The sequence below is a fragment of the Thermocrispum agreste DSM 44070 genome (genome assembly GCF_000427905.1).
GTDB lineage: Bacteria > Actinomycetota > Actinomycetes > Mycobacteriales > Pseudonocardiaceae > Thermocrispum > Thermocrispum agreste.
In genome coordinates this window covers 57,672-115,097 of the sequence record NZ_ATYX01000009.1, presented here as the reverse complement: position 1 = coordinate 115,097, position 57,426 = coordinate 57,672, and the positions used below count along the sequence as shown (strand labels likewise).

The window sequence follows — 57,426 nt, the reverse complement described above, 5'->3', positions numbered from 1 at the left end:
GTTGGCGTGCACCAGTTTGGCCAGCTGGTCGTTGTCCAGCACCGGGAACGGCAGCACGATCTTGCGTGCGTGCCGCGGGTCGGCGGACAGCAGGTTCGGCTCGCTGCCCACCTGGGTGCTCAGCGACGTGACCAGCTCCTCCCGGATCGCGTCCAGCGGAGGGTTGGTGACCTGGGCGAACAGCTGGGTGAAGTAGTCGAACAGCAGGCGCGGCCGGTCCGACAGCGGGGCCAGCGGCGCGTCGTTGCCCATCGACCCCAGCGGCTCCGACCCGGTCCTCGCCATCGGCCCCACCAGGATCGACACATCCTCCTGGGTGTAGCCGAACACCTGCTGGCGCTGCACCAGCGACGCCTGGCTGGGCGTGCCTTCGCGGGTGCGCCCGGGCAGCTCGTCCAGGTGCAGCATCCCGGTGGTCGGGTGCTCCAGCCACGCCTGGTACGGGTGCTCGGCGGCCAGCTGGCCCTTGACCTCGTCGTCGTCGATGATGCGGTGCTGCTCGGTGTCGACCAGGAACATCCGGCCCGGTTCCAGCCTGCCCTTGCGGACGATGGTGGCCGGGTCGACGTCCAGTACGCCGACCTCGGACGCGGCGATGACCAGGCCGTCCTCGGTGACCCAGTAGCGCGCCGGGCGCAAGCCGTTGCGGTCCAGCACCGCACCGATCTGGGTGCCGTCGGTGAACGCGACCAGGGCGGGCCCGTCCCACGGCTCCATCATCGTGGAGTGGAACTGGTAGAACGCCCGCCGCGCCGGGTCCATCTCCTCGTGGTTCTCCCACGCCTCGGGGATCATCATGAGCACCGCGTGCGGCAGGCTGCGGCCGCCGAGGTGCAGCAGCTCCAGCACCTCGTCGAACGAGGCCGAGTCGCTGGCGCCCCTGGTGATGATCGGGAAGATCCTGGACAGGTCGCCGGAGAACAGGTCGCTGGCCAGCGTCGACTCGCGCGCGTCCATCCAGTTCCGGTTGCCGCGCAGCGTGTTGATCTCGCCGTTGTGCGCGATGTACCGGTACGGGTGCGCCAACGGCCAGGACGGGAAGGTGTTGGTGGAGAACCGGCTGTGCACCAGGCCGATCGCGCTGACCATGCGCTCGTCGCTCAAGTCGACGAAGAACTTCTCCAGCTGCGACTCGGTCAGCATGCCCTTGTAGACGATGGTGCGGCTGGACAGGCTGGGGAAGTACAGCCCGATGCCGCCCTTCGGGTCGGCGTCCGCGCACGCGTGCTCGGCACGCTTGCGCACCACGAACGCCAGCCGCTCCAGGTCCATCCCGGTCACCGCCGGGTCCTGCGGGGCGAGGAACACCTGCCGGAACGTGGGCATGGTGGAGGCGGCGATCCGTCCGACGTGCCGATCGTCGATCGGCAGGTCACGCCAGCCGAGCACACGCATGCCTTCCTCGGCCGCGATCCGCTCCACGGTCTGGACGACCGAGCGGCGGGCGGCGTCGTCGGTGGGCAGGAACGCGGTGCCGACGGCGTACCGCCCGGCGGGGGGCAGGGCGAAGTCGACGACGGCACGGAAGAACTCGTCGGGCACTTGGATGAGCAGGCCGGCGCCGTCGCCGGTGTCCGGTTCGGCACCCCGTGCTCCGCGGTGCTCGAGGTTCTTCAGCGCGGTCAGGGCCTTGCGCACGATCGAGTGGGAACGGCGGCCGGTGAGATCGGCGACGAAAGCGACACCGCAGGCGTCGTGCTCGTACGACGGGTCGTACAGACCGGCCTGCTGAGGGCCAGGGGTGTGGTGGGACACGGCTGGCTGTCCTTCCGTGTGGTGTCAGCGCCGTGCAGGTATGTTGGGCCGATCCGGTGAAGCTGTCACGGTCGGGTAACGGCGAACCTGCCCGGTGCGATGGTCGGCTCGTAGACGATCGCGCCAGTGCGAACAGATGAGCGGGACATCGGCCGGCACCGCACTGTGCGGCCTCGAACATGGAGGAAATCGGCGCACCACGATGTGCGCGAGACGGCGCACCACGATGTGCGCGCGAATCAGACCGGCGGTGGCTTCGCTGTGCGAAGTCGCGGTCGCGTCACGCCCGGGGTCACCGGGAGTTCAGTTACTTTACGGTGAACTTCTGCTCCCGCGAAAGCCCCACCGGAAACACGTGTGAAATTTGTTGTGCTTCTGGCTGTGCCGACGGCGGCGGTGAACGCTGGGGTGACGTGCCGTGCGCCGCGGCGTTTGCGCAGCTCAAACGTGAACAGTACGCGACGGTTGGGCAACACGAAACGGGCCGGCGAGTGGTGTTGCGCACTCACCGGCCCGTCGGCATGACGACCGCCCGCGCTGCTCGGCGTCCCCGGCCGGTGGCCGGCCGGACGCCACCGCCGCGGCCGGTCAGTCGTAGAGGTCGTCCAGCAGGTCCCGGTACTTCTGCTCGACCGCCTTGCGCTTGAGCTTCAGGCTCGGCGTCAGCTCGCCCTCTTCGACGGTCAGGTCGTGCGGCAGGATGACGAACTTCTTGATCGTCTCCCACCGGTTCAGCCTGCTGTTCAGCTCGTCGATGTACTTCTGCACCATCTCGCGGGCCTGGTCGGAGGTCACGATCTCGGCGTAGCTCTTGCCCGCCATGCCGTGCTGCTCCGCCCACTCCTGGATGGCCTCCGGGTCCAGCGTCACCAGCGCGGAGACGAACTTGCGGCCCTCGCCGTGCACCACCAGCTGCGCCGCGTACGGGCAGATGGCCTTGAACTGGGCCTCGATCGCCTGCGGGGCGACGTACTTGCCGCCCGAGGTCTTGATCAGGTCCTTCTTCCGGTCGGTGATCCGGACCTTGTTGCCGACCAGCTCGCCGATGTCACCGGTGTGGAACCAGCCGTCCTCGTCGAGCACCTCGGCGGTCAGGTCCGGCTGGTTGTGGTAGCCGCGCATCACGCCGGGGCCGCGCATCAGGATCTCGCCGTCGGAGGCGATCTTGATCTCGGTGCCCGGCAGCGGCGGGCCGACCGTGCCGATCTGCTGGTCGTCCGGGCGGTTGACGCAGCTGGCGCCGCTGGTCTCGGTCAGGCCGTAGCCTTCCAGAATGGTCAGCCCTGCGGCGTCGAACCACTCGGCGATGTCGTTGTTCAACGCGGCCGAGCCGGAGATCAGGTAGCGGATGCGGCCGCCGAACCGTTCCCGCAGCTTGGTGAACACCAGCTTGTCCGCGATGGCGAACTGCAGCTGCAGCGGCTTGGGCACCGGCTTGCCCGCCCTGCGCAGGCGGGACACCTTGATGCCCACCCGGAACGCCCAGTCGAAGATCTTGGCCTTCAGGCCGCCCTCGTCGTGGGTCATGGTGGTGACCCTGGCGTGCACCTTCTCGAAGATCCGGGGTGCCGCGCCCATGAAGGTCGGCTTCACCACGCCGAGGTTGTCCACGATCTTGTCGATCCGGCCGTCGACCGCGGTGGCGAACCCGATCTCCGCCTGCGCGCACAGCAGCACCTTGCCGAACACGTGCGACAGCGGCAGCCACAGGTATTGCAGGTCGTCCTCGGTCAGCAGGTTCAGGGCCCGGATGGCGGCGCCCTCGTAGCTCCAGCAGTCGTGCACCAGCCGCACGCCCTTCGGTCGGCCGGTTGTGCCCGACGTGTAGATCAGCGTGGCGAGGTGGTCAGGCGTCAGCGCGGACACCGCCTTCTCCACGGCGTCCGGGTTCTCCTTCAGGTACTCCTCGCCCTTCTTCTCCAGGTCGGCGAGCGAGATCACCCAGTCGCCGTCCGGGGTGCCGTCGAACGTGACCACCTGCTGCAGGTCCGGCAACTTCTCGCGGTGCCTGCGCACTTTGGCGATCTGCTCGTCGTCCTCGGCGAACAGCACCCGGCTGTTGGAGTCGGCCAGGATGAACTGGACGTCCTCGCTCCCGGTGGTCGGGTAGACGGTGGTGGTCGCCCCGCCGGCGCACATGATGCTCGCGTCGGCCAGCACCCACTCGTAGCGGGTGGTCGACGCGACGGCGACCCGGTCCTCGGTCTGCAGGCCCAGCGCCAGCAACCCGGCAGCGATGCGGTTGACCCGCTCTCCGACCTGGTGCCAGGTCACCGACTCCCACCGGTCACCGACCGGGTAGCGGAACGCCTCGCGATGCGGCGTGCTTGCCACCCGGTCGAGAAACACCCGTGCGGCCGACGGTGCACGGTCGGCCAGCGTGGCGGACTGCTCGCCCACGGTGTGCTGGGTCATCCGGTCTCCTCCTCGGTACGTCCGCGAACGGACTGCCAGACGCGGTCAGGCAGCAGGCGCGTCGCGTCGGCGTCGAACCTGTGCTCGTTCGTCCCCGGCCCGAGCCGGCCGCGGGCGTGGTGGCCGGGTGACTGGTTCGAACCTTAGTGCCCCAGTATCGCGCCCAGGCAGATCGACGACATCCGCTGAACGCAATGTACGCCCGCAGCCGGGACACCGTCGGCTGGGCACCGGTCCGGGGAACTGGAACGTTCATCGTGCCGAAGATCATCGCGAAACGGCCCGCAGAAAGGAAGCTGCCGCCGCACGGCACGACGTGCGGCGGCAGCCGGATCGGCAGGGTCAGCGCCCTGATCGCTCTGCCTGTTCCGTGTCCCGGTCGAGCTTGCGCTTGGCCTCCTCGATTTCCTGCTCGAGTTGCGCGCGCCTGCGCTGCTTCGCGGCAGGCTCGTCCGTGCGCAGTTCCTCGAGCTGGCTGGCCTTCTCGGCCTGGGCACGCAGGGCCAGTTCCCGCTCCAGCTTCCCGATCACGGCCTGGATCTCGGCGCGGCGTTCCGTCACGCGGGGCTCCCCGTCGTCGATCTGCTCGAGCTCGAGACGCAGCATCCCGAGGCGGTCTTCGAGGAACGTTCCGGCACTGACGGCGGGCGCATACACGTCCGGGTCACGCACCAGCCGGGCAGCTTGGGTTTCGCTCAGGGCCACGAACTCGACATCCTCGTCGCACAGCGACGGCGCGTGGGCACACGCCTTGTGCTCGTGCACGCCGAGCTGCTCCCCGTTCCGCACGACTATCACCCGGACGAGGTAATCGCTCCGGTGGACTCCTTTCCAGTAGGAGTCCTGCGTGAGCCGGTCGCCGTGATATGCGCTGCTGCCCGGATCGGACCTGCAGGAGACCGGCAAGGTGGGCGGATTGGTCAGCGAACACGGGTTGATTTCGTACAGCACGCACCGGGAGCGTCGTCGACCTCGTACGTGATGAGCCCAGTGTCGTCGATGGCCACGGTGGACGTCACCTCGGCGCCCGGCAGGTAGCGCGGCAACAGCTGCGCCAGCGACTCGCCGGCCTTCTCGACCTCGCCACGCACCACGTCTCCTGCTGCAGCCTGCAGCCGGGCAGGCCCGGGCTCCTGCTGCCCGGCAAGGGAGACGGCGCCGACACTTCCCGCGACCACGACGGCCGCAGTCGCTGCCGAGGCCATCATCGTGCGCCTGCGGCGCGCCCTGCGGCGGGCGGTCGCGATCAACTCGTCCGTGCTGAACCCGAGCGGCGGCTCGGCGGTCACCGCAGCCCGCATGCCTTCACGCAGCGCGTGCTCGGTCATGACGCCCTCCTGGCCAAGCTCGGTGTCGACTCCATCCGGTCGAGCACTTCACGCAATCGCGTCAGCGCGCGCGACTGCTGGCTTTTCACGTTGCCTTCCGAACAGCCCAAGACCTCCGCCGTCTCGCTCACGGACAGTTCTTCCCAGAACCGCAGCACCAGCACAGCCCGTTGCCGGGGGGGGCAGCTCCGTCATGCCGCGCAGCACGCGCTCCCGGTCGACCAGCCGCTCGCCGTACCCGTCGATGTCCACCGCGGGATCGGCCTGATCGGGCAGCTCGCCGTCGCCCGACTCGGTCCGGCGCCATGGCCTGCGCTTCTCGTCCAGCCAGCAGGTGAGCACCGCGCGCCGTGCGTAGTTGCCGACGCTGCCGCGGCGCTGCATCTTCGGCCACAGCCGGTACAGCTTCAGCAGCGCGTTCTGCACCAGGTCCTCGGCCAGGTGCCAGTCGGCGCACAGCAGGTAGGCGAATCTGCGCAGCGTCAGCACCTGGTTCTCGGCGAAGTGCTGGAACTGCGCCTCCAGGTCCGCCTTCATGCCCCCTCTCGACCCGCCCCCGGGGTCAGCAGGTTCGTTCGATCTCGTGCCGCCCTTTCTCACGGGCCGGGCCGCTACGAGGTTGCATCCGGCGGCGAGGCAGCGGCGACGAGCATGCCGACGGCGTGTTCGATCAGGCGTTCCCGCGGGACGTCCAGGCTGCCGTCCAGATAGCTGATGAACAGGTACGTGAGTGCGCCGATCAGCGACGTGGCGGTCAGCTCGCGGTGGACGTCGTCATAGCCGTCCGGCAGCCGGTCACGGATCATCGCGGTGAAGGTCGGGAGCAGTTCCGCGCCGCGCTTGTTCAGCGCGGGTTCGGTGATCGGCACCAGCAGCAGCACGGTGCCTTTGCGCGGGTCGTCGATGAGCAGCTCGACGAACGCCCGCACCGCCGCCCTGGCCTGCTCCTCGGGGTCGGTGTCCGCCACGCGGGTCACCGCATCGAGGATGGCCTGGCGTGCCGACTCGGCCACGTGCTCGTACACCGCCAGCATCAAGGCGTCGCGGTCGGCGAAGCTTTCGTAGAAGTACCGCTCGGTGAGCCGCGCGGTCCGGCACACGGCACGCACGGTGACCGCCGTGCTGTCCCCGCCCCCGAGCAGTTCGATCCCGGCTTCGACGAGCCGCCTGCGCCGGTCGGCGCGCCGGTCGGCCAGGGTCGTCCCGCCCCAGGTACGCGTGGCGTTGGTCATCCCGTCCCGCTGAGTCGTGTGATCAATTGACTGCCGGTGTTGTCACATCGTACAGTGACAACGATCGTTTTCAGTTGGAGGACAGGTCCGATGACCACGGACGCTGCCCGCGGTGAGCGTGCCGCGCAGGCCGGCAGGACCACCGGGCCGAAGCCGTTCGGCCCGGATTCGCTGACCTGGCAGGTCTTCGGGGACTGGCGCGGGCTGCTGCAAGCGCTGTGGGCCGGGTCGATGCAGAACATGCATCCGCAGCTGGGAGCGGCGGTGGCCCAGCACTCGACCTTCTTCGACGAGCGCATGCCGCGCCTGTTCCGCTCGCTGTACCCGATCGGGGGAGTGGTCTTCGACGGGGACCGGGCGGTCGAAACCGCTCGCCAGGTGCGCGGTTACCACGACCACATCAAGGGCGTCGACGAGCGCGGCCGCCGCTACCACGCGCTGTCCCCGGACGTCTTCTACTGGGCGCATGCGACGTTCTTCGTCGGCACCATGCTCACCAAGGAGTACTTCTGCGGCGGTATCACCGAGGCCGAGCGTCGGCAGCTGTTCGACGAGCATGTGCAGTGGTACCGGCTGTACGGGGTGAGCATGCGGCCGGTTCCGGGCAGCTGGGAGGAGTTCCAGGAGTACTACGACCACATGTGCCGGAATGTGCTCGAGCCGCATCCCACGGCGCTGGCCGTGCTGGACCTGTCCGGCCTGGACAAGCCGCCGCAGCTGGCGGGGCTGCCGGACGGGGTCTGGTCGTGGCTGCGCCGGCACATCGAGAAGCGCTACGTGTGGCTGACCGTCGGCATGTATCACCCGGCCGTCCGGGACAAGCTCGGCTTCACCTGGTCCGACCGCGACGAGCGGCGGCTGCGCGCTTTCGGCCGCTGGGTGGACCGGGTGTTCCGCTTGCTGCCGAAGCGCGTCAAGTGGCACCCGAGGGCCTATCACGGGTGGCTGCGCGCGACCGGGAAGCTGCCGCCCGGCACGCCGTTGCCGGAGACCCCGCGCCGCTGGCTGCCGCCGGAGTCCGAACGGGGCAAGCCGTGGCATTACAGCCCGGACGTCTGATTGACTGCCGCCTATGAAGCTCGGCTACCACCTCGGGTACTGGTCGTCCGGCCCGCCTGCGGACGCGGTGGATGCGATCACCACGGCGGAACGGCTCGGATTCGATTCCGTCTGGACCGCGGAGGCCTACGGCTCGGACGCGCTGACCCCGCTGGCCTGGCTGGGGTCGCGGACCTCACGCATCAAGCTCGGCACGAACCTGATCCAGATCTCCGCCCGCACGCCGACCGCCACGGCGATGGCGGCGATGACGATGGATCACCTGTCCGGAGGCCGGTTCATCCTCGGTCTCGGCGTGTCCGGGCCGCAGGTCGTGGAAGGGTGGTACGGGCAGCCGTACGCCAAGCCACTGGCCCGCACCCGGGAGTACGTCGCGATCCTGCGGCAGGTGTTCGCGCGTGCCGAGCCGGTGCGGTTCTCCGGCGAGCACTACCAGCTGCCGCTGCCGGGCGGCACCGGGCTGGGCAAGCCGCTGAAGCCGACCGTGCACCCACTGCGCGAGGACATCCCGATCTACCTCGGCGCGGAAGGCCCGAAGAACGTGGCGCTGGCCGCCGAGATCGCCGACGGCTGGCTGGCGCTGTTCTTCTCCCCGAAGAGCGACGCGTTCTACCGCGCCGCCCTCGCCGAGGGGTTCGCCCGTCCGGGAGCGCGCCGCACCGCCGAGGACTTCGAGGTGGCGGCGTCCGTGCCGGTCATCGTGCACGACGACGTGGAGGCCGCGGCGGACATGATCCGGCCGGTGCTGGCCCTCTACATCGGCGGGATGGGTGCCAGGCAGGCGAACTTCCACAAGGACGTGTTCGTGCGCATGGGCTACGAGGCCGTGGCGGAGAAGGTGCAGCAGCTGTACCTGTCCGGGGACAAGAAGGGCGCGACGGCGGCGATCCCCACCGAGCTGGTGGAGGACGTGGCACTGATCGGCCCGAAGGCCAAGATCAAGGACGAGCTGGCGCGCTGGGAGGAGACCTGCGTGACCACGCTGCTGGTGCAGGGACCGGTGGCCACCCTGCCCTCGGTCGCCGACGTGATCCTGGGCTGACCGGGCACCCGGCGGAGCCAGTCCGCGGCGGGCAGGCCGGCTAGGTCGCGGCGGGCAGGCCGGCGGGATCCCAGTCCAGCGTCGGCGGCAGCGCACCCTCCATGACGAGCAGCCAGCGCTTGACCTCACGCCCGTCGTAGGCCCGGCCGCCGCCCGAGTACCCACCCAGGCCGTCGTGTGCGACCACGCGGTGACAGGGCACGACGATCGGCATCGGGTTGGCGCCCATGATCCCGCCGATGGCCCTGGGTGGCACGCCGGTCCCGCTCAGCTCGGCCAGCTCGCCGTAGGTGACCGCGGTGCCGTACGGCACGCGATGCAGCGCCTGCAGCACTGCGAGCCTGGTGCCGGTGGCGAAGCTCCAGTCGATCGGCAGGTCGAACTCCCGGAGCTCGCCGGTGAAGTAGGCCTCCAGCTGCTCGATCACCCGCAGCGCCAGGCCGGCCGGCTTCGCCACCCGGCCGGGTGGCTGCGACCAGTCGACGCGGCACAGGCCCCGCTCGGACACCGCGATGCCGAGCGGGCCGACCGGCGTCGTCAGCCCGGTTGTGGTCACCTCCACATGGCGCATTCTGCCCCGCAGCACCGACATCGGCGGAACCGAACGTGGTCGTCAGCGGCATCCGGTGTGTGGGACGCCGCGGCGCCATAGGCCCGCGGCACGGCATGCTTACCGCATGTCTGACGCCCACTACCTCGTCGGTCTCGATCTTCGTGGACGCCGGGTCGTCGTGGTCGGCGCGGGCAGTGTGGCGCAGCGACGGCTGCCCCGGTTGCTCCGCGCCGGTGCCGACGTCGACGTGATCGCCCCGGAAGCCACACCGGCGGTGGAGGGCATGGCCGCGGCGGGGGAGATTCGCTGGCACCGGCGCCGGTACGCCGACGGCGACCTGCGCCACGCCTGGTATGCCATCGCGTGCACGGACGACACCCGGGTCAACGAGGCGGTCAGCGCGGAAGCCGAACGCGAGCGGGTGTTCTGCGTGCGGGCGGACGCCGGGCCCGACGGCAGCGCGGTGACACCCGCGACCGGCGAGTTCGACGGGCTGCTGATCGGTGTGCTGGCCGGTGGGAGGCCGCTGCGTTCGGCCGCCGTTCGCGACGGCCTGCTGGAGGCGCTGCGGGAGGGCACGGTGCCCGCCGGCCGGCAGCCCGGCGCGCGGCGGCCCGGTATGGGTGAGGTGATCCTGGTCGGGGGAGGGCCGGGCGATCCGGAACTGATCACCGTGGCCGGCCGCCGCCTGCTGGCCAACGCCGACGTCGTCGTGGCGGACCGGCTGGCGCCCAGGGAGCTGCTGGACGAGCTGCCGCCGCGCGTGGAGGTCGTGGACGCGGCGAAGATCCCCTACGGCCGCGCAGCGGCCCAGGAATTCATCAATGCCACGCTCGTCGAGCACGCCAAGGCGGGCAAGACCGTGGTGCGGCTCAAAGGCGGGGACCCGTACCTGTTCGGACGCGGCTACGAAGAGGTCCTGGTGTGCGCGTCCGCCGGTGTGCCGGTGTCCGTGGTCCCCGGCGTCACCAGCGCGTTCGCGGTGCCCGCGCTGGCCGACGTGCCGGTCACGCATCGGGGAGTGGCCCACGAAGTGGTCGTGGTCTCCGGGCACGTCGGCCCGGATCATCCCTCGTCGTTGGTCGACTGGCGGGCTCTGGCCGCCCTGCGGGGGACGATCGTGCTGCTGATGGCCGTCGAGCGAGCCGGGCAGTTCGCCGACGTGCTCATGGCCGGGGGGCGGGCGCCGGACACCCCGGTGGCCGTGGTCCAGGAAGGCAGTACCGCCCGTCAGCGGGTGTTGCGCACCACGCTCGGCTCGGTGGCCGACGAGATTGCGGCGGAGGGGATCCGTCCACCTGCAGTCATCGTGATCGGCCCGGTCGCGGGCTTGTACGCGGAGCGGGAAGGCGCCGTCGGCGAACGCAGCTGACCCGCGTGGCCGCGGCCGAGGCGTGTCCGGCGGCCGGACAGCAGCGGGGCCAACGACGGGTGGTCCGCGGTCAGACCGCAGGGGAGGCCTGGTGTGCGCCTGCGGCGAATCGCTCGCGGAGGAAGCGCAGGATCTCGCCGGTGAGCCGGTGCGGATCGAACCGCAGCTCGACCGGGCTGCGAGCCTGGACGAACCTCGCCTGCGGCATGTCCCTGGCCAGGGTGTCGGCGTCGCCGAACGGGTGGATCGGGTCCCGGGCGTGACCGATGACCAGCGCGGGAATCCCGATCCGCCGCCGCACGGTGCGTGGCGGCGCGATGCGCTGGAAGAACAGCCCGTGCAGCAGTGCCGCCATGGCCGCGGGCTCCTGCTGCAGCACGTCCGCCACCACGTCCAGCCAGACGTACCCACGCGGCACCCGCTGCGCCAGTGCCTTCACGGCGTTGACCGACACCGGCGCGAACCGGGCGGCGAACAGCAGGGGAGGGAAGGCCACCAGGCCGGAGAGCACCGCGTTGTCCAGCACCGGCATCTCCACGATCAGGCCGTGCGTGCGCTCAGGGGCGAGCACCGCCGTCTCCAGGCTGACGTTGGCGCCCAGCGACGTGCCGCCGACCACTGCCGACGTCACGTCCAAGTGATCCATCAAACCGACCACTTGCTCGGCGAATGCGGTCATCGAGTACCGCCAGGACTCGGTCGGCCGGTCCGACTCGCCGTGCCCCAGCAGGTCCAGGGTCACGACGTGAAAGCCTTCGCGGGCCAGGCGCCTGGCGAGGGGCCGGTGCATCCGGCGGGTGAGCAGGATGCCGTGGGTCAGGATCACCGTGCCCGCACTGCTCGCGCTGTCGCCGTACTCGGTGTAGGCGAGCCGGAATCCGTCGTGCCGGAAGGATCCGTGGACCTCCAGCGGGGCCAGCGCGACCGGTCGCCGGTCGTCCCCGTCCCGGCCGGTCCGCTCGTCACGGCTTGCCCACCTCGCGCCGAAACGCCCCAGGACGTGCACCGGTGACCACCTCCGCGCCTGCTCGACTCGATCATGGTAGGGGCCGCACCGGTCATTCGGCGGCCACGACAGCAGCGGAGACGGTAGCGGATCCGCGTGTGCAGATGGTTCCGCCGAGCGCCGACGGCGGCCCCGAGACACATGTCCAGCCCTCGACGGTGCCTCCGGCCGGGCGGTCCGAGCCGGCCGGCTGACGATCGCCGATCTGCTGGTGGAAGGCCCGCACCAGCCGGGTCGCCTGCGCGCACGAGGTCCGACCGTCGGCGACCATCACCTGCAGCAACAGGCCACTCGCCGCCGTGACGGTCCCGCACTCGCCCGATTCACCGGGCTCCGGCGTCGTCCCGGACGGCTCAGTCGGCCGGCGCGACCGCGATGGAGCGGGCGGCGAGGACGACGGGGCAGCCGCGGACGACCGGGCCGGAGCGGACGGCGGAGCGGGCGAGCCGGCGTCCGGTGCACGGTCGCCGACACCCGTGCATCCGGTCAGCGCCGCCGATGCCGCGGCCAGCAGCGCGGTCAGCGAGCGCCGCGTCCTTCGGCCACCCATCCGGGACTCCTTCCGCCGCGCTGGCCACCGGGCGCGGATCGCGCGGTGCCGTGCCGGCCCTATTGTGAGCGAGTGAGCACCGACCAGCCTGCGAGGCGCGCCGAGCCCGCCGAGGAGCCGTTGCTGCGGCAGCTGGCCACCCTGCCGAACATGATTTCGCTGGTGCGGCTGGCCCTGGTGCCGGTCTTCCTGTGGCTGCTGCTCGGGCCCAGGTGGGACGGACTGGCCATTCTCCTGCTGGTGTTCGCCGGGATCAGCGACTGGCTGGACGGCAAGCTGGCGCGCTGGCTCGGCCAGTTGTCCCGGCTGGGCCAGTTGCTCGACCCGGCCGCCGACCGGCTCTACATCGTCGCGACGCTGCTGGCGTTCCTGGTGCGGGACATCCTGCCCTGGTGGGTGATCGCGGTGCTGGTCGGGCGGGAGCTGACGCTCGGCGTGTGCGTGCTGGTGCTGCGCCGGCGGCGGTTCACCTACCCGGAGGTGACCTACGTCGGCAAAGGCGCCACGTTCGTGCTGATGTACGCCTTCCCGACGTTGCTGTTCATCCAGACCGACTTCGCCGACCCGCTGATCATCGACGTGCTGCGCCCGGTCGGCTACGCGTTCATGATCTGGGGCGGCGTGTTGTACGTGTGGTCTGGTGTGCTGTATGTCGTTCAGACGTGGCTGGCCGTTCGTCACCGGCCGTCGGGCGGGGACGAGCGACCTCGGAATGCCGTTGCCGGGGTGTAGCTGGCACACTCTCGACGGCGCACGGTGATGGCAGAAAGGGAAGGCTCGTGACGGTTCCAGACGAACTGCGCTACACCGAGGAGCACGAGTGGGTCTCCGCGGGCGCGAGGGAAGGCACGTTGCGTGTCGGGATCACCGAGTACGCCCAGGATCAGCTGGGCGACGTGGTGTTCGTCGATCTCCCCGAGACGGGGACCACCGTCACCGCCGGGGAACCGTTCGGCGAGATCGAGTCGACCAAGAGCGTCTCGGAGCTGTTCGCCCCGGTCGACGGCGAGGTGACCGCGGTCAACGAGGCCGTCACGGAGGCGCCGGAAGTGATCAACAGCGACCCGTACGGCGAGGGCTGGCTGATCGAGATCACCCCCGCGGATCCGGCGGCGGTCGACGGCCTGCTGGACGCCGAGGCGTACCAGAAGTTGATCGAGGGCTGACCGGTCGAGCAGGCTGCGTCCAGTTGGGGGGAGTCGTGGTCCGCGAGCAGCCCGGACGCGGTACGTTGTGCAAACACGACCCCAGTCGATTCAGCAGCGACGTGAGGAGAGTCCAGGTGACCACGAACGACGGGCCCGGCGTTCCCCCAGAAGAGGCTCCGGAACGGACCTCGGTCTTCCGGGCTGACTTCCTCGACGAAGGTCAGCCGGAGCCGGCCGCTCAGGAAGCCCAGGTGTCCGGGATCGAGGCACTGCCCCCTGGCACGGCCCTGCTGGTGGTCAAGCGCGGACCGAATGCCGGCTCCCGGTTCCTGCTGGACCGTGACACCACGAGCGCTGGCCGTCACCCGGACAGCGACATCTTCCTCGACGATGTCACGGTGTCGCGCCGCCACGCGGAGTTCCGTCGCGAGGGCGGCGAGTTCGTCGTGATCGACGTCGGCAGCTTGAACGGGACCTACGTCAACCGCGAGCCGGTCGACCAGGCGGTGCTCGCCGGTGGCGACGAGGTGCAGATCGGGAAGTTCCGGCTGGTGTTCCTGACCGGCGGTTCGTCAGGGAGCTGACGGAACCAGTGACGGCGGCAGGTCGCTCAGCGGGCGGAGCGTCGGAACGCGGTCAGCGCGGCGGGCTGAGCATCGGCGCGGTGCTCGCCCAGCTGCGCACCGAGTTCCCCGACGTGACGATCTCCAAGATCAGGTTCCTCGAGTCGGAAGGGCTGGTGCGGCCGGCCCGCACGCCCTCCGGCTACCGGCAGTTCAGCCCGGCCGACGTGGAGCGGCTGCGGTTCGTGCTTGCCGCGCAGCGAGACCACTACCTGCCGTTGAAGGTGATCAAGGACCAGCTCGACGCCGCGGACGGGGCGGGCAAGTCCCCCGCGGAGCTGCCCGCGCTAAGGGCGCCCCGGCGGCTGGTGTCGCTGGCGTCCGGCGCGCCGGGCCCGTCGGCGGAGGACTTCGCGCCGGGCCGTCAGGTGCGGCTGACCAAGGAGGACCTGCTGGAGCGGTCCGGGGTGGACGCCGCCCTGCTGGCCGAGCTCGAGCAGTTCGGGATCGTCCGGCCGGGCCCTGCCGGGTTCTACGACACCGACGCGGTGGAGATCGCCAAGACCGTGCGGGCGATGACCGAGTACGGCATCGAGCCCAGGCACCTGCGGGCGTTCCGGGCGTCCGCCGACCGCGAGATCGGCCTGCTCGAGCAGATCGTGGCCCCGGTGTCCCGGCACCGCGACGAGGCGGCCAAGGCCAGGGCCGACGAGCTGGTCCGGGAGCTGGCGGCGTTGTCGGTGACGTTGCACACGCTGCTGGTCAAGGCCGGCATCCGGAGCGTGACCTCGGGCTGAGGCCGCCACGGCCGCCGGCACAGGTGCCCGCTGGGGGATGTCTCGCCGCCTACTGAGAGTGGCGGCGAAACGCTGGGCAGATTGCCCGGATGACGGGTAGCGTCGATACAGACGATGCGGGATCCTCGGACTGAAGCGAGGTGCATTCCCGCGCCACGAGTGGGAGGCGAGGCCCGATGAACGAGATGCGCGTCGTCGGCGTGCGGGTCGAACTGCCCGCGAACACCCCGATCCTGCTGTTGCGGGAAGCCCACGGGGACCGCTACCTGCCGATTTGGATTGGATCGGTGGAGGCCACTGCTATCGCGCTCGAGCAGCAGGGCGTGCGTCCTGCGCGGCCGTTGACCCATGACCTGCTCAAGGACGTCATCGGGGCCTTGGGTCGGCAGTTGGAGCAGGTGGTGATCACCGACCTCAAGGAAGGCACGTTCTTCGCGGAACTGGTCTTCGACGGCAACGTCCGGGTCTCTGCCCGGCCGAGCGACTCGGTGGCGCTTGCGCTGCGTGCGGGTGTTCCGATCCACGCCGAGGACTCGGTGCTGGACGAAGCGGGCTTGATCATTCCGGACGAGCAGGAGGACGAGGTGGAGAAGTTCCGCGAGTTCCTCGACTCGGTCACGCCGGAGGACTTCCGCGGCGCGGACACCTGACCGACGCCCGACGGCGCGGGTCAGCGCGCACGCGACGTACCGCACCGCCGCGCCCGGCCCGGTGCGGCGAGCGGCCGGTAGGCCGGCACAGGCGGTGATCGGGTGAATTCGGTGGGTGCCGGGCGGCAAGCCTCAAGCCGAGGTCGAGGTTTGTGGCGAGTCGCGTTGACCGGGCTTGCGGTGGGGCATACCGTCGGACGCAGTGAATCGCGTGCGTGTGATTCGGCACCGGGAGGTTTGCGTGGTCGACAACGAGACCAGGCCCGTGCAGCGTGAGGGTGGCGAGCAGGGAGAACTGTTCCCGGACTCGTCGGTGCCCGACGACCTTGTCGGCTACCGTGGCCCGGCTGCCTGTCAGATCGCCGGCATCACCTACCGGCAGTTGGACTACTGGGCACGCACCAAGTTGGTCGAGCCGAGCATCCGCACCGCGCACGGCTCCGGTTCCCAACGGCTGTACTCGTTCAAGGACCTGCTGGTTCTGAAGATCGTCAAGCGCCTGCTGGACGCGGGCGTGTCGTTGCAGAACATCCGGACCGCCGTCGACCATTTGCGCGACCGCGGCGTGCGGGACCTGGCCACGGTGACGCTGTTCTCCGACGGCACCACCGTCTACGAGTGCACCTCGCCGGAGGAGATCGTCGATCTGCTGCAGGGCGGCCAGGGCGTGTTCGGCATCGCGGTCAGCGGAGCGATGCAGGAGATCACCGGCAGCATCCACGAGTTCCCGGCCGAACGGGTCGACGGCAGCAAGGTCGCCCTTCCGGTACGGGACGAGCTGGCCGAGCGCCGCTCGGCCCGTAAGACGGGCTGATACCAACACGTGCCGTGACGAACGCCGTCCCGCGGTTACACTGACGGCGTAGTCGTTGACCCGTGCGGGAGAGTCCGAGTACCGCTCGGCGCCGAAGGAGCAACCTCTCCCCGGAACCTCTCAGGCACCAGGACCGCACGGTGAGACGCCTCTGGATAGCAGGCACGGCCCGCGTGCCTCGCCGAAGGTGCAAGTCCGCGTGTGCGGACGAAGCTCTCAGGCACCCGTCGTGGGTAGGGACAGAGGGGGAGGACCGTAGCTGGCGCCCGCTCGATTGCCCGGAGGCCCACGATGTCGCGACCCAGTCTGGCAGAACTCGAACACGGCACCCCGTTCGTCGACCGGCACATCGGCCCGCGCCGCGCGGAGCTGGAGCGCATGCTCCGCACCATCGGCGTGGAGTCGCTCGAGCAGCTGGCCGACGCCGCGGTCCCGCGGTCGATCCGGGACAGCGAGCCGCTGCGCCTGCCGCCCCCGGCCACCGAGGCCCAGGTGCTGGCCGAACTGCGCGCGCTCGCCGCCCAGAACAAGCCGATGGTGCAGATGATCGGCCAGGGCTACTACGGCACGGTCACGCCGCCGGTCATCCGGCGGCAGATCCTGGAGAACCCCGCCTGGTACACCGCGTACACCCCGTACCAGCCGGAGATCTCCCAGGGCAGGCTGGAAGCGCTGCTGAACTTCCAGACCATGGTCGCCGATCTCACCGGCCTGCCGGTGGCGAACGCGTCCATGCTGGACGAGGCGACCGCGGCGGCGGAGGCGATGACCCTGGTGCGCCGCGCGGCGCGCAAGAACACCTCGACCAGGTTCCTGGTCGACGCCGACACGTTCCCGCAGACCATCGCTGTCCTGCAGACCCGCGCCGAGCCGCTGGGCATCGAGCTGGACATCCGCGACGTCGGTCAGTTCGCGGCCGCGTTCGAGGAGAACACCTTCTTCGGTGTGCTGCTGTCCTACCCGTCGGCTTCCGGAGCCGTCCGTGACGACCGCGAGCTGGTCGACCTGGCGCACGCGCACGACGCGGCCGTCGTGGTGGCGGCCGACCTGCTGGCCCTGACGCTGCTGCGGCCGCCGGGCGAGATCGGCGCCGACGTGGTCGTCGGCTCGGCCCAGCGGTTCGGCGTGCCGATGGGATTCGGTGGCCCGCACGCCGGCTACCTGGCCGTGCGGCAGGGGCTGGAACGCCAGCTGCCCGGCAGGCTGGTCGGCGTGAGCACGGACGCCGACGGCTCGATCGCCTACCGGCTGGCGCTGCAGACGCGTGAGCAGCACATCCGGCGGGAGAAGGCCACGTCGAACATCTGCACCGCTCAGGTGCTGCTCGCCGTGGTCGCTGCGGCCTACGCGGTGTACCACGGCGCGGAGGGACTGCGGGCCATCGCGCAGCGCGCGCATCGGATGGCCGCCGTGCTGGCCGCCGGATTGCGGGCCGGGGGCGTCGAGCTGGTACACGACGCGTTCTTCGACACGGTCCGTGCGGTGGTCCCCGGGCGGGCGAAGACGGTCGTCGAGCAAGCCCGCGGCCTGGGGGTGAACCTGCACCTCGTCGATGCCGATCACGTCGGGATCTCGTGCGACGAGACGACCACCCGCGAGCACCTGTCGCTGGTGTGGAAGGCGTTCGGGTTGTCCGTCGCCGACGCCGACGCGCTGGACGACAGCACGCCCGACGCGCTCCCGGAGCCGCTGCTGCGGAGCTCGGAGTACCTCACCCACCCGGTGTTCAACACCCACCGGTCGGAGACCGCCCTGCTCCGCTACCTGCGCGAGCTGTCCGACAAGGACGTGGCGTTGGACCGCAGCATGATCCCGCTCGGGTCGTGCACGATGAAGCTCAACGCCGCAGCGGAGATGGAGGCGATCACCTGGCCGGAGTTCGCCGAGCTGCACCCGTTCGCGCCCGCCGAGGACGCGGCAGGCCTGCTGCGCATCGTCGCCGACCTGCAGCGCTGGCTGGCCGAGATCACCGGCTACGACGCGGTGTCGCTGCAGCCCAACGCTGGAAGCCAGGGCGAGCTCGCCGGCCTGCTGGCGATCCGCGCCTACCACCGCAGCCGCGGCGACGACCAGCGCCAGGTGTGCTTGATCCCGTCCAGCGCACACGGCACGAACGCCGCCAGCGCGGTCATGGCAGGCATGCGCGTGGTCGTGGTCAAATGCGACGCGGACGGCAACATCGACATCGATCACCTGCGTGAGCTGGCCGCACAGCACGCCGACGACCTCGCCGCGATCATGGTCACCTACCCGTCGACCCACGGCGTGTACGAGGACACCGTCGCCGAGGTCTGCCGCATCGTGCACGATCACGGCGGCCAGGTCTACATCGACGGGGCGAATCTGAACGCGCTCATCGGGCTGGCCAGGTTCGGCAAGTTCGGTGCGGACGTGTCGCACCTGAACTTGCACAAGACCTTCTGCATCCCGCACGGCGGCGGTGGCCCCGGGGTGGGACCGATCGGCGTGCGCGGGCACCTGGCCCCCTTCCTGCCGAATCACCCGCTGCAGCCGGGGGCGGGCCCGGACACCGGCGTCGGCCCGGTCAGCGCCGCTCCGTGGGGTTCGGCGTCGATCCTGCCGATCAGCTGGGCGTACATCCGCATGATGGGCGCCGAAGGGCTCAAGCGTGCCACCTTGGCGGCGATCGCTGCGGCGAACTACGTAGCGCGGCGCCTGCACGAGCACTACCCGGTGCTGTACTCGGGCCGCAGATTGGACACGGACACGCCGGGCGCGGTCGGCCTGGTGGCGCACGAGTGCATCCTGGACCTGCGCGGTATCACCAAGGCGACCGGCATCACCGTCGACGACGTCGCCAAGCGGCTGGCCGACTACGGCCTGCACGCGCCCACGATGTCGTTCCCGGTGGCAGGCACGCTGATGGTGGAGCCGACGGAGAGCGAGGACCTGGCCGAGCTGGACCGGTTCTGCGACGCGATGATCGCCATCAAGGGCGAGATCGACCGGGTCGCGGCGGGGGAGTGGCCGAAGGACGACAACCCGCTGGTCGGCGCCCCGCACACGGCGGCATGCCTGACCGGTGAATGGGATCACGCCTACAGCCGCCAGGAGGCGGTGTTCCCGGCCGGGTCACGCGGACCGAAGATCTGGCCCCCGGTGCGGCGCATCAACCAGGCCGCGGGGGATCGCAACCTGGTCTGCTCCTGCCCTCCGCTGGAGGCTTTCGCCTAGGGCCGGGGTGCAGCTGCCGGCTGGCGTCGCGGTGGGTGCGACGAAGTGCCCGCAGCCCGGCACAGTGCGGTAGCGTCGGCGGGCATGCCACCACTGTCCCCGGTCGAGGCGCTACGTCGCATCGCGTTCCTGCTCGAACGCGCCCAGGAGCCGACGTACCGCGTGCGCGCCTTCCGTACCGCCGCTGCCGTCGTCGGAGCGCTCCCGGACGACGAACTCCGGCGGCGCGCCGCGAACGGCACGCTGACCGACCTGAAGGGCATCGGCAAGGTGACCGCCACGGCGATCACCGAAGCGCTTGCCGGGGAGATTCCGGTGTACCTGCGCCGCCTCGAGGCCACCGGAGGACGGCCGGTTGCCGAAGGCGGCGCAGAGATCCGCGCGGCCCTGCGCGGTGACCTGCACACGCACTCGGACTGGTCGGACGGCGGCAGCCCGATCGAGGAGATGGCGCTGGCCGCACGCGAGCTCGGCCACTCCTACATCGCGCTGACGGATCACTCGCCCCGGCTGACGGTGGCCAACGGGCTGTCGGCCGACCGGCTGCACCGGCAGCTGGACGTCGTCGCCGAGCTGAACGAGAAGCTGACGGGCATACGCATCCTCACCGGCATCGAGGTCGACATCAACGAGGACGGTTCGCTCGACCAGGACCCCGAGCTGCTGGAACGCCTGGACGTCGTGGTGGCCAGCGTGCACTCCAAGCTGCGCATGCCGCGGCGGGAGATGACGCGCCGCATGGTGCGGGCGGTGGAGAACCCGCACACCGACGTGCTGGGGCACTGCACGGGCAGGCTGATCGCCGGCGGGCGGGGGAGGAGGCCGGAGTCCGAGTTCGACCCCGAGGTGGTGTTCGCCGCCTGCGCGGATCACCAGGTCGCGGTGGAGATCAACTCCCGGCCGGAGCGGCTTGATCCGCCCAAGCGGCTGCTCCGCTTGGCGGTCGAGGCCGGTTGTTCGTTCGCCGTCGACACCGATGCACACGCGCCGGGACAGCTGGACTGGCAACCGTACGGTTGCGAGCGGGCGGCCGCCTGCGGTGTCCCGGTCGAGCGGATCGTCAACTCCTGGACGGCGGACAAGCTGCTCGCCTGGACCCGCTCCTGACCGCCGGGGCCCACCGGCACCCGCTCGCGATCATCGCCGGTGACGGCGCCCGGCCGCTGCGGTGCCGGGCCAGGAGCTGCTTCCGCGCACTCGCTTCGGCTACTTCGGAACCATGACCGACTGCACGTGGTCGAACCCCGCGCTGTCGGACAGGTTGCCGTTGAGGAAGTCTTCCTCCGGAACCCGCACGGTCTCGCCGCCGGTCGGTTCGTAGATCAGCACGTCTCCGCCTTCGTTGCCGACGATCAGCACGTAATGCATGCCGTCGGCCGGGTTCTGGTTGGCGACCAGCACCGGCACCGGCGTGCCCTCGTTGGCTGCCGTGAGGGCGTCGCGCATGTCGCGCGACACGTCCCGCTGGTCGGTGTCGTCCACGAGGCGCCATTCGTACTCCGTGCCCATGGCGTCGGCATGCTGATTCAGATACGCCGCCATGTCGGGCGGGGTCGTGCCCAGCGCCTGCGGCCAGTGCGGGATACCGCCCGGCAAGCGGTGGGTGTTCGTCCACTCGTGCACCCGGTCGCGCTCGCGCTTGAAGTTCTCCTCGAAGTCGCCCTCGGTCAGCGACAGCGCATACAGCGGGTCCGCCTCCGCCCGAGCGATGATCAGCGACGTTGTGCCGCACGTGGTGTCCTCGTACTGGCGGACGTCGATGCCTCCCCGTCGCTGATCACCGACACCGCCGCGGTCGATCAACGACAGGTGCTGGCTCAGTTCTTCCGGCGACATGCCACGGATCGGGGTGTGAGGAACATCGGAACGGAAACTGGCGCTAAGCCTCCAATGCCCCGATCCGCTCGTTGACGGCCTTGATCGTTTTGCTGAAGCTTCGCTGCGGTTCCGCCGCAGTGGGTGGATGTAGATCTGAAAGGCCAGTGAGTTGCCAGTTGAGTTCCTGTCCGATGAGCAGGCTGCGGCCTACGGCCGGTTGCCCGAGGTGTTGTCGCGGGCAGAGTTGGAGCGGTTCTTTTTCCTCGACGACGTTGACCGGGGCCTGGTGGAGGCCAAGCGGCGCGATTACAACAAGCTCGGGTTCGCGCTCCAGCTCGTGACGGTGCGCAACGTCGGGGCGTTCCTCGATGACCCGCTGGACGTGCCGGTCGAGCTGGTCGACTATCTCGCCGAGCAGCTCGGAATCGTGGACTCGTCGTGCGTGAAGTCCTACGGCGAGCGGGAGAAGACCCGCTTCGAGCACGTCTGGGAGCTGCGCCAGGCCGGTGGCTGGCACGAGTTTTCGGTGGTGGAGAACGAGCTCGGCGAGTGGATCGAGGCCCGCGCCTGGACCACCGGAGACGGGCCGAAGGCGCTGTTCGACGTCGCGGTCTCATGGCTGCGAGAGCGCAAGGTGCTGCTGCCAGGCGTGACCCGGCTGGTCCGGCTGGTCGCCGCCCAGCGAGAGGCGGCGAACCGGCGGTTGTGGGAGACGCTGTGTGATCTGCTTGACGACGAGCAGCGCGCCGCGCTGGATGGGTTGTTGGAGGTGCCGGAGGGGCACCGGAATTCGCGGTTGGACACGCTGCGGCGGCCGCCGGTGCGGGTGTCGGGTCCGGCGATAGTCGATGCCCTTCAGCGCGCGTCGGAGATCCTCGGGTTGGGGTTCGTCGAGGTGGACACTGAGGTGGTGCCGCCGCGCCGGTTGGCGGAGTTGTCGCGGTATGGGGTGCAGGGCAAGGCCAGTTTGCTGCGTCGTCACGGTGATTCCCGGCGGGCGGCGACGCTGTTGGCCACGGTGGTCTACCTGCAAACTCGGGCAGTCGATGACGCCCTGGATCTGCTGGATGTGCTGATCGCCTCGAAGCTGCTGGCGCGGGCGGAGCGGGAATCGGCCAAGGAGAAGCTGCGCACCCTGCCCAAGCTGGGCAAGGCGTCGGCGAAGCTTGCGGCCGCGCTGGGGGTGTTGCTGGAGGTGACCGGCGCGCACGATGGCCTGGCCGAGCAGGCCGCCGACGACGGCGACACCATCGAGCCGGTCAGTTTGGCGCAGGTGTGGGCCGAGATCGAGGCCGTGGTGCCCCGCGCCGAGCTGGCCGAGGCTCTGGTCGCGGTGGTGGAGCTCGCGGGGCCGCTGGACTCGGATGCGGATGAGGCGTGGCGGGCGGAGTTGGTGAAGCGGTTCGTCACGGTGCGGCCGTTCCTGCCGTTGTTGTGTGAGGTGATCCGCTTCGGCGCCGCGCCCGAAGGGCGTCAGGTGCTGGCGGTGTTGCGGGATCTGCCTCGGTTGTGGGGCGGCGGCCGCAACAAGGTCGCCCGCTCCGAGATCGACGAGCAGCTGCTGATCGGCTCGTGGCGCAGGTTGGTGCTGCACGCCCCGAAGCTGGAGCCAGGGACGATCGATTGGCGGGCTTACACCTTCTGTGTGCTGGAGCAGTTCCACCGCTGTTTGCGGCGTCGGGACATCTTCGCGGTCAACTCCAGTAAGTGGGGCGACCCGCGCGCCAAGCTCCTCGCCGGCAGTGCGTGGACCACCGCGAAGCCGGTGGTGCTGTCCAGTCTCGGACTGCCACCCGACCCGAACGAGCACCTCGACGAGTGCGCCGAGCTGTTGGACGCCACCTTCCGCGAAGTCACAGCGGGACTGCCGGAGAACACCGCGGTGCGCTTCGACGAGGACGGCCGCCTGCACCTCTCAGCGCTGCCAGCGGAGGCGGAGCCGCCGAGCCTGGCCAACCTGCGGGCGCTGACCAACCGGATGCTGCCCCGCGTCGACCTTCCGGAGGTGTTGCTGGAGGTCTTCTCCTGGACCGGCGCCGACCAGGCGTTCACCTCGATCACCGGCGGCGAAGCCCGCCTGGCCGACCTGCACATCACCATCGCCGCGCTACTGGTGTCCGAGTCCTGCAACATCGGCTGGACTCCAGTGATCAAGCACAGCGTGCCGGCGTTGACGCGGGATCGTCTGGCGCACGTGGACGCGACCTACCTGCGGATGGACACCCTCAAAGCCGCCAACACCTTCCTGATCGAGCACCAGGCCCGCATCGGCCTTGCTCAGGTGTGGGGCGGCGGGCACGTGGCCAGTGTCGACGGGATGCGGTTCGTCGTGCCGGTGCAGACCATCAATGCCCGCCACAACCCGCACTACTGGGGCCAGAAACGGGGCGCGACCTGGCTGAACATGGTGAACGATCAGGCCGCCGGGCTCGCCGGGAAGGTCGTGGCGGGCACCCCACGCGACTCCCTGCACGTGCTGGACGTGCTGTATGACCGCGACGGCGGGCAGAAACCGCAGATGATCGTCACTGACACCGCCTCCTACTCCGACATCGTCTTCGGGCTGCTCACTCTCGCCGGGTACACCTACGCCCCGCAGTTGGCCGACCTGCCCGATCAGAAGCTGTGGCGCATCGACACCCGCGCCGACTACGGGCCCTTCACCACAGCGGCTCGCGGCCGCATTGATCTCGACCGGATCCGGCGGCACTGGGAGGACATCCTGCGCGTGGTCGCCTCGATCCACACCGGTGCCGTCCGCGCTCACGACGTGATCCGGATGCTGTCCCGCGACGGCCACCCCACCCCGTTGGGTGAGGCGATCGCGCACTACGGCCGGATCCACAAGACGCTGCACGTGCTGCGGATGGTCGACGACACCGGCTACCGCCGCGACATCAAAGCCCAGGCCAACCTCCAGGAAGGCCGCCACGCCTTGGCCCGGCGGATCTTCCACGGCCAGCGCGGCGAACTACGCCAGCGCTACTACGAAGGCATGGAAGACCAACTCGGCGCCCTGGGCCTCGTCCTCAACGCGATCGTGCTGTTCACCACCCGCTACCTGGATGCCGCCATCACCGAACTCCGTGCCGGCGGCTACGAAGTCCACGACGAAGACGCGGCCCGGCTCTCGCCGTTCGTACGCCACCACATCAACATGCTCGGCCGGTATTCGTTCCTGCTCCCCGCCGATCTGGCCCAGGGCCTGCGGCCGCTGCGTGATCCGTCCGAGCCCGACGAGGACAACGAACGGTGACACCCCGCTCGGGGTGGCTTAGGGCCGGTAGGTGGCCACCCCGAGCACGTACCGGCCGCGGCGGCGGGTCAGGTACTGCTGGTCGACGACGAGATGGTGGCGTGCCAGCTCGGAGAGGAATTCCTCGGCGGTGAAGCGGTTCTCGGCCGGGTGGTCGAACAGCAGCCGGTAGGTAGGGGTGGCCAGGGCCAGGGCGGTGACTTCGTCGAAGTAGAACCGCCCGCCCGGGGTGAGGACGCGGGCGATCTCGGCCAGGGCGTCGGGCCAATGGGGGATGTGGTGGATGATCGCGAAGTCGAACACCGCGTCGTAGCGGGAGAGGGGCTCGCCCAGCGTGGTGTGCAGGTCGGTGGCGCTGCCCTGGGCGAGGCGGACCCGCTGGCCGTAGCGGCGGGTCAGGCGCCGCCGGGCCCGGGTGATCATCGCGGGGTCCAGGTCGATCGCGTCGACGTGGCCGGCGCCGAAACGGTCCAGGATCAGCTGGGTGCCGTAGCCCGGCCCGCAGCCCAGCTCCAGCACCCGCGCCCTGGGTGGCAGCGGCCCGCCGAGCCGGCGCATCCACGGCACCTCGTAGTAGCGCTGCAACCACCGCCGGGGCGGGGAGTTGACCAGCGCGGTCTCGACCCGGTTCATCAACATCACAACACCTCGATTGCATCGTCACATATTGCTATTATCGGGTTATGACGATGAATAGCATGGAGGGGTGCCTGGCGTCGAGCCCGCCGGGCGCGAACCTGGATCCGGCTGTGGCGTTGTTTCACAGCCTGTCGGACGCCACGCGGTTGGCGATCGTGCAGCGCCTGGCCGGCGGGGAGGCCCGGGTCGCCGATCTGATCGCCGAGCTGGGGCTGGCGCAGTCGACGGTGTCGGCGCACGTGGCGTGCCTGCGGGACTGCGGGCTGGTCGTGGGGCGCCCGCAGGGGCGGCAGGTGTTCTACAGCCTGGCCCGCCCGGAGCTGATGGACCTGCTGGCCTCGGCTGAGACGCTGCTGGCCGCGACCGGCAACGCGGTGGCGCTGTGCCCGACCTACGGCACCGACACCACCGGTGATACCGAGAACGGGGAGGTCGTGCGGTGAGCGACGCCTGCGGCTGCGGCAGCGACGAGCCCCGCACCGGCGAGGAAGAAGAGCGCGAGCCGGAACGGCTCTGGCAGGTCAGCGAACTGCGCTTCGCCGCGATCGCCGGGGTGCTGCTGCTGGCCGGATACGCGGTGGAGTGGGCCGGGGCGGGCTCCACACTGGCGCTGGCCCTGAAGGCGCTGGCCTTGGTCGCCGGGGCCTACACCTTCGTGCCCTCCACGCTGAAGCGACTGGCCCAGGGCAAGATCGGGGTCGGCACCCTGATGACCATCGCCGCGGTCGGCGCGGTGATCCTGGGTGAGGTCGGCGAGGCCGCGATGCTGGCCTTCCTCTACTCCATCAGCGAGGGCCTGGAGGAATACTCCCTGGCCCGCACCCGCCGCGGGCTGCGGGCGCTGCTGTCCCTGGTCCCCGAGGAAACCACGGTGCTGCGCAACGGCAGCGAGACCGTGGTGGCCCCGTCCGAGTTGCGGGTCGGGGACCGGATGCTGGTCAAGCCCGGGGAGCGCATCGCCACCGACGGCGTGATCCGCACCGGCCGCACCGCGCTGGACGTCTCCGCGATCACCGGCGAGTCCGTGCCGGTCGAAGCGGGCCCCGGCAGTGAGGTGTTCGCCGGGTCGATCAACGGCACCGGGGTGCTGGAGGTCGAGGTCACCACGACCTCCGAGGACAACTCACTAGCGCGGATCGTGCGGATCGTGGAGGCCGAGCAGTCCCGCAAGGGCGCCAGCCAGCGCCTGGCCGACCGCATCGCCAAACCCCTGGTGCCCGGCGTCATGATCGCCGCCGCGCTCATCGCCGGAATCGGCAGCCTCCTCGGCGACCCGACCACCTGGATCGAACGCGCCCTGGTCGTGCTCGTGGCCGCCTCACCCTGCGCGCTGGCGATCTCCATCCCCGTCACCGTCGTCGCCGCCATCGGTGCCGCGAGCAAGCACGGTGTGCTGGTCAAGGGCGGCGCCGCGCTGGAGGCCCTCGGCCGCGTGCGGGGGGTGGCGCTGGACAAGACCGGCACCCTGACCCGCAACCAGCCCGCCGTGGTCGACGTCGCCACCACCGACGGGACCCCGCGCGAGCGGGTGCTCGAGCTGGCCGCGGCGTTGGAGGCCCGCAGCGAACACCCCCTGGCCCGCGCGATCCTCGCCGCCGTCGACGGCGAGACGATCACCCCCGCGGCCGACGTGGAGGCGGTCACCGGCGCCGGGCTGACCGGCCAGCTCGACGGCCGCCCGGTGCGGCTGGGCCGCCCCGGCTGGCTGGAAGCCGGGCCGCTGGCCGCCGAGGTGCAGCGCATGCAGCAGGCCGGGTCCACCGCCGTGCTCGTCGAGGACGACGGCCGCGTGATCGGCGCGATCGCCGTGCGCGACGAACTGCGCCCCGAAGCCGCCGAGGTCATCACCCGGCTGTGCTCCGGCGGCTACCACGTCGCCATGCTCACCGGCGACAACCACGCCACCGCCACCGCCCTGGCCGCCGAAGCCGGTATCGACACCGTGCACGCCGAACTCCGCCCGGAGGACAAGGCCCGCATCATCAGCGAACTGGGCGACCGGCGATCGATGGCGATGGTCGGTGACGGTGTCAACGACGCCCCCGCCCTGGCCACCGCCGACCTGGGCATCGCCATGGGCGCCATGGGCACCGACGTCGCGATCGAAACCGCCGACGTCGCCCTCATGGGCGAAGACCTGCGGCACCTGCCCCACACCCTCGACCACGCCCGCCGCGCCCGCCGGATCATGCTGCAAAACGTCGGACTCTCCCTCGGGTTGATCATCGCTTTGATGCCGCTGGCGCTGTTCGGCGTCCTCGGCCTGGCCGCGGTGGTGCTGGTGCACGAGGTGGCCGAGGTCGTGGTCATCGCCAACGGGGTGCGCGCCGGCCGCGCCAAGCCGCTGCCCACACTGCCCGGCGGCAAGCCTGTGGCGGAGCGGCCCGCGACAGTGGGGCCTCGGCGTAACCCGCAGCGAAACCCCGACGGTAGGGGCGGCCCGGCGGCCCCTACCGTCGGCTGTCGCCGGGCGCCAACAGGCTGGTGATCTCGGCGAGCGCCTGGTCGGAGGGTTTGAAGTACCGGCGCAGGTTCTCCGGCTTCCTATGCCGGGACTTCGCCATCAGCAGCAACAGGCTCGCTCCGGCCTCGCCGAGGTGCGTCAACGCGGAGTGGCGGAGCTCGTGCAGGTCCCAGCCCGTTCCTGGTCCCTGGAGTGCGGTGTGGGCATCCAGCAGAGCACGGGCCTGCCCGTAGGACAGCCGGGCCAGCCCGCTGTCCGGACACACATCACGGGGGCTGAGGACCTTGCACGGGCCGGGGTGGCGGTGAGTGACAAACACCGGGCCCCGGCTGCGGCCCTTGAGCAGGCGCGGCAACAACCGGGCGGTGCCGGCATCCCAGTAGACGGTCTCTAACATGAAATCCGCGCGCCCCTGGCCCCGCCGACGGGCCCGGGCCGCACCCTTGGCCTTGACCGGGCAGCGGCGCCCGGCCAGGTCGAGATCCTCGATGTTGATGCCGAGGATCTCCTCGGCGCGCGCGGCGCTCTCGTAGAGCATCCGGTACAGCGTCTTCTCCCGCAGGCCCACCTCCCGGTGTGCGATCAGCCGGTCGATCGCCAGGCGAGACCGGACTGGGGTTTGCGAGTCCGGCACCGTCATCCGCTTGGTCCACCCCGGAACGCTCGGAGCATCGTGGCCAAGTTCCCGGCACCAAGCCAACCACGACAACACCGCGGCGCGGCGGGCGTTCCACGTGTTGACCGCCGCGCCGCCCCACAGCAGTTCCAGCGCCTCACCGACCTCGTCATCGGCCACCGCCGCCAGCGGCCGGCGCTCGCCCAACCGGTCGGCGGTCTTGCCCACCCCGGCCCCGTAGGCACGGAACGTGTTCGGGTTGCCCAGCGAGTCGAGGAACAGCTCGGCCGCCCGACCGATGGTCAGCGCCGAGGGGTTCGTCGGCAGCGCGACGACGGTGGACACCCGCGTTCTCCCTTGCCGCAGATAACAGGGCCGCCTCACGCGCCGCCGCGGGGATGTTCCCGCAGGACATGATCAGCGATGCCGCAGATAATAGGCCGTTATCTGCGGCATGAGTTCACGAACCTGCCGAAGCCGGCGTCGCGTTGATCAGCGACCAGGGACGACGAGGGCTTAGCGCCAGTTTCCGTTCCGATGTTCCTCAAACCCCGGATCCTCTCGGCGAACCTGGCCAGCTCATCGACCGAGTGATCGGCGGCCAGGCCCTTGAGGATCCATGCCCGCTGCTCGTCGGACGCGGCGGCGTCGAGGATCTGCTGCAGGCGGGTCCGGTCGGCGTCGCTGAGCTCCTGCATCTTCCGGCCCGCGCGTTCCAGCTGGCTGGGGGTGAGGATGCCGTCGTCGTAGCCGTCGCCGAGCTCGGTCGTGACGGTCTTGCCTGCGAGCACCACGGCGTCGTCCGGCGCCATGCCGCCTTCGACCGCGGCCGCCGCCCTGGCCTTCCCGGCGAGATCGGCGAACCGGCTGGCCGGGCGGTCGGCGCTGTCGAGCGCGTCGGTGTAGACGTCGATGCATCCGTTGACCAGGTCGTAGGCCCTGCGGACCACGTCGAGCAACGCGGTGGGATCGGCCATCGGGACATCGCCTTCGAAGATGGTGATGTCCGGACCGGGGAACCAGTCCGGCGTGCCCACCCTGACCCGGATGTGGGTCGCGTCGTAGAAGGCGGCGTCCAGCTCCTCGTGCAGGCGGCTGTGCCGCTGTTGCTGGTCACGGATGTCGTCGGCGAGGTCTTCCAGCACCGTCGCCGCCCGGCGGAAGATCCCGGGGGTGGTGCCGATGGCCTTCTCGGTGGCCTGCAGCACCGCGGAGGCCTGCTGTGCCGCGCCGCCTTCCCATGCGGCGGGCAGGGTGGTGGTGCCCAGCCTGCCGGTGTCGGTGCCGATGAGCGCGATGACGTCCGCCGCGCTGCGATACGCCCGGGCGAGCTCTTCCAGCGTGTCGGGGTCACCCGGTGGCGGGGTGGAGATCTCGTCCAGGACATCCGAGATGAGCTCGGCGATCCGGACCGGGTTGGGGATCCCGCCGGGCAGGAAGAACTCGCTGAGCCGCTTCAGCCGCGACAGGATGGTGCTCACCTGCAGGTAGTCGTCACTGGACACGGCCGCCTCCGAACGATTCCCGGCCGGCGTCTTCCATCGCACGGTAGGTCTTGGCCGCGTTCCGCAGGGCCGAGCAAAGCTGTTCGAGGATGCGAATGTGCACGCCTACCTCGTCGAACCAGGCATCCTGCATTTTCGTGTAGGCGTCCCGGACCACCGAGAATCCGCACGCGCTGCCGCCGTCCCGCGCGGCGTCGTCCCACGTGGCGCGCGCGTTGCGCAGATCGTCGGCGAGATCGCACGCGGTGCGTCCGCCGCGTTCGACGGTTTCCGTCTCGACTCGGTATCCCGGCGGCATCATGGCCTCCCCGCTGTGCCTGGTGGTGAGTCATCCGGCGGCCCCCTGACTCGCCGGATGACCCGGTGGTGTGACGCGGTACCCGCAGCGGCCGTTTCGTCCGCCGGTGAAGTCTTTGCGTCAGCTAAGGCTGTCGTGGTCGCATCCGTACGAACGGCACCACACAGCCCGCGGCCAGCGCAAGCAGGCCGGCCGCCAACGCGAACGGGGCGGCGACCCCGGCGACGGCCGACAGCGCACCGGCGACGGCCGGCACCACGCTCTGTGCGACCCGGTTGCCGCTGACCCGCAACGCCAGCGCCGTGGCGCGGAGCCGTTTCGGCGCCTGCTGCACGACCCAGGTCATGGTCAGCGGCTGCCCCAGGCCCAGGGTCATGCCGAGCAGCACCATGAGCAGGACCAGCACCAGCGCGCCGCCGACCGTGATGAGCGCCGCCATGCCGCAAGCGGCCAGCCCGGTGCTGAGCAGGACGACGGTCAGCCTGCCGAACCGGACGACGAGCACGCCGATGAAGATCCGGGACAAGAACGAGGCGCCCGCACGCACGCTCAGCAGCACGCCGACGAATCCGGGAGACAGCCCGTAGCGAGTGCCCAGCACCGGCAGGTAGGCGGTGAGCAGATCCACGGCGGCGATCACGCTGCCGCTGACCAGCATCGCCACCGCCAGTTGCCGATCAGTGAGCATGCGCAACGCCGATCCCCGGCCGGATTTTTCGCCCGCCCGGCCGCTGGGCGCCACCGCCTCGCTGCCGCGCAGCACGAACAGCAGACCGCCGAACATGACCGAGGCGAGCGCGGTCACCGCGACGGCGACGTAGAAGGCGTAACCGGTGGCGAGCAGCAGCTCGCCGGGACCGGCGAGCGACATGGCCCAGCCCGCCGCCAGCGGTCCGGCCATCTGCCCGAGCGACGCGGCGGCGGTGAACCAGCCGAAGTTGCGATCGCGCCGGCCGGGTGCCGACATCCCGGTCACCAGCGCCTGGCCGCCGAGCATGACGGCCAGCTGCCCCACGCCGTACACCGTGTTGACCATGGCCAGCCACAGCAGTGACTCGATCTGGGACATTCCCAGTGCGCTGCCGAGCAGCAGCGCGAGGCCGCCAAGCACGATGGCGGGGACGCGTCCGCGGTCGCACAGCCGTCCCATCGGAACGGCGGCGAACACCGGAAGTATGGCGCCGGTCGCGACCACCACGCCGACGGTCGTCTCGTCGCCGCCGAGGGCCAGCACCCGGTAGGAGACCACCGGCCGGGCGAGAAAGGTCGTGGCGTGCACGACCGCGTTGCCCAACAGCAGAACCACCAGAGTCGTACGGCCGTCGCGTGGGTAGTTTGGATAAGTAACCGACGACATGGAGGCAACTGTATGGGGCAGGTTCCCAGCATCGACCTGACGACCGACGTGGCGATCCCGCAGTTGGGCTTCGGGGTGTTCCAGGTTCCGCCCGCCGAGACCAAGGCGGCGGTGGCCAAGGCCCTGCAGGTGGGATATCGCAGCATCGACACGGCCGCCGTCTACGGCAACGAGCGCCAGGTGGGCGAGGCGATCGCGGAAAGCGGCGTACCGCGCCAGGAGCTGTTCGTCACCACCAAGCTGTGGAATTCCGAGCAGGGCTACGACAGCACGCTCGCCGCGTTCGACGCCAGCATGGCGAAACTGGGCCTGGAGCAGCTGGATCTGTACCTGGTCCACTGGCCGGTGCCCAAGCGTGACCGCTACCTGGACACCTGGCGCGCCTTCGAACGGCTGCACGCCGACGGGCGGGTCCGGGCGATCGGCGTCTCCAACTTCACCGTGGACCACCTACGCCGACTGCTGGACGTGGCCGAGGTCCCGCCGGCCATCAACCAGGTGGAGCTGCATCCGCGGTTCCAGCAGCGCGAGCTGCGCGCGTTCCACGCCGAGCACGGCATCGCCACGGAGGCGTGGGCCCCGCTCGGCCAGGGCACGCTCATCGACCATCCGGTGCTGACCAAGATCGCCGCGAAGCACGGCCGCACGTCCGCGCAGGTGATGATCCGCTGGCACCTGCAGATCGGCAACGTGGTGATCCCGAAGTCGGTCACGCCGGAGCGGATCGAGCAGAACTTCGCGGTGTTCGACTTCGAGCTGGACCAGGACGATCTCGACGCGATCGCCGCACTGGACGACCCACACGGCCGGATCGGACCCGACCCGGAGACGTTCGACCAGGTGTGAGCGGCGCCGTCAGCTGTCGAAGCCGGCCTCCTCGAGCACGGAGGCCGGCTCCGGCTCGCTGAGGAAGTCGCGGAAGTCCTGGGCGGCGCGCTTCTGCACGATGTCCACCCCTTCGCCGTCGAGCACGACGTACGGGAGCAGGTGACCGGACCTGGACGTCAGCGGCGTCTGCATGCTGGCGACACGCGCCGGGTTGGACTTGCGCAAGCGGTCGCCGGCGTCGGCGGATTCGGCGATCCACACCGACGGCACGGCCAGCACCCGGTCGTCGTGCGAGCTGATCGCCTCCAGCGCCTCTTCCTCGTCGGCGGCGCTGACCTCCACCGTGATGCAGTACCCGGTGACCTCCCGGTCGCCCGCGTTCCACTTGTCGCCCACCTTGGTGAGCGGCCGTACCAGCTTCGGCGGCACGATGACCCGCAGGGTGCGGCGGCCTTCGGCGCATGTGTCGCCTTCCGCGTCGGCCCGGCTGCCGAGGTTGTTCGAACCCCACACCACGGCGAAGATCCCGGCACCCACGACGGCCAGCACGGCCAGCACGGCGAACGGCCATGTGGCCACACCCCTCCGCGCCCCGACCGCACGGTGATACCCGGTGCTCGTCGCGTCTTTGGCTCTGCGCCTGCGGGTCGGCTCGGGCTTGGAGTGCTTCCCCATCGTGGCCGGTTCCTTTCCTCACCGCATCGTCAGCGCCACAGCCCGATCGGGAAATTCGTGACCGAATCGATGCGAAAGGCGCTCACGGCGCGGAAGCTTATCACCCGTATTTCCGACTTTCGTCGCATTGACGGCCACTTCGGGTGATCACGTGACCGTTTTGTCTGTTTCTGGTGACGTGTTGTGCGCCCGTTGTCTGGACGTCACATGCGTGCCGTCACGCACCGTGCCCACGTACTCCTCGACGACGTCCTCCAGGGCCACCACACCGACGGCACGGCCGTCCTGTTCCACCACCGCCAGATGGCTGCCTTCCGCGCGCATGGTGGACAGCGCCCGCTCCAACGACGTGTCCCGCTGCAGGCGGGCCAGCCTGCGCACCTTGTGTTCCGGTACCGGCGTCTCCGGGGCGTCGCCGAGCTGATCCAGTACGTCTTTGACGTGGATGTAGCCGACGACCTCGCCGGACTCGGCAAGCACCGGGAAGCGCGAAAAGCCGGTGGAGGAGACGGCCCGTTCGACGGCGCCGAGCGTGACCCCGGCAGGCAGGGTGGTCAGCTCGGCCATCGGCACCAGCACGTCGGCCACGGTCTTGTCCACCGAGCTCAGCGCCTGACTCAGCCTGCGATGCTCGGACTGCTCGAGCAGCCCCTCCCGGCGCGACTCGCTGAGCAGGTTGGCCAGCTCGTGCGAGGTGTAGGCGGTCTCCAGTTCGTCCTTGGGCTGCACCTTGACCAGCCGCAGCAGCAGGTTGGCCGCGGCGTTGAGCAGCCAGGTGAACGGGCGGGTCACCTTCGCCCACAGCACCAGCGGCGGCACCAGCCACAGCGCCACCCGCTCCGGGTCGGCGATGGCCAGGTTCTTCGGCACCATCTCGCCGGCCAGCACGTGCAGCAACGTCATGATGGTCAGCGCGACGGTGAACGCGACCGGGTGCAGCACGTAGCCGGGCAAGACCAGGCCGACGGCGCCGAGTCCCTGCTCCAGCAGCGCCGCCACCGCAGGCTCGCCGACCAGCAACAGCAGCAGCGAGCAGATGGTGATGCCCAGCTGAGCCCCGGCGAGCAGCAGCGAGACCTGCTGGCTGGCGCTCACCACGATGCGGGCGCTGGCGGTGCCTTCGGCGAGCATGGCCTCGAGCCGGTCGCGGCGCGACGAGATCAGGCTGAACTCGGCGCCCACGAAGAACGCGTTGGCCAGCAGCAGCACCACGATCAGCGGGAGCGCGTTCCACGAGCTCACTGCGGCACCGCCTCGTCCAGCGGGCGGATGGCCAGCTCGGCGATGCGATGCCGGTCCATGCGGGTGACGGTCAGGCGCCAGCCGTCCACCACCACGTCGGCGCCCGGCTCGGGGATGACGCCCAGCAGCGACAACACCATGCCGGCAACCGTCTCGTAGTCGCCGTCCGGCATGCGGAACCCGGTGGCTTCCAGCAGCTCGTCCGGCCGCAGCTGGCCGGACACCAGCCAGCTGCCGCCGGCCAGCCGCCGGGACGGCGGGATCTCGCCGCTGTCGTGTTCGTCGCGGACGTCGCCGATGATCTCCTCGACCACGTCCTCCAGCGTCACGATGCCCGCCGTGCCACCGTACTCGTCCACCACCACGGCGAGCTGGAAGCTGGCGTCGCGCAGCCGGTTGAGCAAGGCGTCGCCGGGCAGCGACTCCGGCACCGTCGGCACCGGGCGCATCAGCGAGCTCGCCCGCACGTGCTTGCGCTGCTCGGCGGGCACGGTGAACGCCTGCTTGACGTGGATGGCGCCGGCGATGTCGTCGAGGTCCTCGCCGCAGACCGGGAAGCGGGACAGCCCGGTGCGCGCCGACAGCTCCACCAGCTCCTGCACCGTGCTGTCCTCGCGAAGGAACTCCACCTGGGTCCGCGGCGTCATCAGCTCGTCGGCGGTGCGATCACCGAACCGCAGCGACCGGTCCAGCAGCGTGGCGGTGACGGTGTCGAGCGTGCCGCTCTCCGCGGCGGACCGGACGATCGATCCGAGCTCCTGCGGGGAGCGGGCGGAGCGCAGTTCCTCCTGCGGCTCGACGCCGAACTTGCGCACCACCCAGTTGGCGCTGTCGTTCATCGCCCTGATCAGCCAGCCGAACACCGCCGAGAAGCGGGCGTGGTAGCCGATCACCGCACGGGCGGTGGGCAGCGGGCGGGCGATGGCCAGGTTCTTCGGCACCAGTTCGCCGAAGATCATCGACAGCGCGGTGGCGATGAGCACCGCCAGCGTCAACGACGTGGCACGTGCTGCCGCGTCCGGCATGCCGATGCCCGCCAGCAGCGGCTGCAGCAGCTCACCGATGATCGGTTCGGCGAGAAAACCGCTGATCAGGGTGGTGAGCGTGATGGCGATCTGCGCGCCGGAGAGCTGGAAGGACAGCGACCGGTGCGCGGCGAGCAGCGTCTTCGACCTGCGGTCGCCGACCTGTTTCACATGGGCTTCGACGGCGCTGCGCTCCAGCGCGGTGAGGGAGAACTCGGCCGCGACGGCCACGCCGGTGCCGAACGTGAGCAACAGGAACAGCAACAACCCGGCGACGGTGAGCAGGACGTCCATCACGCGCCGTCCGGGAAGCGGAGCAGACTGACACGAGCATGGCCGGGTTGGACACCCGGCTCGGTACTGTCACCAGGCGAACGTGACTGACTCACCTTGTCGGTGTCACTCCTCGAAACGTTGTTGCAGCGCATGCGCTTGCGCCTCGCGCCTGCGACCAGGGTACCCGGCGATGCGCAAGATCGCTGCAAACCGGATCGGATTGCCCGCCACGGACAACACCGGATCGGCTGCACCCACGCGCACGTCACCGCCGCTTGCGCCGGGTCGTCTCCTCGACCAGGTCGAGGACCGGTTCCAGACCGGCGGCGGGCATCCCCATCGCCAGCCGGGAGGTCAATCCCTCCAGCACCAGCTCCAGGAACGAGGTCAGCACCTCGACGTCGACGTCGTCGCGCAGCTCTCCGGCCTCGAGCTTGCGTTGCAGGCGCTCGCGGGTGGCCCTGGTCAGCAGCTCGGAGCGCTCCGCCCAGCGGCGGCGGAACTCCTCGTCCGTGCGCAGCCTGCGGGACACCTCCAGCCGCGTGCCCAGCCAGTCCACCAGCTGCGGGGAACTGCCCGCGAGCAGATCCCGCATCACCTGCACCAAGCCCTGCTCGGCGACCACTTCGGCCATCCGGACCGCGTCGTCCTCGGCCAGCGCCAGGAACAGTGACTCCTTGTCCTTGAAGTGGTGGAAGATCGCCCCGCGGGACAGCCCGATGGTTTCCTCGAGCCTGCGCACCGTGGCGCCTTCGTAGCCGTGGCGGGCGAAACAGATCCGGGCACCGTCCAGGATCTGCCGTCGCCGGGCGTCGAGGTGATCCTGGCTGACCTTGGGCACACCGTGATCCTGGCATCGGTGATCGTCGAGTGCAATCCGTACGTACGTTCTGTTGGCGGAGTGTCGCGATCACCACGCAACCCGGGCGTGCGCGGGCGGCCGGAGAAGGGCGCGTGCTACCGGCGGGTCAAGGGAGGCCCGTGGTACCACGCCGGCCGTGGACGGCGGCCCGGCCGGCAGGGTCAGGGGATGGTCAGTGCGACCACGCCCTCGGCTTCCTCGGCCCGTCGTGCGGCCTGGTTCCGTTCCGCCTGCCGGACGGCCGTGACGCGCGGCGGGACCTTCCCCGTGTCCCACTCGTTCATCAGCACCGCCACTCTGGAGAGCATCGCGGTGCGCAGCTTCTGGAACGAGTCGGCCGGATCGGCTCCGACCTCGCCCATCAGCAACCACCAGGCCCAGGCGGCGGCGCCTGCGTTGGCGACGAAGTCCGGCACGACCGGGATGCCGCGCGCAGCGAGCGTGGCGTCGGCCTCGGGGGTGGTCGCGGCGTTCGCCGCCTCCACCACCGCGGACGCAACGACCTCGTCGGCGTTGCCCGGGTTGAGCGCGTAGGAGACCGCCGCGGGCACCAGGATGTCGGCCGGAATGCCGACGATCGCTTCGCGGGGCAGCCGCTGGACGGCGGCGGGAACACCGGAGCGGTCGATCTCGCCGAAGCGATTGCGCAGGCCGAGCAGATGCGGGACGTCCAGCCCGTCCGGGTGGTAGAGCGTGCCTGTGGCGTCGGCGACAGCGACCACGCGCACACCTGCCTCGTGCAGATACCACGCGGCACCGCCGCCCATCGTGCCGATGCCTTGAATCGCGACCGTGGTATCGGCTTCCTGCCACCGCCATGCGTTGATCACTCCGAGGCAGGCCTGGGCCACGCCGTAGCCGCCGATGACGTCGCCGAGCAGCTGGCCGCCCGGCACCGGCGCGTTCAGCCCGGCACGCACGCGTTGCAAGGTCCGTTCCGGATCCGGCGAGCGCCGGATCGCGGCGTGGAACGACTGCTGCAGGCCGAGCCCGGCGAACACGTCGTCGACCAGCGACTGCGGCACGCCGAGGTCCTCGGCCGTGACCCAGTGGTCGTCCAGCCACGGCCGCATCGCGGCGAAGAAGCGCTCCAGGACACCACGCGCGTCCGGATCCTTGGGGTCGCAGTCGATGCCGCCTTTGGCGCCGCCGACCGGCAGGTCGAATGTGGCGGCTTTGAGCGCCATGCCGTAGGCGAGATCGGCGACTTCGGATTCCGTGCAGCCGGCACGCATGCGAGTGCCGCCGGTGGCCATGCCGGAGACCAGCGTGTGCACGACGAGGTAGCCGTTTCTGCCGGTCACCGGATCGGTCCAGGTCACTCGGACAAGGGGAGCGCTGCGTGCCGCGGTCATGCCACCACCTCCGAACTCGCCTGCAGGACCCGGGCCGGCGCGGTCACCGCCTGCCCACGGACGATCGCCGGGCCATCCGCCGGAAAAGCGCGCACGACGACCACCGGCACCGCCTCGGCCTGGTCGATGCCGGTACTCGTTCGCCCGGATGATCCGGCGGTCGCCGGGATGCCGCCGTAGTGTCAGAGTCGGGCCCGGCGGCGGTCGCGTCCAGTTACGAGTGCTGTATGCCGGCGTTTAGCGTTTGTTTACGTCCGGCGCAGGGACGAAGGTGGCGGTATGGAGTTGTCGTTGCACCGCCTGCGCATGCTGCGTGAGCTGAACCGAAGGGGTACGGTCACCGCTGCGGCGAGCGCACTGCACTACACCGCTTCCGCAGTGTCGCAACAGCTTGCGCAGCTGGAACGGGACGTCGGTGCGCGGCTGTTCGAGCGGGTCGGGCGCCGGGTGCAGCTGACCGAACTCGGCAAGCTGCTGGCCGAGCACGCCGAAGAGATCCTGGAGTCGGTCGAGCGGGCCACGCTGGCGTTGGAGGAGGCGCAGGAGGCGCGCACGGTGACGCTGCGCGCCGGGGTGTTCGCCACCGTGGCGGCCGGGCTGCTGCCCGGGGCGCTGGAGCTGCTGTCCCAACGGCAACCGGGCATCCGGGTGCGCACCAAGCAGCTGGCTCCCGAGCACAGCATGCAGGCGGTCAAGGACGGCGAGGTGGACATCGCCTTCACGGTCAACTACTCGGATGCCCCGACACCGTGGGACCCGAACCTGCTCGGGGCGACGGTGGCCGTGGAGCGACTGCACGTGGCGGCGCCGGAGGGGGTGCTCGGCGGCAAGGACGGCGGACCGGTCGCGTTGTCCGATCTGGCCGAGCATCCGTGGATCATCGCGGGCCCCCGAAGCCACTTCGGCCGTGCGGTGCGGGCGGCCTGCTTGCGTGCCGGGTTCCAGCTGCGCGTCACGCACGAGGTGGAAGAACAGTCGACGGCGATGGCCATGGCGGCGGCGGGCCTGGGCATCACGCTGGTGTCGGATCTAGGGCTGACGCTGGCACCGTCCGGTATGGAAGCGCTGCCGTTGACGACACCGATCACCCGCACCGTGTCGTTGGCGTACCGCAGCACGACGGCTCGCCGGCCGGCGCTGCAAATGGTGATCGACGTCGTGCGGGCGGCCGCAGCCGATCTGGGCCTGAGCGCCGGAGGGGAGTAGTCACCGGTCCGGCGCCTGCCCGGCGGTGGTGCCCGCGGACGTCGTCGCCGGGGTGACCGGCCAGGAGCCTTTGATACCGGCCGCAGCTGCGCAGCAGGTCGTCGTGGGTGCCGGACGCGGCCAGCCGCCCGTGGTCGACGACCAGGATGGTGTCGGCGTGGCGGACAGTCGTGAGCCGATGGGTGACGATCAGCACCGCGCAGTCGTCCGGCAGCTGGTCCAGCGCCGCCACGACAAGACGCTCGTTGACGGTGTCCAGGCTGGCGGTGGGTTCGTCGAGCAGCAGCAACGACGGGCGCGCCAGCAGTGCGCGGGCGATGGCCAAGCGCTGGCGTTCCCCGCCGGACATCCGCGCACCGTGCTCGCCGAGCTGGGTGTCCAGACCATGTGGCAGGTTCGCCACGAACTCGTGCAGGTTGGCTTGCCGGAACGCTCGCCACATCGCGTCGTCGGAGGCTCCCGGCGCGGCGAGCGCCAGGTTGTCCCGCACGGTGCCGTGCAGCACCGGGGCGTCCTGTTCGACCAGCCCGGTCATGGCCCGGCATTGGGCGCGGGTGAGTTCGGTGGCCGGCCTGCCGAGGAACTCGATCCGTCCGCTGTCGGGGTCGCGGAACCGGCAGATCAACGCCAGGATCGTGGACTTGCCCGCGCCGGACGGGCCGACGACGGCCGTGCGACTGCCGGGCGGCAGCGCGAAGCTGATTCCGCGCAGGGCCGGGCGCCCGTCGTAGGAGAAGTGGACGTCGTCGAATCGCAGCACTGCGGGGGGCGGGGCGGCCGAGTCGGCAATCCGGGTGATGGCCGGTACCGCGGGCTCGACCGGTTCGGTCGGCAGGTGGAGCGCATCGTCGACACGCTGCAACGCGCCGAGCGCGCGTTTGGCGACGGTGATGCCCTCGAGCATGGTGCCCAAGGGAACGACCAGGTAGACGGCGTACAGCAGCAGGGCGACGAGGTCGCCCAAGGGCAGGTCGCCGGACGCGACGCGCGTACCACCGATCACCAGGACCACCAAAAACGACCCGGTCGCGGCCAGCTGCGCGGCCGGGGTGGCCGTCGCGCTCAGCCGGGCGCCGCGGATCCCGGCCGCGTACGCTTTCTGCGCCGACCGCCCGATCCGGTCCGTCTCGGCGTCCTCGGCGCGGTGGATGCGAATGGTCCGCAATGCGGACAGGCCGCGTTCGAGGTCGGCGGCGAACGTGCCCACGGCGTTCTGGGCTTGCTCCCCGGCCTGCCGGATGCGGTCGAGGACCAGCCCCACTCCACCGGCCGCGACGACGAACACGATCACGACCACCATGAACACGACGGGGTCGAGGAGCAGCATCAGCACCGTCGCGCCGCACACCGTGGCCGCACCGATGACGATGTCGACCACGGTGCGGGTGGCGGTGTCGCGGAGTACGGTGGTGTCGTTGCCCGCTCGGGAGATCAAGTCCCCGATCCGGTGCCGGTCGAGCACGTCGATGCGGATGCGCAGCAACCTGTGCACGAGTCGCCGCCGCAGGCCGAGCCCGACGTCTTCGCCGATGCGCTCCAGCAGGTAACGGCCGGTCGTGTCGAGAAGGATTTGCGCGACGAACAGGGCGGCGAGTGCCAGCGCGAACCCGCTGACCGGCTGTCCGGCGCGCACACCGTCGATGACCGCTCCGGCCAGCATCGGCTGAGCCAGGCCCAGAGCGGACGCGGTGAGCGCCAACAGTGCGGCGACGACGGTAGTACCCCGGTACGGGCGGAGCAGCCGCATCAGGTCCAGCAGGCCGACCTGACGGGTGGATTCGTCACCCGCAAAGCCGTCCGCGCATCGGGTGGACGTCTCGTCGGACGTCATGCCGCAGCTCCGCCGTGGTCCGACTCCCGGAGCGGTTCCGGATCAGCGGACATCGTCGAGCAGCACATCCCCCAGAGCGAATCCATAGGCGGCAGTATGCCCGGATTCGGCGCCGTCCACCGCAGAGATGCAGCAGGCCCACCCACCGGTGCGGTGGGCGGGCCTGCGAGGTGTGGTGGAGTGAGCGGTCAGCCGGTCACCGGAAGCTTGGTGGTCACCGGGGCCGGCTTGGTCGCGGTCGGCGGGGTCTGGTCGTCCTCGTCGCCGTCGTCGACATCGGTGACCCCGCACGTGGCGTTGCCGAGCTTGATCACCTGGGTGCCGTCCAGCAGGTTGAGCTCGAGGCCGGTCACGCTGAACGAGCCGTCCTCGTCGTCAGCCACCTGCTTGTTGATGGTCAGCTGCAGCAACGGGTTCTCCGGCAGGCCGACGTTCTCCGGCGCCTCCGGCAGCTCGATCTTGTGGCCGAGCAGCTTCACGTCGGCGATCTTCAGGCCGCCCTGGTCGCCGTCGCAGTAGACCTCGACCAGACCGAGCTCCAGCACGGACAGCCTGCCCTTGATCACGTCGCAGAGCGGCTTCGGGTCGAGCTTCTTGGTGAGCTCGACGACCAGGTCGGTCAGCGGGTTCTTCGGCAGCTTCTCCGGCAACTTGGGCTTCGATGCGTCGCACGGCTTGGCCAGCAACCCGCGAAGCTGGTCGACGGCCTTCTGCAGGTCCTTGAGGTTCTTCGGCAGCTGGACATTTGCAGGCAGCACGCTGACGTCCGCCAGCTTCACCGACGCCTGGCCGTCACCCGCGGAGACCTTGGCGACCGCCACGTTCAGCAGTGGGTTCTCGGGCAGCTCGACGAGCGAATCGGTCTTGGTCGATCCGTCGGAGGACTCCACGTAGGGGATCGGCTCGATCTCGAGGACGCCCTCGGCGGCGACGCCGTAGGCCGACGATGTGCTGGTCTCGGCGAAACCGACGGTCGTACCGGCCACGAGGGCTACGACCGCGGCGGCCGCCCCAACGGCAGCGGCGCCGGCAGCGGCGATCGCGCGTCGTTTCATGGATTCCTTCTCCTTTTCGATCATTGCTCGTCCACCAGCACGAGGGTGCCGAGTGGAACTTCCTGGAGCTTGCGCAACGCGTCCTGTGGCACACGGATACAGCCGTGGCTGGTCGCGGTTCCGATGACGTCGTCGGTTGGCCAGGTGTGGATCGCCACCGTGCCTGGCCCGCCGCCGAACGTGTCGAGTGTGTCGCTGTGGGTGCCCAGCGGCAGGATCACCGGCGAGTAGTTCTGGCTGGGGTCGACCATGGAGCCCAGCAGGAACGTCCGGCCGGTCGGGGTCGGGGTCGCCGGCGCACCGATGCCGATGTCCCACTGGCCGATCACCTCCGGGCGCTTGCCCGGCTTGTCGGCTTCCAGCAGCTCCAGCCGCATCGACTTCAGATGCACGGCGATCAGGTAGGGGGTGTAGGCGCGTTCCACCTGGTTCGCGCGCAGCCACCCGGTGGAGCCGTTGGGCTTGGACGGCAGCAGCACGTGCACCCAGCCGTTGCGCTCGCCGATCACCGGCAGCCAGGTGTCGCCGATCTGCTTGGGCCCGATCTTGCCGATGGGCTTGCCGTTCGGCCGCTGGTGGATGGTGATCATCGAGCGCGGGTGCACGATGATGCCCTCGGTCCTGGCCTGCGGGTCCGGGTCCGGCATGGTGCCGGTCAACCGGGTGTGCGTGGTCGACTCGATCAGCGCGGCCGGCTTGGCCGTGCCTGCCTGCTTGCTGGGCTTGGGCGCCGGGGACGGCTTCTCGGCGTCGGCCGCCACCGGCAGCGACGGGGCTTCGGCAGGGGAGTCGGGCGGGGTGGACAGCCACATGATCCCGACGACACCCACGACGACGACCAGGACGCCGGCCAGCGCGGACAGCAGGTTGGCGCGCAGCGACGTCGGACGTGCCGTCTTGGTGCGAGCAGACGCGTGCTTGGCCATCGGTTCCTTCGTAGTGATGCGGTTGTCGGTGGATCACCGGGCGGGGACCACGTCTCCGGTGATGTCCGTCGAGCCCTCTCGTAAGGAACAAACGTCGCAAACGGCTGAAGGTCACGGACGGAACCGGATCATATGAGGGGCCCCTGCGCGGGATGATCCGGACACGCAGAACAAAAAGGGACAACCTGGCCAGTCTGCTGTGTGCAATCCGTGCAGGTCAGGACACTGATGAGTGACACACCGGTGCCTGACCGGCGATCGCAGCGACCCTCGGCCGGGCGCTGGGAGACCCCCGAGCACCCGGAGAACTTCACTCTTACGTGTGACACGCGCGATGGGGAGTCGCGCTCCGGCGGCGCGATCCGGGCAGAGAAAAAGCTCGCCGGCGCCCAGCCAGTGGGCACCGGCGAGCCGGTCAGGGATCGGACAGTCAGTTCCGGATCATCTTCCGCAGCACGTACTGCAGGATGCCGCCGTTGCGGTAGTAGTCGGCCTCGCCGGGCGTGTCGATCCGCACCACGGCGTCGAACTCGACCTTCTCGCCGGACTCCTTGGTGGCGGTCACGTGCACCGTCCGCGGGGTCCTGCCCTCGTTCAGCTCGGTCAGGCCCGTGATGTCGTAGACCTCGGTGCCGTCCAGGCCGAGCGAGTCGGCCGACTCGCCCTCCGGGAACTGCAGCGGGACGACACCCATGCCGATCAGGTTCGACCGGTGGATCCGCTCGAACGACTCGCAGATGACCGCCCGCACGCCGAGCAGCCGGGTGCCCTTGGCCGCCCAGTCGCGCGACGACCCGGAGCCGTATTCCTTGCCGCCGAGCACCACCAGCGGGATGTTCTGCTTGGCGTAGTTCTGGGCGGCGTCGTAGATGAACGTCTGCGGGTGACCCTCCTGGGTGAAGTCGAGCGTGTAGCCGCCCTGCGGGCCGTTGCCGCTCGGGTCCAGCAGCAGGTTGCGCAGCCGGATGTTGGCGAACGTGCCGCGGATCATCACCTCGTGGTTGCCGCGCCGCGAGCCGTAGGAGTTGAAGTCCTTGCGCTCGATGCCGTGCTCCATCAGGTAGCGCCCGGCGGGCGAGTCCTGCTTGATGGCACCGGCCGGGGAGATGTGGTCGGTGGTCACCGAGTCGCCCAGCTTGACCAGCACCCGGGCGCCGGTGATGTCCTGCACCGGCTCCGGCTCCAGCGTCATGCCCTCGAAATACGGGGGCTTGCGCACGTAGGTGGACTCCGGGTCCCAGGAGAACGTCTTGCCGGTCGGAGTCGGCAACGACTTCCAGCGCTCACCGCCGTCGAACACGTCGGCGTAGTCCTTGGTGAACATCTCCTTGGTGATCGACGAGTCGATGGTCTGCTGGATCTCCTGCGGGCTCGGCCAGATGTCCCGCAGGTAGACCTCGTTGCCGTCGTCGTCGACCCCCAGCGGCTGGTTCTCGAAGTCGAAGTCCATCGTGCCGGCCAGTGCGTAGGCGATCACCAGCGGCGGCGAGGCCAGGTAGTTCATCTTCACGTCGGGGTTGATCCGGCCCTCGAAGTTGCGGTTGCCGGACAGCACCGACACCACCGACAGGTCGTGCTCCTGGATCGCCGCGGAGATCTCCTCGGGCAGCGGGCCGGAGTTGCCGATGCAGGTGGTGCAGCCGTAGCCGACCAGGTGGAATCCGAGCTTCTCCAGGTACGGCCACAGGCCGGCCTTCTCGTAGTAGTCGCTGACCACCTGCGAGCCGGGCGCCATCGACGTCTTCACCCACGGCTTGACCGACAGGCCCTTCTGCACCGCGTTGCGGGCCAGCAGCGCCGCGCCGAGCATGACCGACGGGTTCGAGGTGTTGGTGCACGAGGTGATGGACGCGATCACCACGGCGCCGTGGTCGAGCTCGAACTCGCCCCGCTCCTCGGAGACCACCTTCACCGGCTTGGAGATCCGGCCGGTGGCGCCGTTGGCCGCCGACAGCACCTTCGGCGCCTCGGCGTCGTCGTTGGCGGTGGACGGCGCGATCGGGTCGCTGGCCGGGAACGACTCCTCGGATGCCTCGTCCATCGACGTGTGCGGGGTCGCCGCGCCGTCACCGACGTAGTCGCGCAGCGCGGTGCGGAACGCCGTCTTGGCCTGACTCAGCTCGATGCGGTCCTGCGGCCGCTTCGGGCCGGCGATGGACGGCACCACGGTGGACAGGTCCAGCTCGATGTACTCGGAGTACTCCGGCTCCCGGTTCGGGTCGTGCCACAGGCCCTGCTCCTTGGCGTAGGCCTCGACCAGCGCCACTTGCTCGTCGGAGCGGCCGGTCAGCCTCAGGTACCGGAGGGTTTCGTCGTCGATCGGGAAGATCGCCGCGGTGGAGCCGAACTCCGGGCTCATGTTGCCGATCGTGGCCCGGTTGGCCAGTGGCACCTCGCTGACGCTCTCGCCGTAGAACTCGACGAACTTGCCCACCACGCCGTGCTTGCGCAGCATCTGGGTGATGGTCAGCACCACGTCGGTGGCGGTCACGCCGGACGGGATCTCACCGGTGAGCTTGAAGCCGACCACGCGCGGGATGAGCATGGAGACCGGCTGGCCGAGCATGGCGGCTTCCGCCTCGATCCCGCCGACGCCCCAGCCGAGCACGCCGAGACCGTTGACCATCGTGGTGTGCGAGTCGGTGCCCACGCACGAGTCGGGGTAGGCCTGGCCGTTGCGGGCCATCACCACGCGGGCCAGGTACTCGATGTTGACCTGGTGCACGATGCCGGTGCCCGGCGGGACGACCTTGAACTCGTCGAAGGCGTTCTGGCCCCAGCGCAGGAACTGGTAGCGCTCGCGGTTGCGCTCGTACTCGATCTCGACGTTGCGCTCGAACGCGTCCGGGCGGCCGAACACGTCGATGATCACCGAGTGGTCGATGACCAGTTCGGCGGGGGCGAGCGGGTTGACCTTGTCCGGGTCGCCGCCCAGCTCGGCCACCGCCTCGCGCATCGTGGCCAGGTCGACCACGCACGGCACGCCGGTGAAGTCCTGCATGATCACCCGGGCCGGGGTGAACTGGATCTCCACCGACGGCTCGGCCTTGGGGTCCCAGGTGCCCAGCGCGCGAATGTGGTCGGCGGTGATGTTCGCGCCGTCCTCGGTGCGCAGCAGGGCTTCCAGCAGGATCTTCAGGCTGTACGGAAGTCGCTCCGACCCCTCGACCTTGTCCAGGCGGAAGATCTCGTAGGAATTCTCGCCGACCCGGAGGGTGTCACGGGCGCCGAAGCTGTCGATGCTGGACGGGGTCACAGGGTTCTCGGTGCTCACGGGCGATCTCCGTTGCGAATTCTGCGTGGCGGGTAGGTGCGTTCGGGTGGTGCGAGTCTTGCGCACCGGTGCCGGGGAGGCCAACTCGGGTCGTGCCCGGCACCTCAAACAGTACACTCGTACTGTTTGACCTTCAACGTGGGTCCGCGGCGCGTCGCGCATCGGCCGGCGATCCTCGCCGGTTGCCCGGTCGATGATCCGTTCTGCCCTCGCCGATGGCGGTGCCCGCCGGCTCGCTCCTCGGGTTCCCCGGTTGCTGCGCGGCTATTCCGCTTACCTGTTTCCGTGTACGGCGGAGGCGGTCGCGGATGGAGCCGGGCGTGACTCCGCCGTCGGGATGGCGGACGAGCTTGCCGCGCCGGATCAGGTCGTGCACGCCCTGGCGGCTGATCCCCAGCATGGCGCCCGCAACGGGGTAGGAGACGCGCTCGGCAGTCGGGTGGCCGACGCGCCATGCGGTGACCTGCCCCATGGGTGTGCGCCACCAGCTGGCCGGAGGGTCGAAGGGTTCGTCGCTGGGATAGAGGGTGGCGACCAGTCGCATGATCAGGTCGACCGCGGTGTCGTCGCGTGCGTGCACCATGTCGCGCGCCCATGCCTCGGCTCGAGCGTGCACCAGTGAGCGGATGGGTGCCAGCGTCTCGGTGTCCTGGAGCAGGACTTCCAGCGGATCGATGCAGCGCGCGTTCACCAGCGTGACGAGCTGGTCGCGAAGTTCGTCCTCGAGGGCCACCGACGACCTCCGTGTACTTGACGCAGTTTGTCAAGTAATCATAAGGTCAGGGCGCTTGACAGGACTCGTCAAGTAGGAGGGTGACGTGATCGACGAGCTGACCGTCCCCGGAACGCCGGAACTCGTCGTCGCTGACTTCGGCGGACGCCCGGACGGGCCCGCGGTGGTACTGCTGCACGGGTTCGGTGGCAATTGTCTTCATTGGGCCGGATTCCATTGGGCCGGATTCGCGCCGCTGCTGACCGACCGGTGTCGCGTGTTCGCCATGGACCTGCGAGGGCACGGCCGGTCGGGCGACGGTGCGTGGCGCTGGGACGCGCTGGTGGGCGACGTGCGGCGGGTGGTGGAGCACCTGGGCTTGCCCCGGCCGGTCGTCGTCGGTCACTCGCTCGGCGGCTTCGTCGCGACGATGTGGGCGGAGCAGCATCCAGAGTGCCGCGCGCTGGTGAACCTCGACGGCCTCCGGCCGGTGGAGACCGGCTTGCCGAACTACGTCGGTGGAGACCCGGAGGTGATCCGGCGTCAGCGTGCCGAGCTGAGTGCCGTCTTCGCCGCGCGGGAGAAGGCCGAGGCCGGGGCGGTCGACGACGATCGGTATGCGTCTCTGCGGGAGCAGTACCGGCAGCTCGGTGGTGACGCGGCCGTCGCAGAGCTCGCACGCAATGTCGTCGAGCACGACGGCTCGCGATACGTACGGCCCGCTGCGGAAATCGTCCGCGCATTCCGTGTTCAGCTGCGGGAACTCGACATCTTCCCGGTGCTTGCCGCGGTGAAGTCTCCCGCCTTGGTCTGCACGGCGACGCGGCCGATGCCGGGAGCGGAACGATTCGCCGACTTGCTCGATGCGCACCGTCGCGGTGTCGATCGGGATCTCGCGGCCGCCCGGCAGGCCAACCCCGGGCTACGTGTGAAGCACGTCCCGGCCAGCCACAACATGATCTACGAGCGGCCCAGGGCGATCGCCGCGCTGATCCGCGACTTTCTCGGTGAGACCGGCGCCGAGTAGCCTGCAGTTGTCGCGGAAGGCGGTTCGACCTGGTCGGACCCGGTGGAACGGGGTGCAGGCGATGAGTGCGAACACGGTCGACCTCCAGCAGCTAGCCGATGCACTGCTCGCCGAAGCCGCGGAGAACCATGCCGGACGGGCCGCCCGCACGATCGTCACCGGGGCAGCGCAGCGAGCAACCGTGATCGCGCTGCGTGAGGGCACCGCGATGGCCGAGCACGACTCGCCCCCGGCCGCCACGCTGCAGGTCCTCACCGGCCGGGCCCGGCTGCACACCGCGGGCGAGGAGTGGACGCTTCAGGCGGGGGAGCTGGTCGCGATCCCTCCGCAGCGACACGGCCTGCAGGCGCTGACCGACGTCGCCGTCCTGCTGACGGTCGCCTTGCGCTGAAAGACCGCCTGAGTGCGCGTCCAGGCGTCGTCGCTGATCCGATTGCGTGCGGAATGATCACCATGTGACCGATTTCGGTCACCATGAGGGGTATGGCCCTGACCACGGATCAGCTCTGGCGCTTCGCGCAGTCGGTCTTCGACGCGCAGCCGTTCACCAGGTTCCTCGGTGCCGAACTCGTCGACGTCGGACCGGGGCAGGTCACCATCGGCCTGCGGATGCGACCCGAGTTCAAACAACAGCACGGCTTCGCGCACGGCGGGCTCATCAGCTATCTGGCCGACAACGCCCTCACGTTCGCCGGTGGGCTGGCGCTGCGGACCGACGCGCTGACCGCCGAGCTCAAGATCAACTACGCCAAGCCGGCCACCGGGGACTATCTCGTCGCCAGGGCCGAGGCCGCGCTGTCGACGCTGCGCCAGGCGGTGTGCCGCTGTTCGATCTTCTCCCGGGTGGACGAGGGTGCGGCCGACCCGGAGGAACGGCTGGTCGCCCTGGCCCAGGGGACGATCGTGGCGGTCTCCAACGGCGGGCGCACCGATCAACGCTGACCGGCCGGGTCATTCACTCGATAGTGGTGTCGAGGCCGGGTTTGCCGAGTGAACGGGTGAGACGTGATGGAGAAGGACGTCGGAGATCGGGTAGAACGCCACCCGTGAGGAAGATCAACGCGCTATTGACAGGCACCGCCTTGGTGGCGGTGCTCTCCGCATGCGGTGAGGAGGCACCGGACGCGGCGTCGGAGCCGTCGCAGCGCCAGGACTCCGCCAAGCTCACAACCTTGCACGGCGAGGGCGAGTTCACCGACTACCGGCCGGGCACGCAAGCCAGCGCGATCCGCTATGACAAGAAGCTGGTGCCCTCCGGTGCCGAAGCGGAAGTCACGCTGACCGCCGACAGCTCGGGTGTGCGGGTGGAGCTCGAAGTCTCCGGCCTGCTGCCGAACCGTGAGTACGGCGCGCACGTCCACGTGAAGGAGTGCGGACCCACGGGTGACGACGCGGGCCCGCATTTCCAGCACGAGGAGGACCCAAAGCAGCCCTCGGTCGACCCGAAGTACGCCAACCCGGAGAACGAGATCTGGCTCGACTTCACCACCGACGACGAGGGGGAGGCGGAGCAGGAAGCATCGGTGACGTTCACTCTGGGGGATCGCCGCCCTGGCTCGGTGGTGATCCACGAGCATCACACGCATACCGGTGAGGGCGAAGCGGGCAAGGCGGGGGATCGCCTGGCCTGCATCACGCTCGCCGAGCACTGACGGGTGACCGAGGACACTGCCGAGCCGGCGGGCACCCGCGCCGCGGCTCGGCACGCTGACCTGGGTGGTTCGATGCCCGGCACCGGCCGCAGCGGGCCGCGCCGCGTGCGATGGCCAGGCCACCTGTCGGGTGACAGTGGCCAGGGACGATGATCGTGCCATGACCGATGACAGCACGTGGCGTTCCCGCGGTGAGTGGGAGGACATTCGCTACGAGACCACCGACGACGGGATCGCGAAGATCACCATTGACCGGCCGGAGGTGCACAATGCGTTCCGGCCGCAGACGCTGATCGAGATCGACCGGGCATTGACCCTGGCTCGGGAGGACGAGTCGATCGGAGTCATCATTCTCACCGGCGCCGGTGGGCGGGCGTTCTGTTCCGGCGGTGACCAGCGGGTGCGGGGCGACAGCGGATACAAGCTGGACGAGCAGTCGACCGGGCGCTTCCACGTCACGGACCTGCACGTGGCGATGCGCCGCTGCCCGAAACCCATCGTGGCGATGGTCGCCGGGTACGCCATCGGCGGTGGCCACGTGCTGCATCTGGTGTGCGATTTGACCATCGCGGCCGACAACGCGATCTTCGGGCAGGTCGGGCCGAAGGTCGGCTCGTTCGACGGCGGCTACGGCGCGAGCATCCTGCGCGACCTGGTCGGCCCGAAGAAGGCCAAGGAGATCTGGTTCCTCTGCCGCCAGTACGACGCCGAGCAGGCCCTGCAGATGGGGCTGGTCAACGCCGTCGTGCCGCTGGAACGGCTGGAGGAGGAAACGCTGAAGTGGTGCCGGGAGATGCTGGCGCTGTCCCCGCGGGCGCTACGCATGGCCAAGATGAGCTTCCACGCGCACGAGGACGGCTACGCCGGCATCCAGCAGCTGGCGCACGAAGCCAACCTGCTGTTCTACGGCACCGAAGAGGCCAAGGAAGGCCGTGAGGCGTTCAAGCAGAAGCGCACCCCGGATTTCACCAGGTTCCCCAGGCTTCCGTAAAGCGGTGCCGGACTGTTTCCGGGGGCGGCGCTCGAAGTCGCGGTGAGCGCAATCCGGTGCGCCCGCGCGAAGGCCGGGCGGCCCGGCCGCGTTGGCTGCTGCCGACCGGCACGCGTTGCCCGGTGAGCCGATCCTTGCCGGCCATGGCCGTCTGACGGTCGGTCAGGTCCGCTGTGCCTGTGAAGGCGAGGCCGCTGACCGCGTGACCGTGACCGGCGCGCTCGCTGGCGACGAATTCAGTTGCATGGCAGCTTGAATGTCACTGATGCAGTGGTCATCATGGCATGTAACGAATGTAGTCGTCAGGGAGCTGGTCGGATTGAACGAGAAGACGATCCTGCGCAACTTCGTCGCGGGCACCTACACCGATCCGGCCGGCGGCGCCTATGCGGATCTGGTCGATCCGAGCACCGGGGAGGTCTTCGCCGCCGCCCCGCTGTCCGGGCAGGAGGACGTCGACCGGGCGGCGCGGGCTGCTGCGGACGCCTTCGAGACCTGGCGGGACGTCGAGCCACGGCAGCGGCAGCTGGCGATGCTGCGGTTCGCCGACGCACTCGAGGCCCGGGCCGACGACCTGCTGGACGCCGAGTGCCGCAACACGGGCAAACCGCGGCAGCTGACCGCCGAGGAGGAGCTGGTGCCCGCGGTCGACCATTTCCGGTTCTTCGCCGGGGCCGCACGCATCCTCGAGGGACGGTCGGCAGGCGAGTACCTGGCCGGGCACACCAGCTACGTCCGGCGCGAGCCGATCGGGGTGTGCGCCCAGGTCACGCCGTGGAACTACCCGTTGATGATGGCGGTGTGGAAGATCGCCCCCGCACTGGCGGCCGGGAACACCGTGGTGCTCAAGCCGTCCGACACCACCCCGGTCTCGACCTTGCTGATGGCCGAGATCGCCGCCGAGTTCTTCCCGCCCGGCGTCCTCAACGTCATCTGCGGTGACCGGGACACCGGACGAGCGCTGGTGGCGCACCGGATCCCGCGCATGGTGTCGATCACCGGCTCGGTGCGCGGCGGTCGGGAAGTCGCCGCGGCAGCGGCCGCGGACCTGAAGAAGGTGCACCTCGAGCTGGGCGGGAAAGCCCCGGTGGTGGTGTTCGACGACGCCGACGTCGCCATCGCGGCGGACGCCATCGCGGTCGCCGGCTTCTTCAACGCCGGCCAGGACTGCACCGCCGCGACCCGGGTACTCGCCGGTCCCGGCTGTCACGACGACCTGGTCGACGCGCTCGCCGAGCAGGCCCGCGGGACCCGCACCGGCCCGCCGTCGGACGGCGACGTGCTCTACGGGCCACTGAACAACGCCCATCAGCTCCAGCGGGTGACGGGATTCGTCGAGCGGCTGCCGGAGCACGCCACCGTGCACACCGGCGGCACGCGGGTGGGGGAGCGGGGCTATTTCTACGCGCCCACGGTCGTTTCCGGCCTGAAGCAAAACGACGAGGCGATCCAGAACGAGATCTTCGGCCCGGTCATCACCGTGCAGCGCTTCGGTGACGAGGACGAGGCGGTCCGCTGGGCCAACGACGTGGACTACGGTCTGTCCGCATCGGTGTGGACCAAGGACCACGGTCGCGCCATGCGGATGACGCGGCGGCTGGACTTCGGCTGCGTCTGGGTCAACACCCACATCCCGTTCATCTCGGAGATGCCGCACGGCGGCTTCAAGCACTCCGGGTACGGCAAGGACCTGTCGGTGTACAGCCTGGAGGACTACACCCGGGTCAAGCACGTGATGCACAACCTGGACGGCTAGCCCCAGCGCACGCCCCACGGCGAGCCGTACTCGGTGAGCAGGTCGAGGAACGGCACCGGGTCGAACGCCTCGGGGCCGAGCACGCCGCAATCCGACCACGCGCCCGAGGTCAGCAACTCCAGCGCCACGACGGGGTTGATCGCGGTCTGCCACGCGACGGCCTGATGGCCGTACTCGCGCATCGACCACTCGTTGTCGACCACGTGGTAGAGGTAGGTCTCCCTGGTCTTGCCCGCGCCGTCCTGGCCGCGTACCCACGTGCCCGCGCACGTCTTGCCGGTCATTTTCGGGCCGAGCGTGGCCGGGTCGGGCAGGCAGGCCGCGACGACGTCACGCGGCGACACCCGGGCACCGCCGACGTCGACCGGCGTCGTGCGGTCCAGGCCCAGCTTGTGCAGGGTCTGCAGCACGTCGATGAACTCGCTGCCGAGCCCGTACTTGAACGTCACCCGGTTGGCCCGCACCCACCGCGGGATCAACAGGACTTCCTCGTGTTCGACGTTGACGCACTCGACGGGACCGATGCCTTCCGGGAAGTCGAAGACCTCCGGTTCGGAGAACGGTTCGGTGGTGTACCAGCCGCGCTCGTGCTCGTAGATCACCGGCGGATTCAGGCACTCCTCGATGGTGGTCCAGATGGAGAACGTCGGCGCGAACGCATGTCCCCGCGCCACCAGATTCGCCCCGTCCCGCACACCGATCTCGTCGACGGCGGCGAACAAGTGGTCGGCGGCGTAGCGTGCGAAGACGTCCGACATGCCCGGCTCCACGCCTATCCCGACCAGGGCCAGCCGTCCCGCCTCCTCCCAGGCCGCCGCTGCGGCGAACTGGTGATCGCCGAGCTTGACCCCGGTGCGACTGTACGGCTGCTCCGGGTGCGGGGTGGACAGCGACATGGCCATGTCGAGGTAGTCGGCGCCGGCTGTCAACGCGCCGTCGAACACCGGCATGGTGAATCGCGGGTCGACCGCGTTCAGCACGTGGGTGATGTCGTGCGCCCGGCACAGCTGCGCGACGTCGGCGGCGGAGGAGGCGTCGACGGTCGTGGCGGTGAACCGGTCGTCGGACACCGCCGCCACCGCGTGCTTGGCGCGATCGATGGAGTGGTCCGCGGCCACGAACGCCTCGAAGAACGAACGCCGTGCGGCGATGGCGGCGACGGCCGATCCGACGCTGCCCGTGCCGATCATCAGGATTCTCATGCTGCCGCCCTGAGTGCTTTGGCTTGCCGACGCGACCGCAGCTGGACCAGCGCGACGATCACGAAGGCGACGAGGAACACCGCGGTGCCGACCACGTTCACCTCGCGCGGGATGCCGCGCTGGGCCGAGCCCCACACGAACATCGGGAACGTGACGCTGGTGCCCGAGTTGAAGTTGGTGATGATGAAGTCGTCGAACGACAGCGACAGCGACAGCAGCGCCGCGGCCGCGATGCCCGGCATCACCAGTGGCAGGGTCACCTTGCGAAAGGTCGCCCATTCCGTGGCGTAGAGGTCCATGGCGGCTTCCTGCAAGTGCGGGTCGAGCCCGGCCAGGCGGGCCTTCACTGTCACCACCACGAACGACAGGCAGAACATGATGTGCGCGACGACCACGGTCCAGAAGCCGAGTGGGACCTGCAGCGTGACGAACAGCGCGAGCAGCGAGGAGCCCATGACGACTTCCGGGGTGGCCATCGGCAGGAAGATCAGCACGTTCGCGGCGCCACGGCCGCGGAAGCGGTGGCGCGCCATGGCGAACGCCATCAGCGTGCCGAGGACGACCGCCACGAGCGTGGCCAGCAGGGCGATGCCGATGCTCAACCGCAACGCCTCGCCCAGCCCGGCGGTGCCGAACGGGTGCAGCCAGTAGTCCAGCGTCCAGTCGTCGGACAGGTCGTAGGAGAGGCGGTTCGTCGGCCGGTTCAGCGACAGCAGGAAGACGAACACGATGGGCAGGAACAGGTAGCCGAGGACGAGGATGCCCACGGCCATCACCCAGTGGTCGGCGACCCAGCGCCAGAAGCGGGACACTCAGACCACCTCCTCGGAGCCCGCCCTGCGGACGTAGGCGAACACCATGATCAAGATCGTGGCCATCAGCAGGAACGACAGCGCCGCCGCGAGCGGGTAGTCCAGCCGGACCAAGAACGACGAGTCGATGACGTTGCCGATCATGTACTGGTTCGGGGTGCCGAGCAGTTCGGCGTTGATGTAGTCGCCCGCGGCCGGGATGAAGGTCAGCAGGGTGCCTGCGACGACGCCCGGCATGGACAGCGGCAGCGTGACCTTGCGGAAGGTCTGCACCGGAGTGGCATACAGGTCGCGTGATGCCTCCAGCAGGCGCCCGTCGAGCCGTTCGAGGCTGGCATACAGCGGCAGGACCATGAACGGCAGGAAGTTGTAGACCAGGCCGCAGATCACCGCGGCCGGTGTGGCCAGCAGCCGGAAGTCGTCCCCGATCAGCGGCAGGCCGCGGAGGAATTCGACCAGGGCGCCGTTGTCGGACAGGATCGATTTCCAGGCCAGGGTCCGCACCAGGAACGTGGTGAAGAACGGCGCGATGACGCAGACCAGCATGAGGTTGCGCCACCGGCCCGCCTTCTGGGCGATGGCGTAGGCCAGCGGATAGCCGATGACGAGGCAGATCACCGTGGCGATGCCTGCGTAGACGGCGGACCGCAGCAGGTGCGGCCAGTAGGCCTGGATCGCGTCGAGGTAGTTGGAGAAGGCGAAGCCCTGCTGGTACCCGGTCTCCAGGCTCCCCGACCTGTCGTACAGGCTGGTGCCGGCGAGCTGAACGGACGGCAGCACGAAGAACAGCAGCAGCCACAGCCCGCCCGGCAACAGCAGCAGGTACGGCGACCAGCGGCGACGGTTGCGCGCGACCGGCGCGGCCTCGGGAGGTGTGCCTGGGGCGGCACCACCCGAAGCCGTGCCGATCAGGGCGGTCATGGTGCCACGCCCAGCGGATCGGCCGCGTACTGCGGAGCGGGCTGCTCGCCGTGCCCGTCCGGGCGTTGCAGCACGAACGAGTGCGACGGGTACCAGTGCACGACGACTTCGGTGCCGGGGGTGAGCGGTTCGCCTGCCGACTGGTTCGCCGAGAACACCGACATCTCCTGGCCCCACGGTGTCTTCAGCAGGTACTCGGTGCTCACGCCCGCGTAGCAGGTGTCGGTGAGCACACCGCGCACCCAGTTGTGATCGGCCGGGGGTTGCTGTCCGGGCTCGGTGAGCCGGACCTTCTCCGGGCGCACGCCGAGCCAGACGTGCCCCGCCGTGGCGCGGGCCCGCGCGGCAGGCGCGGCGAACCGTTCGCCGTAGGCACTCAGCTGGAGGTCGTCGCCGGACTTGCCGACCACTTCCGCCGCGAACAGGTTCGACTGGCCGAGGAAGTTCGACACGAACGGCGAGGCGGGGAACTCGTAGATCTCCGTCGGCGGGCCCAGTTGCTCGATCCGCCCGGCGTTCATCACCGCGACGGTGTCCGCCATCCACATGGCTTCTTCCTGGTCGTGCGTGACGTGCAGGAAGGTGATGCCGACCTCGGTCTGGATGCGCTTGAGTTCGATCTGCATCTGCCTGCGCAGCTTCAGATCGAGTGCGCCGAGCGGTTCGTCGAGCAGCAGCACCTGGGGCTGGTTGACCAGCGCCCTGGCCAGCGCGACCCGTTGCTGCTGGCCACCGGACAGTTCGGCAGGCTTGCGGTCGGCGAAGCCGCCCAGCTGCACCAGGTCGAGCATGTCACCGACCTGGGCCGCCACGTCCTTCATGCCGCGCCGGCGCAGCCCGAAGGCCACGTTGTCCCGCACCGACATGTGCGGGAACAGCGCGTAGTTCTGGAACACCGTGTTGACCGGGCGTTTGTACGGGCGCAGCCCGGTCAGTTCCTGCTCGCCCAGCCAGATCGATCCCGACGTCGGTTCCTCCAGGCCCGCCACCGTGCGCAGGGTGGTCGTCTTCCCGCAGCCGGAAGCGCCCAGCAGCGCGAAGAAGCTGCCCTGCGGCACGGTCACGCTGAGGTCGTCGACCGCGGTGAACGTGCCGAACCGCTTGGTGACGTCGTTCAGCACCAGATCGCTCGCCATGGTTCGTCACGCTCCGATCACCTGCTGGAACTGCTCTTCGTAGAGGCGTTCCTCCGCCTCGTTCAGCGGCATGAAGACCTTCGAGCCGGCCAGCACCTGCTCGTCCGGGAAGATCAGCGGGTTCTCCGCCAGCTCGGGGTCGATCTTCGCCATCTCCTCCTGGGCGCCCTTGACCGGGCAGATGTAGTTGACCCAGGCGGCCAGCTCGGCGGCGACGGCGGGCTCGTAGTAGAAGTTCATGAACTTCTCGGCGTTGCGCTGGTGCGTCGCCTCGTTGGGCACCTGCATGTTGTCCGACCACAGCATCACGCCGGCGTCCGGCGGCACGAACCGCACCTTCTCGTCCTCGAAGTTGAGCTGGATGACGTCGCCCGACCACGCCACACAGGCGGCGATGTCTCCCTTGGCCAGTTCCTGGGCGTAGTCGTTGCCGGTGAACCGCCGCACGTGCCCGTTGTCCACCGCGGCCTGCAGCTTGTCGAGCGCCCGGGTGAACTCCTGCTCGGTGAAGTTCGACGGGTCGGACCCTTGATCGAGCAGCAGCAGGCCCATCGTGTCGCGCATCTCCGACAGGCAGGTGACCTTGCCCCGCAGGTCGGGCCGGGTGAGCAGCTCGTCCATGGAACGGACCTCGGAGGTGACGTTGCCGTTGTAGGCGATCCCGGACAGGCCGGTCTGCCACGGCACCGCGTACTTGTTGTCGCTGTCCCAAGGTCTGTCGCGCAGCGAGTCGAGCAGGTTAGCCGTGACGTTCGGCAGCGCGCCGGGATTCAGCGGCTGCACCCAGCCGAGCCGGACCAGGCGGGCGGCCATCCAGTCGGTGAGCACGACGATGTCGCGGTCGATCGGCTGGCACGCCGACAGCTGGTTGCGCACCTTGCCGAAGAACTCGTTGTTGTCGTTGATGTCCTCCTGGTAGGACACCGAGATGCCGGTGCGCTCGGTGAACAGCTCCAGCGTCGGCCGGATCGACTCGTCGTCCTCGGACACGTCGATGTACAGCGGCCAGTTGGACACTACCAGCCTGCGATCGCTGCCGGACCGGTCCGGCGCGCGGCATTCGGCCGGATCACGCCTGGTGCCCGGCATGCCGCAGCCGGCGAACACGCCGGTGGCGGCCAGCGCGCCCGCGGCTGCGGCGCCCCGGAGTACGGTTCGGCGGGACGCGCCGGATCTCCCCGAGGACAGCAGTGACATCACCGCGCCCGCCTCGGGGCCTCGGGGGAGATC

The 57,426-nt window shown here is 69.8% G+C and carries 51 protein-coding genes, 2 pseudogenes and 2 riboswitches (1 of these 55 cut by a window edge); of the genes and pseudogenes, 22 read left to right on the top strand and 31 right to left on the bottom strand.

Going from position 1 to position 57,426, the window contains the following annotated elements; translation table 11 throughout:
• The 7 genes and pseudogenes from gltB to YWY_RS0107905 all read right to left on the bottom strand — a co-directional run.
• Positions 1-1,755, bottom strand: the 5' end (the start) of a protein-coding gene (gltB, locus tag YWY_RS0107930; protein ID WP_028847176.1) for a glutamate synthase large subunit. It extends 2,817 nt beyond the left edge of the window; only the first 1,755 of its 4,572 coding nucleotides appear in the window; its start codon is at positions 1,753-1,755; the stop codon falls past the left edge of the window.
• Between the two features lie 588 nt (positions 1,756-2,343).
• Positions 2,344-4,170: an AMP-dependent synthetase/ligase gene (locus tag YWY_RS0107925; protein WP_028847175.1), complete on the bottom strand. Its 1,827-nt coding sequence runs from the start codon at positions 4,168-4,170 to the stop codon at positions 2,344-2,346.
• Between the two features lie 342 nt (positions 4,171-4,512).
• A complete protein-coding gene (locus tag YWY_RS0107920; protein WP_156899145.1) occupies positions 4,513-4,959 on the bottom strand; it encodes a hypothetical protein in 447 nt (148 codons plus the stop codon).
• Between the two features lie 131 nt (positions 4,960-5,090).
• Positions 5,091-5,498, bottom strand: coding sequence for a hypothetical protein (locus YWY_RS0107915; protein WP_028847173.1), 408 nt, complete (start codon positions 5,496-5,498; stop codon positions 5,091-5,093).
• The gene (locus YWY_RS24900; RefSeq protein WP_342665100.1) at positions 5,495-5,629 is read right to left on the bottom strand and encodes a sigma factor-like helix-turn-helix DNA-binding protein; all 135 of its coding nucleotides are present in this window, start codon (positions 5,627-5,629) and stop codon (positions 5,495-5,497) included. The genes YWY_RS0107915 and YWY_RS24900 overlap by 4 nt, the downstream gene beginning before the upstream one ends.
• Before the next feature lie 229 nt (positions 5,630-5,858).
• A pseudogene (locus tag YWY_RS24895) lies at positions 5,859-6,035 on the bottom strand (RNA polymerase sigma factor); the annotation flags it as partial.
• A 74-nt stretch (positions 6,036-6,109) separates the two neighbouring features.
• Positions 6,110-6,730, bottom strand: coding sequence for a TetR/AcrR family transcriptional regulator (locus YWY_RS0107905; protein WP_028847172.1), 621 nt, complete (start codon positions 6,728-6,730; stop codon positions 6,110-6,112).
• Positions 6,731-6,820: 90 nt separating this feature from the next.
• On the opposite strand from YWY_RS0107905, the gene YWY_RS0107900 reads away from it, so the two are divergent.
• A complete protein-coding gene (locus YWY_RS0107900) occupies positions 6,821-7,789 on the top strand; it encodes an oxygenase MpaB family protein (protein ID WP_028847171.1) in 969 nt (322 codons plus the stop codon).
• A 13-nt stretch (positions 7,790-7,802) separates the two neighbouring features.
• Positions 7,803-8,831: an LLM class F420-dependent oxidoreductase gene (locus YWY_RS0107895; RefSeq protein WP_028847170.1), complete on the top strand. Its 1,029-nt coding sequence runs from the start codon at positions 7,803-7,805 to the stop codon at positions 8,829-8,831.
• Between the two features lie 40 nt (positions 8,832-8,871).
• On the opposite strand, the gene YWY_RS0107890 is transcribed toward YWY_RS0107895, so the two are convergent.
• On the bottom strand, positions 8,872-9,393 hold the full coding sequence (locus YWY_RS0107890) for a methylated-DNA--[protein]-cysteine S-methyltransferase (RefSeq protein ID WP_028847169.1): 522 nt from the start codon (positions 9,391-9,393) through the stop codon (positions 8,872-8,874).
• Positions 9,394-9,508: 115 nt separating this feature from the next.
• Between YWY_RS0107890 and cobA the strand changes: the two genes are divergently transcribed.
• On the top strand, positions 9,509-10,756 hold the full coding sequence (gene cobA / locus YWY_RS0107885) for a uroporphyrinogen-III C-methyltransferase (RefSeq protein ID WP_028847168.1): 1,248 nt from the start codon (positions 9,509-9,511) through the stop codon (positions 10,754-10,756).
• Between the two features lie 70 nt (positions 10,757-10,826).
• Here cobA and YWY_RS20860 read toward each other — a convergent pair whose 3' ends face one another.
• Both YWY_RS20860 and YWY_RS0107875 read right to left on the bottom strand, forming a co-directional pair.
• The gene (locus tag YWY_RS20860; RefSeq protein ID WP_038044816.1) at positions 10,827-11,675 is read right to left on the bottom strand and encodes an alpha/beta fold hydrolase; all 849 of its coding nucleotides are present in this window, start codon (positions 11,673-11,675) and stop codon (positions 10,827-10,829) included.
• 139 nt (positions 11,676-11,814) lie between these two features.
• Positions 11,815-12,045 carry a hypothetical protein gene (locus tag YWY_RS0107875; RefSeq protein WP_425426121.1) on the bottom strand — a complete coding sequence of 77 codons (231 nt, stop codon included), beginning with the start codon at positions 12,043-12,045 and terminating at the stop codon, positions 11,815-11,817.
• A 339-nt stretch (positions 12,046-12,384) separates the two neighbouring features.
• Here YWY_RS0107875 and YWY_RS0107870 point away from each other — a divergent pair, with 339 nt between their 5' ends.
• The 8 genes from YWY_RS0107870 to YWY_RS0107835 all read left to right on the top strand — a co-directional run bounded on the left by YWY_RS0107870 (position 12,385) and on the right by YWY_RS0107835 (position 20,586).
• A complete protein-coding gene (locus YWY_RS0107870) occupies positions 12,385-13,044 on the top strand; it encodes a CDP-alcohol phosphatidyltransferase family protein (RefSeq protein WP_028847166.1) in 660 nt (219 codons plus the stop codon).
• A gap of 47 nt (positions 13,045-13,091) precedes the next feature.
• Complete coding sequence (gene gcvH, locus YWY_RS0107865) at positions 13,092-13,478, top strand: glycine cleavage system protein GcvH (RefSeq protein ID WP_028847165.1); 387 nt, start codon at positions 13,092-13,094, stop codon at positions 13,476-13,478.
• Between the two features lie 116 nt (positions 13,479-13,594).
• Positions 13,595-14,044 (top strand): glycogen accumulation regulator GarA, encoded by a 450-nt coding sequence (gene garA, locus YWY_RS0107860; RefSeq protein WP_028847164.1) that lies wholly within the window; start codon positions 13,595-13,597, stop codon positions 14,042-14,044.
• Between the two features lie 8 nt (positions 14,045-14,052).
• Positions 14,053-14,820 carry a transcriptional regulator FtsR gene (ftsR, locus tag YWY_RS0107855; protein ID WP_038044781.1) on the top strand — a complete coding sequence of 256 codons (768 nt, stop codon included), beginning with the start codon at positions 14,053-14,055 and terminating at the stop codon, positions 14,818-14,820.
• Between the two features lie 176 nt (positions 14,821-14,996).
• Complete coding sequence (locus YWY_RS0107850) at positions 14,997-15,470, top strand: bifunctional nuclease family protein (RefSeq protein ID WP_028847162.1); 474 nt, start codon at positions 14,997-14,999, stop codon at positions 15,468-15,470.
• Between the two features lie 241 nt (positions 15,471-15,711).
• Positions 15,712-16,284: a MerR family transcriptional regulator gene (locus YWY_RS0107845; RefSeq protein WP_028847161.1), complete on the top strand. Its 573-nt coding sequence runs from the start codon at positions 15,712-15,714 to the stop codon at positions 16,282-16,284.
• Positions 16,285-16,339: 55 nt separating this feature from the next.
• Positions 16,340-16,430: riboswitch (glycine riboswitch) on the top strand.
• A riboswitch (glycine riboswitch) is annotated at positions 16,431-16,537 on the top strand.
• Between the two features lie 38 nt (positions 16,538-16,575).
• Positions 16,576-19,479 carry an aminomethyl-transferring glycine dehydrogenase gene (gcvP, locus tag YWY_RS0107840; RefSeq protein ID WP_028847160.1) on the top strand — a complete coding sequence of 968 codons (2,904 nt, stop codon included), beginning with the start codon at positions 16,576-16,578 and terminating at the stop codon, positions 19,477-19,479.
• Positions 19,480-19,572: 93 nt separating this feature from the next.
• Positions 19,573-20,586 carry a PHP domain-containing protein gene (locus YWY_RS0107835; RefSeq protein ID WP_028847159.1) on the top strand — a complete coding sequence of 338 codons (1,014 nt, stop codon included), beginning with the start codon at positions 19,573-19,575 and terminating at the stop codon, positions 20,584-20,586.
• A gap of 99 nt (positions 20,587-20,685) precedes the next feature.
• On the opposite strand, the gene YWY_RS23175 is transcribed toward YWY_RS0107835, so the two are convergent.
• A complete protein-coding gene (locus YWY_RS23175) occupies positions 20,686-21,315 on the bottom strand; it encodes a cysteine peptidase family C39 domain-containing protein (RefSeq protein ID WP_051310035.1) in 630 nt (209 codons plus the stop codon).
• Between the two features lie 151 nt (positions 21,316-21,466).
• Between YWY_RS23175 and YWY_RS0107825 the strand changes: the two genes are divergently transcribed.
• On the top strand, positions 21,467-24,553 hold the full coding sequence (locus YWY_RS0107825; RefSeq protein ID WP_028847158.1) for a Tn3 family transposase: 3,087 nt from the start codon (positions 21,467-21,469) through the stop codon (positions 24,551-24,553).
• 18 nt (positions 24,554-24,571) lie between these two features.
• Here YWY_RS0107825 and YWY_RS0107820 read toward each other — a convergent pair whose 3' ends face one another.
• Positions 24,572-25,192 carry a class I SAM-dependent methyltransferase gene (locus YWY_RS0107820; protein ID WP_245566597.1) on the bottom strand — a complete coding sequence of 207 codons (621 nt, stop codon included), beginning with the start codon at positions 25,190-25,192 and terminating at the stop codon, positions 24,572-24,574.
• Between the two features lie 44 nt (positions 25,193-25,236).
• Between YWY_RS0107820 and YWY_RS0107815 the strand changes: the two genes are divergently transcribed.
• Together YWY_RS0107815 and YWY_RS20850 are read left to right on the top strand one after the other, a co-directional pair.
• The gene (locus YWY_RS0107815) at positions 25,237-25,635 is read left to right on the top strand and encodes an ArsR/SmtB family transcription factor (protein ID WP_028847156.1); all 399 of its coding nucleotides are present in this window, start codon (positions 25,237-25,239) and stop codon (positions 25,633-25,635) included.
• Positions 25,632-27,680: a heavy metal translocating P-type ATPase gene (locus YWY_RS20850; RefSeq protein WP_245566596.1), complete on the top strand. Its 2,049-nt coding sequence runs from the start codon at positions 25,632-25,634 to the stop codon at positions 27,678-27,680. The genes YWY_RS0107815 and YWY_RS20850 overlap by 4 nt, the downstream gene beginning before the upstream one ends.
• Here the strand turns inward: YWY_RS20850 and YWY_RS24595 are convergent.
• The 4 genes from YWY_RS24595 to YWY_RS20845 all read right to left on the bottom strand — a co-directional run bounded on the left by YWY_RS24595 (position 27,643) and on the right by YWY_RS20845 (position 31,432).
• Entirely contained in the window at positions 27,643-28,617 is a 975-nt protein-coding gene (locus tag YWY_RS24595; protein WP_028847155.1) for a tyrosine-type recombinase/integrase, read from the bottom strand. The two genes, YWY_RS20850 and YWY_RS24595, sit on opposite strands and share 38 nt — an antisense overlap.
• A gap of 98 nt (positions 28,618-28,715) precedes the next feature.
• Positions 28,716-29,777, bottom strand: a complete 1,062-nt coding sequence (locus tag YWY_RS0107800) for a WXG100 family type VII secretion target (protein ID WP_028847154.1) — start codon at positions 29,775-29,777, stop codon at positions 28,716-28,718.
• Entirely contained in the window at positions 29,767-30,078 is a 312-nt protein-coding gene (locus YWY_RS0107795) for a hypothetical protein (RefSeq protein WP_028847153.1), read from the bottom strand. The genes YWY_RS0107800 and YWY_RS0107795 overlap by 11 nt, the downstream gene beginning before the upstream one ends.
• Before the next feature lie 121 nt (positions 30,079-30,199).
• Positions 30,200-31,432, bottom strand: coding sequence for an MFS transporter (locus YWY_RS20845; RefSeq protein WP_084609106.1), 1,233 nt, complete (start codon positions 31,430-31,432; stop codon positions 30,200-30,202).
• Between the two features lie 12 nt (positions 31,433-31,444).
• Here YWY_RS20845 and YWY_RS0107785 point away from each other — a divergent pair, with 12 nt between their 5' ends.
• Positions 31,445-32,278, top strand: coding sequence for an aldo/keto reductase (locus YWY_RS0107785; RefSeq protein WP_028847152.1), 834 nt, complete (start codon positions 31,445-31,447; stop codon positions 32,276-32,278).
• A 9-nt stretch (positions 32,279-32,287) separates the two neighbouring features.
• On the opposite strand, the gene YWY_RS0107780 is transcribed toward YWY_RS0107785, so the two are convergent.
• The 5 genes from YWY_RS0107780 to YWY_RS0107755 all read right to left on the bottom strand — a co-directional run bounded on the left by YWY_RS0107780 (position 32,288) and on the right by YWY_RS0107755 (position 37,695).
• A complete protein-coding gene (locus tag YWY_RS0107780; RefSeq protein ID WP_028847151.1) occupies positions 32,288-32,935 on the bottom strand; it encodes a hypothetical protein in 648 nt (215 codons plus the stop codon).
• 147 nt (positions 32,936-33,082) lie between these two features.
• Positions 33,083-34,177, bottom strand: a complete 1,095-nt coding sequence (locus YWY_RS20840) for a hemolysin family protein (protein ID WP_051310029.1) — start codon at positions 34,175-34,177, stop codon at positions 33,083-33,085.
• Positions 34,174-35,496, bottom strand: coding sequence for a hemolysin family protein (locus YWY_RS0107770; RefSeq protein WP_038044779.1), 1,323 nt, complete (start codon positions 35,494-35,496; stop codon positions 34,174-34,176). The genes YWY_RS20840 and YWY_RS0107770 overlap by 4 nt, the downstream gene beginning before the upstream one ends.
• Positions 35,497-35,743: 247 nt before the next feature.
• Complete coding sequence (locus YWY_RS0107760) at positions 35,744-36,319, bottom strand: TetR/AcrR family transcriptional regulator (RefSeq protein WP_028847149.1); 576 nt, start codon at positions 36,317-36,319, stop codon at positions 35,744-35,746.
• Between the two features lie 182 nt (positions 36,320-36,501).
• The gene (locus YWY_RS0107755; RefSeq protein WP_028847148.1) at positions 36,502-37,695 is read right to left on the bottom strand and encodes a Glu/Leu/Phe/Val dehydrogenase dimerization domain-containing protein; all 1,194 of its coding nucleotides are present in this window, start codon (positions 37,693-37,695) and stop codon (positions 36,502-36,504) included.
• Between the two features lie 279 nt (positions 37,696-37,974).
• Here YWY_RS0107755 and YWY_RS24590 point away from each other — a divergent pair, with 279 nt between their 5' ends.
• Positions 37,975-38,901 carry a LysR family transcriptional regulator gene (locus YWY_RS24590; protein WP_084609105.1) on the top strand — a complete coding sequence of 309 codons (927 nt, stop codon included), beginning with the start codon at positions 37,975-37,977 and terminating at the stop codon, positions 38,899-38,901.
• A gap of 274 nt (positions 38,902-39,175) precedes the next feature.
• Here the strand turns inward: YWY_RS24590 and YWY_RS20835 are convergent.
• From YWY_RS20835 to YWY_RS20825, 5 genes and pseudogenes are all read right to left on the bottom strand, one after another.
• Positions 39,176-40,648 (bottom strand): annotated as a pseudogene (locus tag YWY_RS20835) (ABC transporter ATP-binding protein); the annotation flags it as partial.
• Positions 40,649-40,920: 272 nt separating this feature from the next.
• A complete protein-coding gene (locus YWY_RS23170; protein ID WP_156899144.1) occupies positions 40,921-41,787 on the bottom strand; it encodes a hypothetical protein in 867 nt (288 codons plus the stop codon).
• Between the two features lie 20 nt (positions 41,788-41,807).
• Positions 41,808-42,713, bottom strand: a complete 906-nt coding sequence (locus YWY_RS0107725; RefSeq protein WP_051310027.1) for a L,D-transpeptidase — start codon at positions 42,711-42,713, stop codon at positions 41,808-41,810.
• Between the two features lie 430 nt (positions 42,714-43,143).
• A complete protein-coding gene (acnA, locus tag YWY_RS0107720) occupies positions 43,144-45,969 on the bottom strand; it encodes an aconitate hydratase AcnA (RefSeq protein WP_028847143.1) in 2,826 nt (941 codons plus the stop codon).
• 151 nt (positions 45,970-46,120) lie between these two features.
• A complete protein-coding gene (locus tag YWY_RS20825; protein ID WP_211227496.1) occupies positions 46,121-46,720 on the bottom strand; it encodes a hypothetical protein in 600 nt (199 codons plus the stop codon).
• 85 nt (positions 46,721-46,805) lie between these two features.
• On the opposite strand from YWY_RS20825, the gene YWY_RS0107710 reads away from it, so the two are divergent.
• The 6 genes from YWY_RS0107710 (at position 46,806) to YWY_RS0107685 (ending at position 52,125) form a co-directional block, all read left to right on the top strand.
• A complete protein-coding gene (locus YWY_RS0107710) occupies positions 46,806-47,726 on the top strand; it encodes an alpha/beta fold hydrolase (protein WP_051310025.1) in 921 nt (306 codons plus the stop codon).
• Between the two features lie 61 nt (positions 47,727-47,787).
• Entirely contained in the window at positions 47,788-48,117 is a 330-nt protein-coding gene (locus YWY_RS0107705; RefSeq protein ID WP_028847141.1) for a cupin domain-containing protein, read from the top strand.
• A gap of 92 nt (positions 48,118-48,209) precedes the next feature.
• Entirely contained in the window at positions 48,210-48,668 is a 459-nt protein-coding gene (locus YWY_RS0107700) for a PaaI family thioesterase (protein WP_038044778.1), read from the top strand.
• Between the two features lie 104 nt (positions 48,669-48,772).
• Positions 48,773-49,378: a superoxide dismutase family protein gene (locus YWY_RS0107695; protein ID WP_028847139.1), complete on the top strand. Its 606-nt coding sequence runs from the start codon at positions 48,773-48,775 to the stop codon at positions 49,376-49,378.
• Between the two features lie 160 nt (positions 49,379-49,538).
• Positions 49,539-50,369 (top strand): 1,4-dihydroxy-2-naphthoyl-CoA synthase, encoded by an 831-nt coding sequence (gene menB / locus YWY_RS0107690; RefSeq protein ID WP_028847138.1) that lies wholly within the window; start codon positions 49,539-49,541, stop codon positions 50,367-50,369.
• Positions 50,370-50,703: 334 nt separating this feature from the next.
• Positions 50,704-52,125, top strand: a complete 1,422-nt coding sequence (locus tag YWY_RS0107685) for a gamma-aminobutyraldehyde dehydrogenase (RefSeq protein WP_245566605.1) — start codon at positions 50,704-50,706, stop codon at positions 52,123-52,125.
• On the opposite strand, the gene YWY_RS0107680 is transcribed toward YWY_RS0107685, so the two are convergent.
• The 5 genes from YWY_RS0107680 to YWY_RS0107660 are packed head-to-tail and all read right to left on the bottom strand — an operon-like array spanning position 52,122 to position 57,393.
• On the bottom strand, positions 52,122-53,327 hold the full coding sequence (locus YWY_RS0107680; RefSeq protein WP_028847136.1) for a saccharopine dehydrogenase family protein: 1,206 nt from the start codon (positions 53,325-53,327) through the stop codon (positions 52,122-52,124). The genes YWY_RS0107685 and YWY_RS0107680 overlap by 4 nt on opposite strands.
• On the bottom strand, positions 53,324-54,139 hold the full coding sequence (locus YWY_RS0107675) for an ABC transporter permease (protein ID WP_028847135.1): 816 nt from the start codon (positions 54,137-54,139) through the stop codon (positions 53,324-53,326). Before YWY_RS0107675 ends, YWY_RS0107680 begins: the two co-directional genes overlap by 4 nt.
• Entirely contained in the window at positions 54,140-55,060 is a 921-nt protein-coding gene (locus tag YWY_RS0107670; protein WP_028847134.1) for an ABC transporter permease, read from the bottom strand.
• The gene (locus tag YWY_RS0107665) at positions 55,057-56,196 is read right to left on the bottom strand and encodes an ABC transporter ATP-binding protein (protein WP_028847133.1); all 1,140 of its coding nucleotides are present in this window, start codon (positions 56,194-56,196) and stop codon (positions 55,057-55,059) included. Before YWY_RS0107665 ends, YWY_RS0107670 begins: the two co-directional genes overlap by 4 nt.
• A 6-nt stretch (positions 56,197-56,202) precedes the next feature.
• On the bottom strand, positions 56,203-57,393 hold the full coding sequence (locus YWY_RS0107660; protein ID WP_038044777.1) for an ABC transporter substrate-binding protein: 1,191 nt from the start codon (positions 57,391-57,393) through the stop codon (positions 56,203-56,205).
• Positions 57,394-57,426 lie beyond the last annotated feature (33 nt).

What these genes read in the sequence shown, in the direction of transcription:
- YWY_RS23175 (WP_051310035.1), bottom strand. Translation starts at nt 21,315, where the DNA reads ATGTCGCCGGAAGAACTGAGCCAGCACCTGTCGTTGATCGACCGCGGC.
- menB (WP_028847138.1), top strand. Translation starts at nt 49,539, where the DNA reads ATGACCGATGACAGCACGTGGCGTTCCCGCGGTGAGTGGGAGGACATT.
- YWY_RS0107680 (WP_028847136.1), bottom strand. Translation starts at nt 53,327, where the DNA reads ATGAGAATCCTGATGATCGGCACGGGCAGCGTCGGATCGGCCGTCGCC.
- gcvP (WP_028847160.1), top strand. Translation starts at nt 16,576, where the DNA reads ATGTCGCGACCCAGTCTGGCAGAACTCGAACACGGCACCCCGTTCGTC.
- YWY_RS0107795 (WP_028847153.1), bottom strand. Translation starts at nt 30,078, where the DNA reads ATGATGCCGCCGGGATACCGAGTCGAGACGGAAACCGTCGAACGCGGC.
- YWY_RS0107665 (WP_028847133.1), bottom strand. Translation starts at nt 56,196, where the DNA reads ATGGCGAGCGATCTGGTGCTGAACGACGTCACCAAGCGGTTCGGCACG.
- YWY_RS0107660 (WP_038044777.1), bottom strand. Translation starts at nt 57,393, where the DNA reads ATGTCACTGCTGTCCTCGGGGAGATCCGGCGCGTCCCGCCGAACCGTA.
- YWY_RS0107815 (WP_028847156.1), top strand. Translation starts at nt 25,237, where the DNA reads ATGACGATGAATAGCATGGAGGGGTGCCTGGCGTCGAGCCCGCCGGGC.
- YWY_RS0107770 (WP_038044779.1), bottom strand. Translation starts at nt 35,496, where the DNA reads ATGGACGTCCTGCTCACCGTCGCCGGGTTGTTGCTGTTCCTGTTGCTC.
- cobA (WP_028847168.1), top strand. Translation starts at nt 9,509, where the DNA reads ATGTCTGACGCCCACTACCTCGTCGGTCTCGATCTTCGTGGACGCCGG.
- YWY_RS0107895 (WP_028847170.1), top strand. Translation starts at nt 7,803, where the DNA reads ATGAAGCTCGGCTACCACCTCGGGTACTGGTCGTCCGGCCCGCCTGCG.
- YWY_RS0107850 (WP_028847162.1), top strand. Translation starts at nt 14,997, where the DNA reads ATGAACGAGATGCGCGTCGTCGGCGTGCGGGTCGAACTGCCCGCGAAC.
- YWY_RS0107725 (WP_051310027.1), bottom strand. Translation starts at nt 42,713, where the DNA reads ATGGCCAAGCACGCGTCTGCTCGCACCAAGACGGCACGTCCGACGTCG.
- YWY_RS0107905 (WP_028847172.1), bottom strand. Translation starts at nt 6,730, where the DNA reads ATGACCAACGCCACGCGTACCTGGGGCGGGACGACCCTGGCCGACCGG.
- YWY_RS0107925 (WP_028847175.1), bottom strand. Translation starts at nt 4,170, where the DNA reads ATGACCCAGCACACCGTGGGCGAGCAGTCCGCCACGCTGGCCGACCGT.
- YWY_RS24590 (WP_084609105.1), top strand. Translation starts at nt 37,975, where the DNA reads ATGGAGTTGTCGTTGCACCGCCTGCGCATGCTGCGTGAGCTGAACCGA.
- YWY_RS0107785 (WP_028847152.1), top strand. Translation starts at nt 31,445, where the DNA reads ATGGGGCAGGTTCCCAGCATCGACCTGACGACCGACGTGGCGATCCCG.
- YWY_RS0107900 (WP_028847171.1), top strand. Translation starts at nt 6,821, where the DNA reads ATGACCACGGACGCTGCCCGCGGTGAGCGTGCCGCGCAGGCCGGCAGG.
- YWY_RS0107820 (WP_245566597.1), bottom strand. Translation starts at nt 25,192, where the DNA reads ATGTTGATGAACCGGGTCGAGACCGCGCTGGTCAACTCCCCGCCCCGG.
- YWY_RS23170 (WP_156899144.1), bottom strand. Translation starts at nt 41,787, where the DNA reads ATGAAACGACGCGCGATCGCCGCTGCCGGCGCCGCTGCCGTTGGGGCG.
- YWY_RS0107780 (WP_028847151.1), bottom strand. Translation starts at nt 32,935, where the DNA reads ATGGGGAAGCACTCCAAGCCCGAGCCGACCCGCAGGCGCAGAGCCAAA.
- YWY_RS0107915 (WP_028847173.1), bottom strand. Translation starts at nt 5,498, where the DNA reads ATGACCGAGCACGCGCTGCGTGAAGGCATGCGGGCTGCGGTGACCGCC.
- YWY_RS0107755 (WP_028847148.1), bottom strand. Translation starts at nt 37,695, where the DNA reads ATGACCGCGGCACGCAGCGCTCCCCTTGTCCGAGTGACCTGGACCGAT.
- YWY_RS0107705 (WP_028847141.1), top strand. Translation starts at nt 47,788, where the DNA reads ATGAGTGCGAACACGGTCGACCTCCAGCAGCTAGCCGATGCACTGCTC.
- YWY_RS0107670 (WP_028847134.1), bottom strand. Translation starts at nt 55,060, where the DNA reads ATGACCGCCCTGATCGGCACGGCTTCGGGTGGTGCCGCCCCAGGCACA.
- YWY_RS20845 (WP_084609106.1), bottom strand. Translation starts at nt 31,432, where the DNA reads ATGTCGTCGGTTACTTATCCAAACTACCCACGCGACGGCCGTACGACT.
- YWY_RS0107700 (WP_038044778.1), top strand. Translation starts at nt 48,210, where the DNA reads ATGGCCCTGACCACGGATCAGCTCTGGCGCTTCGCGCAGTCGGTCTTC.